Genomic DNA, 57,671 nt, shown 5'->3' on the forward strand with positions numbered 1-57,671 from the left:
GCAAATGACGGAGGAGGCTCCATCCGGATTCCAGGTGCCTATTGCGGTTTGTTTGGACTGAAGCCGACCAGGGGCAGAACACCGGTAGGTCCTAACTACGGCCGACTTTGGCAAGGGGCATCAGTTGAGCATATTTTGTCGCGAACGGTTCGAGACAGCGCCACCATGCTGGATCAAATTCAAATTTATGAAAAATATGCCGCATTTCATGCACCCCCATTTCAGGGTTCCTATCTTCAAAGTGTATTGGAGCCAATGAATGAAAAGCTTACGATCGCTTTTACTGTTCGATCACCATTGGGAACGGAAGTTGATCATGTATGTAAACAAGCTGTATATAAAGCGGCTAAGTTGTTGGAATCAATGGGTCATCATGTGGTAGAAAAGGAGCCGCCGATTGATGGCAGGAAGATTGCAAAAAGTTATTTAACAATGTATTTCGGTGAAGTGGCTGCGACATTGGCATCATTAGAGGACGTTCTTGGCCGTAAACCAATGATGGGCGATGTTGAATTAACTACCTGGATTTTAGGATTAGTGGGGAAGGCCACGCCGGCAGAGGAAATCGTTCAAAGTATCCGGGAATGGGACCGCGCTGCGTTTATTATGGAAGAGTTTCATGAAACATATGATTTATTCATGACGCCGACAACGGCTTTCCCTCCAGCGAGGATTGGGGAATTGGAACCAAGTAATGCTGAAAAAGCGGCCATGCAGCTTGCCGGAAAGCTTGGTTTGGGCAGGATTTTAAAAAAAGCAGGAGTAGTTGAACAGGTAGCAGAGAATAATTTAAAAAGAACGCCCTTTACTCAATTGGCGAATTTAACAGGTCAGCCTGCAATGACCGTGCCTCTCCATCTTACGGCAGCTGATCTTCCAGTCGGAGTACAATTGATGGCTGCCAGAGGGAAAGAGAACCTACTGCTTTCTTTAGCGGGCAAGCTGGAACAAACGGATTATTGGGTTCCAGTTCAAACCAATCCTAAATATGCTTGATATCAAAAGGGGGGCATTTAACTAAGTGCCCTCTTAAATTTTTCCCAAGTACATTTTTTGTCGAAAAACATCGATTTTTTGATAAAAGATGGTAAAATAGTATGAGAACAATTTATGAACATTTTTGTAATTTTAAAAACATTTCATTAATTGAGGAGTTTTAAGATGAATGAAGGTCGCCAAAGTCCTAAGTTAATATTTGAAGAGAAAAAGGCGATAAAGCTTTTTTTGTGGTTATTTTATATCTTTTTTATAACATATAGTTTATTTTGGAGTGTTATTATCCCAAAATACACTACTTTTAAGCATTCTGAGAATTTTATGGATGGGCTAGGCATCTGGCTTTATATAACAGTTATTGGTATCTTGCCTGCATCTATTTACATTATTAAAAAAGGAAATCTCTATTTTGTAAAATATTTCGTTTTTATTAGTTATGTTGTAATAGATATTGTTGATAATATCCTCAGATACTTTGGAACAAACAAGACATTTGCTTCCGGGAATATAGTAGAGTTGCTATTTGTATTTTTTGCTCCCATATTTGTGAATAAAAAGTATTTCTGGACAGTTTCTTTGGGGATAATTGGAAAGTATTGTTTTATAGGTATTTTGTTACAAGATTCTGATGTTCTACTACCAGTTATATCGACAATAATATTAGTTGCTATTTCTTATATTTTGTTAACCCGGTTTAATTCATATATTCAATCGTTAACAGCAGCCCAAGAAGAGTTACATCAAAAAGAAAAGCTTGCTTTAATTGGTCAAATGGCGGCGGCAATTGGTCATGAGATCCGCAACCCGCTGGCATCACTGAAAGGGTTTGCACAGCTACAGCATGAGCGGTTTCCTGAACAAAATGAATATTATCCAATAATGATTCAGGAAATTGACCGAATTGATATCATAGTGAATGATTTAATGTTTATTGGTAAACCAAAGTCCGTCCAGATTGAGCCGACAAATATGAAGGACATAATTGAATACACCGTATCTATTATGCGGCAGCAGGCAATTGTACAAAATATTGGCATTGAATCGAGTTATGCGGAGCATTTGCCGCTGATCGGGTGTGATGAGAAGCATTTAAAACAGGTATTTATCAATTTATTAAAAAATGCGATTGAGGCAATGCCTGATGGAGGCACAATCAAATTAAATGTTCAGTACTTAGAAGACGCTGGAATTATTGTATCTATTGAGGATGAAGGCTGTGGTATTAAAAGTGAAGATATCCCAAATCTAACAGTTCCCTTTTATACTACTAAAAAGAGTGGTACTGGATTGGGATTGGTAGTTACAAACCAAATCATTAAAGAGCATAACGGTAATATAAATATAGAAAGTGATTTAGGAAAAGGAACAAAGGTAATTGTAACATTGCCGGTTTGTCAGAAATAAATGTTCCTTTTTTATACAAAAATCATCATGTTATAGTATTTCAAGGGGCTTCCTTATGGGATATAATGTAGAGGAATCCCGAATTTTAAAAGATTTTGTAACTTCTATTTCTTTTTGGTGATGTTGGATACTTATGGAGGTTTCTATGATACCACAAGAAGAGCAACGAGCTGTTAAATGGTTTTTATTACTTTTTTATATAATATTGTTGGGCTATGATTTTTTTTATTATTACCTTTTTCCTAAATACATTGTAAAAGGTAAGATTGGATTACCGAGTAATTATTGGTATCTCATTTATATTGTTTTATTTATGTTGATTCCAATCTTACTCTACTTAAATAAAGCAAATAAGATATCTTGGATAAAATATGTATTTATTGTTAGTTATATGCTCACAGTTTTTATCGTTGATATTCTTACTTATTATGGTTCAAAACTCCGCTATACCAATGGGAATGTAGTCGAAGTATTTTTAATTCTATCTCTGCCTCTTTTCCTTAATAAAAGATATTTTTGGATAGTAAGTATAGGACTTTTTTCAAAATATTTTCTAATGGGAATAATTTTGAAATCCTCTATAGTTATTCTTGCAAGTATTTTTATTGTAATATTATCAATTATTTCTTTCTATTTATTAGTACGTTTTCAAGTATATGTTCGTGCAATTAGTACTTCATATGACAACCAAATGAAGGGAATTGTAAAAGGAGTTATTGCAACACTTGAGCTAAAAGATCCTTATACCAAAGGGCATAGTGAACGTGTTGCTAACTACGCATTATTATTAGCCAAGCAGTTAGGAATTCTTTCAAAGGATGAACAAAAAACTTTTTACTATGCTTGCTTACTTCATGATATAGGAAAGGTACATATACCTGATCAAATACTTATGAAACCTGGTAAACTTACTAATGAAGAATTTGAGATTATTAAATCTCATCCTGTCGTGGGGGCAAATGCAGTAAAAGACGTAGAAGGTTTGAGTAATAGCATATGTGTTATTCGTTCTCACCATGAACGGTGGGATGGACTAGGATATCCTGATAGGTTGGCAGGGGTAGATATCCCGTTACTTGCTAGAATTTCAGCAATTGCAGATGCTTTTGATGCTATGACTTCATCACGCTCGTATAGGGCAGCAATGTCCGTTGAAGAAGCCTATAAGCGAATTTTGGAAGGTAAAGGGTCCCAATTCGATCCTAATTTAGTTGAAGAATTTAAAAAAGTTTTTCCATCCTGGGTTAATTTCCATAAATCTTATCCTTGGGTGAAAAATATAGAAAAAAAGAAGGAGGTGCTGTAATGAAAATCCGTAAGTTAAAGAAAGTAAAAACAACTTGCTGGTGGTGTACCTGGGTAGGGCAAAAACCTTGATTAAGTTGGATGTTAGCCTTAAGCTAGCATCCTTCTTTTGTGTGCCAGGCATGTTCATTTACTTGGCGGTGTGAGTCCGCTATGGGCGTTGGGATATGCGAACCATTAGCTGAAGGCAAGGGTGTTCATGGTGACATGAAATCTGAAGGAAGCCCTAGGCAAATCCTTGGTCTGAGGTACACGAACCACATTTGAGGTTTCAATTTCAGGACGAGTTTGCAAAACAAAATGAAGTCCCAAATATCCCCGGATGGAATTGAAATAAATGTGGCAGACATATGAGGAGAAGGTGGATGAACTTACCCTGGGAGGTCTCTTGATACCCTTTAAAGGAACCTACTTAGTGATAAGTAATTGAATCTAGAGAAGTCAGCCGAGGTCATAGTATCAACCTTACGGTTGAGAAGGACTGAACGAAAGGAGCGACCATGTTAGAGCAGTTTACAAAGGAACGAGGAGACAGCCAATCATATGACTATAAAAGAAGTAGGTGAACGGAATTTACTGAGAACTTTTGTAGAGTTGAGTTACCTTTGTGCAACCTCAAGAGCATGGGAACAATATGGAATCTAATAACGAGTTAATTGTGAGAATTATAAGCCGAGATAATATGAACCTAGCCTTTCAGAGGGTTAAGAGAAATAAAGGAGCTGCAGGAGTCGATGAGAAAGATATAGAAGCAACTCGCCTTTATCTGAAAGAATACGGTCATGAAATCCTCCGACTTATACAAGAAGGAAAATATAAACCACAAGCAGTCAGAAGGGTAGAAATACCAAAACCCAACGGTGGAAAACGTAAGTTAGGAATTCCCACAGTAACTGACAGAGTCATTCAGCAAGCAATCTCCCAAGTATTAACCCCAATCTTTGAGAAACAATTTAGCCCCTATAGCTATGGATTTAGACCTAATAAAAGCGCACACCAAGCAATAGAACAGGCTAGACAATATATCGAAGAAGGCTACTATTACGTAGTGGACATAGACTTAGAGAAGTTCTTTGATAAAGTACAACACGACAAGCTTATGTCCATCGTTGCCAAGTCTATCACAGATAAAATGACTCTGAAATTAATCCGTCGATACCTTCAAGCAGGTGTTATGGAAAATGGAGTTGTATCGGTGAACAAGGAAGGAACTCCGCAAGGAGGACCACTGAGTCCCTTACTTAGCAATATCATTCTAAATGAGTTGGACAAGGAGCTTGAAAACCGCGGGCATAAATTTGTACGTTATGCAGATGACTGTAACATATATGTTAAGAGTCTAAAAGCAGGGGAACGGGTCAAAGAAGGAATTACAGACTTCATTGAGAAGAAATTAAAGCTCAAAGTGAATGAGGAGAAAAGCGCGGTGGGAAAGCCAATAGCACGTGTATTCTTAGGTATGAGTTTTTATCAATGGAAAAGAAAATCTAAAATATACGTGCCAAAGAAAACCAAGGAAAGATTCGAAGGAAAGCTAAAGAAACTCACGAACCGTAATTGGGGAGTAAGTATGGAATTTCGTATTCTAAAGATTAATCAACTTATTCAGGGATGGGGCAATTACTTTAAAATCGCGGATATTAAGAAATATGCATCCTTAACTGACGCGCATATCAGAAGGCGATTAAGAGCCTGCCGATGGAAAGAGTGGAAGAAAACGAAAACTAAATACAGAAACCTGAAGAAACAAGGTATTCCTTCAAATGTCGCTTGGAGATGTGCCAATACCCGAAAGGGTTACTGGAGATTTTCCAATAATCCAGTCTTGGATTCAGCCTTGAATAAGGATTATTGGATAAGACAAGGACTTAAACAATTAACTCAAATAATTTCATAGAACTTTCGAACCGCCGTATACCGTACGGTGGTGTGAGAGGTCGGGGGTTAGTCACCCCCTCCTACTCGATTATAAAAATTAAGTAAAGGGTGTTAGCATGCTTCCTTCATATAATTCAAGGCTTGCTATAGTTCCAATTCATATAACTAAGGATAAAAAACACTACATCGTCGAAGATAAAACCTCAGGTGAATTTTATGAGATGCCTGAGGTATGTATAGCTGCGATTAAATTAATGGATAATGGTGAAACATTAGATGAGATTGAACATCAGCTTAAAGAACAATATCCTAATGAAGAAGTAGATTTGCTTGATTTTGCTGAGCAGCTTCTAGAATTGCAGCTTATTGCAGAAATAGATGGCGTAAAGGTTGAAAAAGAAGAAAAGGAAAATCACAGCCTTGGCTACCTATGGATTTCTTCGCGATTGGGTAAATTCTTTTTTAATAAAACCGCTTATTTGATTTACATTACTTTATTTTTTGTAAACGTTTCTGTTTTTGTTATACATCCGTCGTTATTCCCAAATTATAAAGATCTATTTATCTTCGACTATATGTTTTTAAATATTCCAATATGGATGGTTGTATCTTTTATATTAGTATTGGTTCATGAATTTGGTCATGTCCTGGCGATGCGTGCTAGTAAGCTTCCAACTAGACTAGGGGTTGGCCACCGGTTGTTCTTTGTCGTTTTAGAAACAGATATGAGTTTGGCTTGGAAGCTGCCTTCTAAGAAACGAAATATCTTATATTTGGCCGGTCTGTGTTTTGATACAGTTATTCTTTTTCTGGCGCTTGCCGGCCAGCTAGTATTTGCAAACGGTCCTGGCATTTTCTTGAGTATACTGCAAGTGATTGTCCTAGATACGTTTATTCGAATGGTGTATCAGTGCTGTATCTATATGAAAACAGATCTCTATTATGTGTTTGAAAATGTTTCCGGCTGCTATAATTTAATGGAAAATGCACAACAGCAATTAAGTAAGCTTGTTCCCTTTTGGAAACCTGCCAAACAAGAAGAAGTTATGTATGAGGATGAGAAAAGAACCGTACTTTTCTATTCCATCTTTTATTTGCTTGGAGTCGGTTTAACTCTGTTGTTATTTGCTATTTATTATATTCCTCAATTGCTATTTGCGCTGAAAAAAGTGCTGCCAGGGTTTTCGAAGGGAATGACGACCTTGCCATTTTGGGATGCGGCCATTTTCACCCTGCAGATTGTAATTGGCATACTGCTTTTACTCTATTCATGGCAGAAAAAATACCTTCCTAGCTCCAGCGCCTAGGTACTCGTGTCACAAACCAAGCCGACAAGGAGGCTATATTGCGGCCTTCTTGTCGGCTCGTCCGTGTGCATGTCGCCCCTGGCCACTAAGGAAATCTCCTTTGAAGAATCATCTCAGGAACAAGCTGTACTTGTTCCGAAGGCGCTTCCGCATTTCTTGTTTGTGACAAAAGTTTGTCAAAATCGAAATTAATAGGGGTTTTTTCCCGCGCAGTTAGGGGATTTCCCTGATATAGATAACACTTTCGTTTTCCTACAATTAAGATAAGAAAACGGAAGTGTTATTTTTTTTGAGGAGGATCAAAAAATGCAGTCAACTATTTCTACGACTAAAGGGCCGGAGCGTTCGGTTAATAATGCGTTTGCATCACATTTTGCCAAATCGATGTTTTTAACGATTGTCGGACTTGCGATTTTAGTGTTTATCGGTACAAGAATGTTTACCCATATCGACTTGAATCTTTATGGATACATGGTAGGAACGATCACCTTCATCGGCGGCTTTTTCTACCGCTTTATTTCCTGGGGAGAAAGACCGCCAACCAAAATTATTATTAAAAAAGGATTAAAGCTGTTATTTAGAAAAAGCACGGTCAAAACAGCAGTAAATCACTTAGCCATTTACGATTTTATTAAAAAGCGTGGATTTTACCGCTGGCTTCAGCACGTGTTAATCGGCTGGGGCTGTGTGCTTGCCTGCTTAGTGACATTCCCGTTAGTGTTCAGCTGGATGTATTTTAATATGGACGGAAATGGCTATTACACCGTTGTGTTCATGGGCATGGACTTAGTCAGAATTAAAGCTGATGGAATTATTGCTTGGTTCTCCTATAACGCCTTAAATATTTCCGCCATCATGGTCATTAGCGGCGTATGTATGGCGCTTTACCGCAGGACGAAAAACATGCAGGCTAGAGCCGAGCAGAAATTTATATATGACTTCCTGCCGCTGTATCTCTTATTGTTTATTTCTGTTACAGGTTTGTTATTAACAGTGCAAAACGTATTTTTACACGGATGGATGCAGCCGCAAATGTCGCTGATCCACCAATTCTCTGTAATAGTTACTTTAATCTTTCTGCCGTTTGGAAAACTTGCTCATATTCCGTTCCGCCCAATGAGCGTATTTGCAAGAAATTATCGTGAACATTTTGGTGATGAACATATGAGGGAATGTAAAGTGTGCGGTGAAAAATTCGTATCTGTTGAACAATCGAAGGATGTTATAAACGTACTTGGTGTAAATGATATCAACTTTAATATGGAAGATGGCTTCAATTTAGCGGAATTATGCCTGCCATGCCGCAGGAAATATCGGATTGCAAGATTTTCGGGAAGCCCTACCCACCAAGTGAAGGTCAAGGAGGCAAATCAGAATGCAAGAGGTTAATGTAAAGGGACCTAAAGATAAATTTTTCAAAGAAATCGAAAATGTGCGTCACCCAAATGAAACGCTCGTCAAGACGCACTGCAGCTATTGCGGCATGCAATGCGGAATGAACCTGCGTGTCAATACCAAAACGAATAAAATTATCGGAGTTGAACCTCGTTATGACTGGCCCGTAACGGTTGGAAAAATGTGTCCTAAAGGGGTTACCGCTTACCAGCAGACAAATCACCCAGATCGTATTTTAAAACCGTTAATTCGTGATGATGCTTCCCTTAAAGGAACGAATGAGGGCTTCCGTGAAGCAACATGGGATGAGGCTTATGACTTAATCGCAAAACGATTTATTGAATTACAGGAGCAGTACGGTAAAGATACGTTATCAGTATTCAGCGGTGTATCAATGACCAATGAAAAGTGTTATTTAACCGGAAAGTTTGCCCGGGTTGCCTTAGGAACCCGCTATATCGATTATAACGGACGTTTCTGTATGTCGAGTGCAGCCGGTGGATTCCTTCGTTCATTCGGGGTTGACCGCGGTTCGACACTACCTTGGACCGATATCCACGAAACAGACTGCTTATTCATCGCAGGCAGCAACACGGCCGAATGCCATCCAACATCGATGTTCCGTGTTTGGAATGTACAGGAAAGAGGCGGTTACATTATCGTTGCCGATCCTCGTGAAACACCAATCGCAAGACGTGCGGATGTTCATCTGGATTTAAGACCGGGAACAGACCTTGCATTGGCAAATGGGATTGTGAATCTATTAATCCAAAACGGTTATGTAGATGAAGAATTCGTAAGCAGTCATACAAACGGTTTTGAAGAAACAAAAGAATTGGTGAAAGAATTTACACCAGAATATACTAGTCAAATTACCGGGGTTGCACCTGAAAAAATTATTCGTGCCGCAGAAATTTATGGTATGGCTCCGAATGCAGTTGTAATGTTTGCCCGTGGTATTGAACAGCAGCATAAAGGAGTAGACAACGTATCAGGATATACGAACATGGCACTTGTTACGGGTAAAATTGGCCGTCCGAAATCAGGAGTAGCCACTTTTACCGGGCAAGGGAACGGACAGGGCGGTCGTGAGCATGGCCAGAAATCAGACCTGCTTCCAGGCTATCGTAAAATTACCAATCCGGAGCATGTTCGTGAAGTATGTCAGGTTTGGGGTATTACACCTGAAGAAATGCCGAAGCCAGGTGTGTCCGCCTATGAAATGTTCGAGTTAATGGAGCAAAAAACCATTCGCGGATTGTATCTGCTTTGTTCAAACCCTGCAGTATCGGCACCAAATCAAAACTTTGTCCGTAAGGCGTTAAAAGGATTAGACTTCATGGTTTGTGCTGATTTCTATCTTTCCGAATCAGCCGAATTTGCTGATGTAGTTCTTCCTACAGTTACGTGGTCAGAAGATGAAGGAACTGTAACGAATATTGAAGGACGGATTATCAAAATTAATAAAGCTCAAGAGCCGCTTGGCGAATCGAAGCCAGACTGGCAGATTCAAGCTGAGCTTGCAGAACGTTTAGGAAAAGGAAAATATTTTTCTCATTTGAAGACTGCACGTGATGTCGCAGATGAGTTCCGGTTGGCATCTAAAGGCGGCTATGCCGATTACTACGGAGCAACATGGGATAAGATTGAAAAACAAGATGGGGTGTTCTGGCCTTGCCGTGATGAAAACGACCCTGGAACACCACATATGTTCTTAGATAAAAAATTCTATCATCCAGATGGAAAAGCGAAAATTTGTGCTCTGCCTTACCGTCCGCCTGCTGAAGAGCCGGATGAAAGGTATCCATTACGCTTAACAACTGGCCGTGTTGTGTATCACTATTTATCAGGGAACCAAACCCGTCGGATTCAATTTTTACGCGACATGTGTCCGGAACCATATGTGGAGGTACACCCGGAGACAGCTGCAAAATACAAGATTGAACATGAAGAATATGTCCGCCTCTATACCCGGAGAGGGGAAGCGGAATATAAAGTGAAAATAACCGAAGCGATTCGGAAGGATACCGTATTTGTGCCATACCATTTTGGCCACGAAAAATCTATTAATCTATTAACGATTGCCGCGCTAGATCCGATTTCTCGGATGCCGGAGTTTAAGGCTTGTGCCGCACAGATTGAAAAACTAGACATGAAGAAGGTGCAGTAAAGTGGTAAAAAAGCGATTATATCTTGAACTTGAAAATTGTATCGGGTGCCGTTCCTGTTTAGCTGCTTGTACGCAGTGCGGCGGGCACGAACAGCGGAACCGTAACTACGTTTACGATGTGAACCCGCTTGTAAACCGTCAGACGATGCCGCTTATGTGCCTTCACTGTGTGAATCCTGCATGTGCAAGGAGCTGCCCGGCTCAGGCGATTCAAATTCATGAAACAGGAGCCGTACTTTCGGCTCTTGTGGAAAAGTGTATCGGCTGCCAAAACTGTACGATTGCCTGCCCATACGGCATTCCGAAGTTTGATACCGAGCAGAATTTAATGTACAAATGCGATCTTTGTATTGACCGTACAAAGGACGGCATTCCGCCAATGTGCGCAAGTGTATGTCCTTCCAATACATTGCAATGGCTGACAGATGAAGAAATTGAAGCAAAACAAAAACAATTTAACCTTGATAATGGTAAGTGGGTAACAAGCATGCCTTACTTGGAAGGCGAAACAAATGTTAGAGTGAATCTCCCTGGAATTCTGCAGGGCGTCACGAAATTGTTCTAGGAGGGATTAACAATGAGCGATAAAAATAACAAAATCCCGTTTAATGAAGATAACTATACACATAATATTAATCGCAATAATGAAAGAAAGCTGGATCGTCGAGGTTTTATGAAGACATTAGTCGGGGCAGCTGGTGTGTTTGCCATCTCTTCCCTGCCGTGGGGAGCTATTGCTGCGAAGGAGCTTACTGGTCTTAGTGATAAGAAATATCCAAAACACAAAATCACTGATGTCAACTCCATCGGCATTGGAGAGGCTGTAGATTTTGCATTTCCAAGCGAGCATGACAGTGCCATCTTAATTAGACTTTCTGAGAATAAATATGTAGCTTACCAAAATGCTTGCACACATCTGCGCTGCCCGGTTTTTTGGGAAAAAGCCTCTGGTGAAATGCTTTGTCCTTGTCATCATGGGAAATTTGATGTAAAAACCGGTGAACCGATTGCCGGGCCGCCAAGACGTCCGCTTCCGGAAATTCATGTAAAGGTAGAGAATGGTGCGGTGTATGCCGTGGGGGTGAAGCGTTATGAAGCGTAGTTACGTTCCTGTTGCCCTGCTTCTTACTGTATTGTTCCTAAATATCATTTTTACTCAGTACATGGTTCATCAATATTTTTATGAGCATTATACGAATACCATCATTGCCGCAGTGGTAAATTTAATTCTTTTTCCAATCGCTTTTCTCATCTACAAAAAAGGTGTGAACGTCAATGACTAGTGAAACGTATATTGATTTTTGCTTTGTTCGGGCAGCAGCAGGCGGTTTTTCCGAAGAAATTGATCAGATGCTGAGAGATACATTTGTGAAGAAACGCTTGAATTGGTACCTTGAGGAAAAGACTGTTGATGGTGCCGAGATGGTGATTGCTGAAATAAAAGGCATGAGCGACTGGGCTTCTGAAGATGAGACCATTGAGTTTCTTGAGGAAAACGCAGGTGAAAAGTTCTGGCAGTATTTGCAGGGCTATAAAATGTTCATTTATCCTGTAAAGAGAGGATGTAACAGCTGTGGCGTCCATTAATCTAGAAGATGTAAAAGAGTTTGCCGAAGGGGCAAAGGTTGAAATTTATATTCATGATCAGGAGGGCGGCGACCAGGCTCCGGCGGTTAAGAAGGCAATTAAAAAGGTTCTGCTTTGTCCGGACAAGACCCATCTTCGCTTTTATTTCGATGATTTTTACTTTCTCGCCGTCCCACTGGAAAGTGATGTGAGCTGGTCTGATCATCAATGGGCTGCATTTGATTCAGGGAGCGGGTTAACATATACTTTTAAAAAGGTTCAGGTCTTATAGGTGGCCTGCCTTTTTTATCATTTTGTATTTTTGCAGATAAATTTAAATAATTGCAGATATAACATTCAAAACTACAGATATATTTAATAAATTGCAGACAAATCATTCAAAACCGCAGATATATCTTCTGAACTGCTATTTAAAATCAAACAAAGGAGGGCAGGCTAATGGATCTTATCAAAACAAAACAACAGATCAGCTCTTATATAATCGATACCCAGGAAGAAGAAATCAAACGAATTGCCATGGAGCTGCATGAAGGGGTCGGTCAAAATCTTTATAGTATTTTAACAGGTTTACAATTTGTTGAATCTGGCACTAAGGAACCGCAGGTAAAAAATTATCTTCACGAAATGACCCTTTTAATTGAAAAGACGATCCAAGAGATTCGGCTGTTGACTGTTGAATTACATCCGCCTGCTCTTACTGCCCTTGGCTTACTTGCGGCAATGAAAAGCTATTTTAAGCTGTATACATCAACATTCGGTATTCTTGTTGATCTCGAATCTGCCGGTGAGGAACAAACCTTACCTGAAAAGCACCGCATTGCTGTTTTTCGTGTATGCCAAGAGGCTTTTATGAATATTGCCAAATATGCAGACACTTCCAATGTTAAAGTGAATTTTGTTTGGAAAAGCAAAGAGTTAACAATCATGATTCGTGATTTTGGCAGCGGGTTTGAGCCGGAATCCTTAAACCCTGATCAGGCTTCCGGACTTGCGGCAATGAAGGAAAGAATGCTTCTCACTGGCGGCAGGTGCAGCATATCCTCTAAAATAGGAGAAGGAACACTAATAGAAGTATCTCTTCCACTAACGGAATAAAGGGGAGTTAAGATTGATAAGAATCCTATTGGTTGATGATCATGCTGTTGTTAGAAGCGGTTTAAAAATGCTTCTTCAGACAAACCCGGAAATAGAAGTGGTCGGGGAGGCCTCTGAAGGTAATGAAGGAATTAAAAAGGCATTGAGATTGAAACCTGATGTGGTAGTCATGGATTTGAGCATGCCGCACGGAAAAGATGGGCTTTCAGCAACGGCAGAATTAAAGCAGCAAATGCCTGAAATTAATATATTGATTTTAACCATGCATGACGACGAAGAATATCTTTTCCGGGCAATTCAGGGCGGGGCGTCCGGATGTATTTTAAAAAGCGCACCGCATGATGAATTAATGTCGGCCATTGAATCGGTCGCAAAAGGGGATGCCTATCTTCATCCGTCGGCAACAAAACGATTAATGGATGAATACTTATCCGGTGTAAAGCAGGATGGCAGTGACACATACAATCTTTTATCAGAACGGGAGAAGGAAGTATTGACATTAATTGCAAAAGGGTACGCTAACAAGGAAATTGCAGAGCAGCTTGTGATTAGCGTTAAGACTGTCGAAACACACAAAAGTAAATTAATGGAGAAGCTGCAGTTGAAAACTCGACCTGAATTAGTGGAATATGCCGTTAAAAAAGGCTTATTAGGCTACAGCATTTAAGGAGAAAATTCAGCATGACAGAATTAAGAGAACTTCCATCCATAATTGAAATATGTGAAAAATTAAAGACGGCTTCCGGCTGTGATTTTGTCGGGCTTGCCCTCCAGAATGAGATTGGCCCTGATGTCAGATGGCATTATGCTTCTGGTAATCTGAACGATAAATACAAACGAATAACGGTCCGTTTCGGAAAAGGAATCGCCGGAAAGATTATCTCCAGCGGCAGCACGATGATGATTACTGATTTTCCAAAGCACATTAATGGAAAAGTCACCGATTATCCAATTATGCTGGCTGAGAAACTTGTTTCTTCCTATGCGGTCCCTTTATTTTTTAACGGCGTTCCTAAAGGAGTACTGTTGATTGGAAGACGGGAATCACATGTGTATAGTGAAGACGTCCAGCAAATGGCAGACGATTCTGCTCTCGTTCTGGAACAGCTCTTGAAGGAGCAGATCTTCAGATGAGGGGGGATGAAAATGGAAAAGGAATTTCAGCAGACAAAAAATGAGTTATTGGATTATAAATTTGCTCTTGATGCTTCTTCCATTGTAGCCATTACGAATGCACGCGGCGTGATTACATATGTTAACGATCAATTTTGCCAAATCTCCAAATATTCCCGTGAAGAATTATTGGGGCAGGACCATCGAATTATTAATTCCGGTTATCATTCCAAAGAATTTTTTAAAGGAATGTGGCGGACGATTGGTTCAGGAGAAGTTTGGAAAGATGAAATCTGTAATCGTGCGAAGGATGGCACACATTATTGGGTGGATACCACGATTGTCCCATTTTTGAATGAGAAGGGAAAGCCTTATCAGTATGTAGCCATCCGCTATGAAATCACCGAGCGAAAACGGGTCGAACAAGAATTACAGAAAATGATGACAAGAATCATAGATGTTCAGGAAGAAGAACGAAAGAGACTCTCGCGTAATCTTCATGACGGAATTGGGCAGAATCTTTACAGTCATTTAATTACGATTAATCGGCTCCTCTCGGAATTAGACCACCCGCTCCTACATCAAATGCAGAGGGAAGCGGCTGAACTAATCGAAGAAATTCGGGAAATTTCTTGGGAGCTAAGGCCGTCCGTCTTGGACGACCTTGGCCTTGTCCCGGCGATTCGCTCTTATCTTACAAGGTATTCCGATCATTACAATATCGATGTTTATTTTGATTGCGTTCTCCATAAGCGTCTGGACATCACCATTGAATTAACGATTTATCGAATCATCCAGGAAGCGCTGACCAATATTCGCAAATATGCCGGAGTAACAGAAGCTATGGTGACGGTAAGGGAAATGGATGATGTGGTAAGGGTGATGATTGAAGATCAGGGCAAGGGGTTTGACTTACATTTACGGGCAATGTCCCCAGGCGTCGGCCTGTTCAGCATGGACGAGCGCGCCCGCTCTGTCGGCGGCACACTCACCATCAACACAGTACCCGAAAAAGGAACTAAAATTATTTTGGAAGTACCAATTAAGGTGTCAGGCACCATGTGAATTTTCACATGGTGCCTGACACCTTTTTATTATAACTTAAATGAACTTTTCAATGAGACGATACGGTTAAACACGAGTTTATCTACTGTTGTATGTTTCGGGTCGACATTGAAATAGCCGTGTCTAAAGAATTGGAATTTATCATGCGGTCGGCTTTCCTTCATGTTTGGCTCGACAAAGCCTTCGAATACCTGCAGTGAATTCGGATTCACGTGATCAAGGAATGTGCCTTCCTCATTCTCTTCAGATGCATCCAAAATCAACGGCTCATAGAGACGGAATTCTGCTGGTACGGCATGAGTTGCTTCCACCCAATGAATGGTTCCTTTTACCTTTCTGCCAGTAAAGCCGGTACCGCTCTTTGTTTCCGGATCATACGTACAGCGCAGTTCCACTACATTTCCATCCGCATCCTTAACAACTTCTTCACATTTTATAAAGTATGCATGCTTCAAACGAACCTCGTTACCAGGGAAGAGGCGGAAATACTTCTTCGGCGGGTTCTCCATGAAATCATCCTGTTCAATATAGATTTCACGGGAGAATGGAATCTTCCGCATGCCCATTTCCGGATTTTCTGGATTGATTTCCGCATCAAGCAGTTCAATTTGTCCCTCCGGATAGTTGGTGATGACTACCTTTAACGGATTAATGATGCCCATAGTCCGCGGCGCCTTTAACTTTAAATCTTCGCGGACAAAATGCTCGAGCATTTCAAAATCGACAGTTGCATTGTTTTTTGTTACAGCTGTTTCACGAACGAAAGTACGGATGGATTCTGGTGTGAAGCCTCTTCGGCGCATTCCGGAAATTGTCGGCATCCGCGGGTCATCCCAGCCATCAACAAAACCTTCTTCTACCAGCTGTTTAAGTTTGCGTTTACTCATCACCGTATTGGTTAAGTTCAAGCGGCCAAACTCAATTTGCTGTGGCTGGTTCTTCATTTCACATTGCTCGACAACCCAATTATAGAATGGACGCTGATCCTCAAACTCAATCGTACAAATAGAGTGTGTGACTCCCTCAATCGCATCCTCAAGCGGGTGGGCAAAAGCATACATTGGATAAATGCACCATTTATCACCTGTGTTATGGTGAGTAACATGGGCGATACGGTAAATAACCGGGTCGCGTAGATTGATATTAGGCGAAGCCATATCAATTTTAGCCCGGAGAACTTTTTCACCGTTGCCAAACTCACCATTCCTCATTCGTTGGAACAAATCAAGGTTCTCTTCAATAGAGCGGTCGCGGTAAGGACTGTTTTTACCAGGCTCTGTCAGTGTCCCGCGATACTCGCGAATTTCGTCGGCAGATAAATCATCGACATAGGCAAGCCCTTTCTTGATTAACAAGACGGCACGGTTGTACATTTCATCGAAATAATCGGATGCGAAGAATAAGTTGTCCCATTCAAAGCCAAGCCACTTTACATCTTCCTTAATGGAATTGACGAATTCGATATCTTCCTTGGCTGGGTTTGTATCGTCAAAACGAAGGTTCGTTGTTCCGCTAAAATCATCGGCTAAGCCAAAATTTAATATGATGGATTTGGCATGTCCGATATGCAAATAACCGTTTGGCTCAGGCGGGAACCGGGTCATAATGGTTTCGTGCTTGCCGGATTCCAAATCCTTAATCATAATATCTTTTATAAAATTAGAGTTTTGATTGTCCACTCTTTTCAACCTCTTTCATTTGTCTATTCTTTATAAATACCATAAATATTGATATTTTTCCATTATTCCCAACAAATCAGCGGAAAAACAGCGGAAAAGAGTACTTTTTAATTGGAATGCTGGAATTAAAAAGGATACAATGAATTTTAAATAACGTTTAGGAGAAAGGAGCAGCCAAATGCTTAACTTTGCAACTATAGGAACCGGCTGGATTACAGAGTCATTTATTCAAGCGGCATTAGAAAGCAAACAGCTGCGGCTTGCCGGAGTGTACTCCAGATCAGCCGAAAAAGCGAAACAGCTGGGAGATACATACCATTCGCTTCATTATTATACAGATATTACGGAAATGGCGGCTAATCTTGAAATTGATATTGTTTATATTGCGTCGCCTAATTCCGTTCATTTCAAACAGGCATTGCTCTTTTTGAAAAATAAGAAACATGTCATTTGCGAGAAACCGATCTGTTCCAATATGGCGGAATTAGAGGAGGCATACAGGACAGCAGAGGAAAACGGTGTCTATTTATTTGAAGCCATTCGAAATATCCACACGCCAAATTTTCAGATTTTGAAGAAAAAGCTTGATTGGGCTGGCCCGTTAAGAAGTGCGATGCTGCCGTATATCCAATATTCTTCACGCTACGATGCATTTTTAAAAGGAGAAAATCCGAATGTTTTCTCGGCTGAATATTCGGGCGGTGCCTTGGTTGATTTAGGGGTTTATCCTTTGTTTCTGGCGGTCGGGCTGTTTGGCGAACCTCAGAAGGTTTCCTATCACCCTGTTTTATTAAGAACCGGTATCGATGGCAGCGGGACACTTGTCCTGGAGTATGATGGGTTTGTTTGCACAATTCTTTGCTCGAAGGTTTCGCACTCTGTTCTTCCTTGTGAGATTCATGGGGAGAAGGGGACATTTGTATTGGCCGATGCGGCGCCAATTTCGGAAATTACCTTTTATGATAGTCATACGAAGAATCCACAGGTTTTGAGTACAGCGCAAGAGGCGAAGGATATGGTTTATGAATGCCGAACCTTTGCAACCATTATTGAAGCTAAAGATGATTTACAATATGAATCATTGAAAAAATGGAGTATGGCCGTATTGCGGATTACCGAAGAAGCGCGGCGGCAAAATGGTATTGTGTTTAAGGTGGAGGTATAAAGAGGAGCCGGTGGATTTGAGTGAATCCACCGGCTATTTTTTCCTCTCTATGATATCCTTTTTGGATTTAACCCTTTGCTGCGTGCAGGAGCCGGGCTTAATTTTTCCAACACAAATCCAACCAACCCCCCGACAACCGCAGGGACTGCCCAGCCGAGACCTACAGAGGCAAACGGGAGCTGGCTCATCAATGATTCTAGTAAACTCCACTTTAAGCCAAACATTTTTAATCCATCATATAAGCTTACAAACCCAGTTAAGAACATCGCACTGGCATATACTTTTTGTGAGCCGCCAAAGAAGCGATGGAAGAAGGCTAGTGTCACAAGTACGATTGTTAACGGATAAGCCATCACTAGGAATGGTACGGAAATAGAGATAATTTGATTTAAGCCTAGGTTGGCAATTAGGAAGCTGACACCAGTTACTAATGTAACCACAGTACGATAGCTTAATTTTCGTGCCATTTTTGAAAAATACTGCCCGCAGGCGATTGTTAACCCGACACAGGTGGTAAAGCAGGCTAATGTAAAGATAAAGCCTAAAAGAATTTTTCCGCCATTACCTAAAAGAATCGTAGCGGCAGAGGATAACAGTGCTGTCCCGTTATCAAAAGTCCCGTAAGATGCCATTCGCGCGCCGATAAATCCGATACCAGCGTAAACAAGGGCGAGTGCTCCACCAGCAACAAAACCTGCTTTAACGGTATAAGCGGTTAACTGCTTTTGATCTGTGACTCCCTTTTGCTGGATGGTTGATAAAATAACAATCCCAAATGCAAGCGCGGCCAGCGCATCCATTGTCGAATAGCCATCGATAAAGCCTTTAAATAATGTTGCTGTTTGATAGGTTTCGTTTGGTCCTTGTAAGGGCTTGTTCAATTTGAAAAAGCCTGTTACGCAAAGGACAACGATAGATATCAATAATGTCGGGGTGATAATGCGCCCCATATAATCGACTACTTTCGAGGGGTTTAAGCTTAATAGAAAAACAAGTAAAAAGAATACAGCTGTAAAACCAAGTAATAGCAGCGACTGACTAGCGTGAACATTTCCTAAGAAAGGCTTGAAGCCCATTTCAAAAGCAACATTGGCATTACGGGGAACCCCAAAGAATGGACCGATTGATAAATAAACCATTACGGTGAATGCTGCTCCAAACCAAGGATGAACCCTGTTGCCGAGGGCATTGCCGCCGTCTTTTACAAGCGCGATAGCCGAAATGACCAGTAGCGGCAGCCCAACTCCAGTAATAATAAAGCCAATAATCGCGGGCCAAAAGGATGTTCCTGCGCCCATTCCAAGGAACGGCGGGAAAATTAAGTTACCAGCTCCAAAAAACATTGAAAATAACATTAACCCTACAAAAAACGTATCTCTCTTCTTCATCTTTTCCCTCTCCTTTTCTTTGGCTTTTTTCCAAAATCAGTTTGGAGCTCCACGCCATATATACGATGGAAATTTGTTCAGAGAACCGCACATTGTCAATAAAGGCGGTGTGAGCAGAGCATAGCTTTACTATATTCCGGATGAAAAGATTAATATCTTTCACTCAAATTTGATATATAGGAATATCTTTTGCGGCGCTCCGCCCCTTTTCCAAACAAAACAAAAAGCCCGCCCCTAATGAAGGGACGAGCTTGCTCGCGTTACCACCCTACTTCCGCAACAATAAAAAAATATCACTACGGCTCTCGATCAACGTACTATCATACGCGTCCAATTGTAACGGCAGGCAATCCGGCATAGCTTACTAAAATAATTTTCGGCCATGCATCTCAGAGATGATTTTCACCTGTTTCCTGACACCGGCTTTCACCAACCGCCGGCTCTCTGTGGTCAAGGAAGGACAAGCTACTCTTCTCGTCATCGATTTTGATTTTTAAAAAAAGTCAGAAATAATTTTGTTAAAGTTATTATATTATTTTCAAAAAGTTTTTCAAGGGTTTTTTTTAAAAATTTTTAAGCCTGCCAAAATATTTTTGACAAATTTTAGACTTGAATATGACATCTTTATGAAATACTGCCTTAAATTGATGAATATCACATTCCCTGTTTTTCCAGTTTCATATAGTAAAGTTAGTAGAACGGAGGGAACGTGAATGAAATCGAAAGCGTGGTATAAGAAGCAATTGAAACGAAAGCCGGTTCAAATAACAAGATATACCGTTCAAGGCTTATTTCTATTCTTTTTGCTATATGTTGGTCTTGAATTCTATCAATTTTACAAACATTTTGCAACGGCAGGAGCGTCCCCGTTTGTAGAACGTCCGCCTGCTGTTGAAGGATTTCTGCCAATTAGCGCGCTAGTTGCTTTAAAGGTGTGGATAAAGGGAGGAGGATTTGATATGATCCACCCGGCCGGCCTTGTGCTGCTTACCTTTTTTATCGCATCGGGACTTATTTTCAGAAGGTCATTTTGCAGTTGGTTCTGCCCGGTCGGCACTGTCAGTGAAATGACTGCATGGCTCGGAAGAAAAATATTAAAAAGAAATTTTGAACTTCCTACCTGGGTTGTTTGGCTGCTGACTCCGATAAAATACTTACTGCTCTATTTTTTTATTAGCATGATCATATCAATGCCGATTTTTCAGGCGAAGTCGTTTCTTGATGATCCTTATAACAAGGTTTCCGATGTAAAAATGCTGCTGTTCTTTTTAAATATAGGCGGGTTTGCCATAAAGGTGATTCTTGTTATCTTTGTTTTATCTTTATTTTTTCGAAATTTTTGGTGCCGTTTCCTTTGCCCGTACGGTGCGATGATTGGACTTGGTTCGATTTTCCGAATTACAAAAGTACGGCGGAATGAGGATACTTGTACAAACTGCAAAATGTGCACAAAGGTGTGCCCGCAGCGGATTAAGGTGCACACAAAGAAGGCAGTCGTATCGCCAAACTGCAATGCCTGCATGTCCTGTGTCGAGGCCTGCCCAATTAAAGATACGTTGAACATGACGGTTGTAAATAAAAAGGTCAATAAGTGGTTTATTCCAGCAGGGTTTATTGTTCTCTTTTTTGTGGTGGTGGGAATTGCGAAATTAACCGGGCACTGGGATACAATTTTAACTTATGAGGAATGGAAAGAGTTGATCCCGGGGGCGAGGTATATTGGGCATTAATCGTTTTTTTGATGTTTGTGCTTTAGGATTTTAAGTCGTTGTTGATATAAATCAATTTCTAAAAATTAACCCGGTGCTATACTGACATCAAAACTTTGATAAAAGGAGACTTGATAAAAATGAACACTTATCAATTGGAGGGAAAAAGATTAATAATTGACGTACGTGAACGGATTGCAAAGGGAGAGCACCCGCGTCGTGAAATATTAAATGCCATTAAATCGGCTCCGGTTGGAACAATTTTCGAGATTCATCTGCCGCACCGAGCTGAGCCGCTTGTTGCCAACCTGCAATCATTTGGAATGAATGTCATCGTTAATGAAATAGAACCCATGCATTTCCGTCTAATGGCGGTAAAACTAGATCAATTTTAAAAAGTAAAAGCTGGAGAGGATTAATCCAATCCAGCTAATTGTTTTAACTCCGCCAGCTTAAGAAAGTGAATAGTACGCCGTCCGTCCATTTCAATCAGCCCTTGGGACATAAACGCCAGAAGTTTCCGGCTGATAGATTCTGGCGTTGTGCCAATATAACTGGCTAAATCCTTTTTCGTAATCGGCAAGGTGAAGGTGCTGTCTCCCGCATTCATTTTGTCGTGAAAGAGGACGAGGGTCCTGGATAATCGCTGCTCAACATCCATTAAGCTTAATAAACTCACGGATTCATCAGCTTCATACAGCCGGTCATTCATCGCTAGCAAAAAGCGGTAGGATAAATCGGCATTACTTTCCATTATCTTTAGGAAATCCTTTTTTTCGAGATAACAAATGACTGTATTTCCAACCGCTTCTGCATTGACGTAATGTTTTTCATTTTTCAGTAAAGAAAATAGCCCAAAGAAATCACCTGGAAACAATAGTCGAACGATTTGTTCTTTCCCTTCAGCAGACATTTTCGTCAATTTAATCAGCCCCTCATTGACAACAAACAATGTCTCGGATTGTTCGCCTTCGTGAAAAATAAATTCCCCTTTCAGAAACGTACGGCTTCTCGTAACCCGCTGCAGTGCCTCACGATCGTTCTCGTTCAGTCCTTTAAACACGGGAACAGAAACAAGACAAGAAGACTCATGTGAGCAGTTATGCGTGCAGTCCATTTAAACCACTCCCTAAATAAACTTATATACCTAAATTTTATCGCTACCCGCCTGCTAAAGTAGTGATTTATATCAACTCCTTGACTTAAATCAAGGTAATTGAGAATTAATTTCATTAAAATGAAGTAAAAACAAGAGGTGGTTTTCATGGAGAAGCCAGCATGTTTAATTGTTTATACCAGTATGTCCGGGAATACGGAGGAAATTGCTAATGATATTGCAAAAGGCATCAATGAGGCCGGAGCGGCTGTACAGATAAAAGATATTTTGCAGGCGGATCCGGCAGATCTGGAAGCTTACGATGGCATTCTTTTAGGTACTTATACATGGGATGACGGAAATCTTCCAGATGAGTTTCTTGATTTTTATGAAGACATGGATACATTGAGGCTCCAAGGAAAACCCGCCGCGGTCTTCGGCTCCTGCGACTCCTATTACGAACATCACGGTGGTGCAGTCGATATTTTAATTGAAAAGCTAACCGAACTAGGAGCAAACATTATCCTTGACGGCTTAAAAATCGACCTCACCCCAACAGCAGAAGAAAAAGAACAATGCATTCAATACGGCAAATCATTTGTAAATGATGAATGGGGACCGTTCTCTTGCTTCAACTGACCTCAAAACGAAAGGAGTTCACTTATTATGACTATTATCGAAGTATCATTAAATTATATTGCCTGCACGGGCTGCATCAGAAGAATCAAGCGCGGAATTCAAACATTCAAAGGTGTCAAGAAGGTCAACATTCTAACTGGGACCGGTAAAGTTCGAATCAAATTTAGTGAAGCAGAAATAAAAAGCGAAGAGATTCATCAAAGGATTTATCAATTAGCACATAAAACATTCGATTAATCAGCCCGGCATGGGCTTTTTTTTATTTTGCCTTGTTCTTAAAATGGAACGAAAATATTCTTTATATGGTAAAATTTGAGTGTGATGTATCAGCATATGAATTAGAAGAAAGAATGACTGTTAGAAGGGAGGAGCGTATGAGATTTTGCTTGTTTCTGCTGGCTGCTGGTATACTGGATGCGGTTTTGACCCACTTAGGAATGGCATTTGGAATCGTGGAAGAAGCGAATCCGATGATGAAAATCGTCATCGAAAAAAGCTGGTCCTATTTTTATTTCATTAAAATTTTTCTTCCGCTGATCCTGCTTGGTATTTATTTTCTTCGTCCAATAAAAGGGAGGATCAGAATCCTATTAGTTTCTGCCTGCGTCCTGTATCTTTCTGTCCTTGTATATCATTTGGTTTGGATGGTCCTCTACCTAAACATCTCAGTATGAGCAAACGAAAACTAGACACCAACCGGCGATTACGTTACTATCAATTTTAGGAAAATGAGTGAACAAAAGGAGTAAAACATGTTAAACAATTTAAAACCCTTTATACAGGAAGTATGGGAAAAGTCAGGCTTTCAATCACCGACAGCAATTCAAGAAACAGCCATTCCGGTCATTATTGAAGGAAAGGATGTTATTGCCGAGTCACCTACAGGGACGGGAAAAACCCTGGCTTATCTGCTGCCATTATTACATAAAATGGACCCAAGTAAGCCTGGATTGCAGGCTGTCGTTTTAGCCTCATCCCAAGAGCTTGTAATGCAGATATATCAAGAATTTCAAAAATGGTCTGAAGGCAGCGGGATTAAAGGAACTTCTATCATTGGCGGCGCTAATCCGAAACGGCAGCTGGAAAAATTAAAAAAACGCCCGCAGGTTATTTTTGCTACGCCAGGACGGCTGTTAGAGCTGATTAAACAGAAAAAAGTGAAAATGCATGAAGTTAAACTGCTTGTATTGGACGAAGGCGATCAGCTGTTAATCCCAGAACATTTTGGCTATGTCCAAAACATTGTCAAATCGACCATGGGTGACCGGCAAGTCGTGCTATTCTCAGCCACGTTGAAGCCGGAAACGGAAAAGCTGGCGAAGGAACTGACGAAGGAAGCTGAAATAATTAAAATCTCCAAAACTGAAGCGGCAGCCGAATCGGGGAAAGTAGAGCATATTTATTTTCTTAGTGAGCGCAGGGAGAAGATTAAGCTGCTTGAAAAAATTGCCCGGCTGGATGGTACAAAGTCGCTGGCGTTTATCAACGATATTGGCGAATTGGAAGTTTTTAAGGAAAAATTGCATTTTAAAGAGCTGTCCGTCGGGATCCTCCACAGTGATATGAAAAAGCTGGAACGGCAGGCGGCATTAAAAGATTTCCGCGATGGTAAAATGACGATGCTAGTGGCGACGGATGTAGCTGCCCGCGGGCTTGATATTCAAGGTGTGACCCATGTGGTACAGATTGATTTGCCAAGGGACCTCTCCCAATATGTACATCGTGCTGGAAGAACTGGCAGGATGGGAGCAGACGGGACGGTTATTTCGCTTGTAACTGAGCGAGAAGAACGCGAATTAAAACGTTTCTGCCGGGAATTAAACGTCCCGCTTCATAAAAGGGTTTTCTATAAAGGACAAATTGCAGCGGAAGAACAAAAAGTCCAACGCTAAATAGAGTGTGCATAATCATAAAAAACAACTCCAAAAGTATTGGGGTTGTTTTTTTATATAGAAGAGTAGTTTTCTCAAAATAATAAAAATTTCCAATTGATTTAAAATGGACGAGAAAGTTTTGCCCTTGTATAAAGGTGGTACATCATGACCAAGGTTGCAGCAAATCAACCTAATAAGGTTAATTAAAAAATTTAAAGGAGGAAAATCAAATGGCTAACAATAACAATGACAACAAAACGATGGAAGAAATCGGACGCAAAGGCGGAGAAGCGATAGCCGAGAATCATGATAAAGAATTTTATCAAGAGATTGGGCGAAAAGGCGGAGAAGCAACAGCCGAGAATCATGATAAAGATTTTTATCAAGAGATTGGGCGAAAAGGCGGAGAAGCAACAGCCGAGAATCATGATAAAGATTTTTATCAAGAAATCGGACGCAAAGGCGGAGAAGCAACAGCCGAGAATCATGATAAAGATTTTTATCAAGAGATTGGACGAAAAGGCGGAGAAGCAACAGCCGAGAATCATGATAAAGATTTTTATCAAGAGATTGGACGAAAAGGTGGAGAAGCAACATCAGAGAACCATGATAAAGAGTTTTATCAGGAGATTGGAGAAAAAGGTGGAAACTCACGCAGTAACCAACGGGATATTGATTAAATCTTATACAATGCCAAAAAAGAGCTTGCACCAAGTGCAAGCTCTTTTTTGTGGAATATATATGCGATAACCTGACTTTTTCACGAACTATATTTTTGTTCATTTTCCAAAATGGCCAAACGAATCAGTTTTAATTTTATTTCCTTACTAAGCAAAAGCCATTCACATGTATTGATATTCATGATCTTTACCTCCGCTCTTTATTTACTTATTCTATTTCCTTATTTTGAAGTGATATAACCTAGTTTTACTCGACATATTCATTGAATTATTTACATTTTTTCGTACGTATAGAGGATTTCTGCTCCTTTTCTTGAATTATTAAGGAGAATGGAGGGAATATCATGCAAAATTACGAATGGCTAGAAGAAGTAACAATCAATCAGCTTCAGGAAAAATTAGAAAGCGGCGAGCTGACCTCCAAAGAACTGACCTTACTATATTTACGGAGAATTGCCGCCTATGATAAGAAAATAAATGCTGTACTTGAAGTGAATCCGGATGCTTTACAGATTGCGGAAGCGCTCGATGCCAAACGACAGGAAAAGGGACCTCGCAGCCGCCTCCATGGGATTCCGATTTTAATCAAAGATAACATTGATACTCAAGATAAAATGCACACAAGTGCTGGATCGCTGGCGCTAAAAGATTCGTTTGCCCTGAAGGATTCCTTTGTTGCTGCACAATTACGCAAAGCCGGGGCAGTGATTATCGGAAAAACAAATATGACCGAGTGGGCGAATTTTATGGCCATCGGAATGAAAAACGGCTACAGCTCCCGCGGCGGCCAGGTGCTAAATCCATATGGTCCTGGCAAATTTGATGTCGGGGGTTCAAGCTCCGGCTCCGGGGCTGCTATTGCAGCAAGCTTAGCTGCCGCCGCAGTTGGTACGGAAACGTCCGGTTCCATTTTAAATCCATCCTGCAAAAATTCCCTCGTTGGTATCAAGCCTACAGTGGGCCTTATTAGCCGGAGCGGGATTATCCCAATTGCTCATTCCCAGGATACAGCAGGACCAATGGCACGAACGGTCGAAGATGCGGCTATATTGTTGACGGCCCTGACCGGCGTTGACGAACAGGACTCGATTACTAAAACTAACCCGTTTAGCGAGCTTGATTTTACCAAGCATTTGAAAAAGGATGGTTTAAAGGGAAAACGAATTGGAATTGCGATTGACGGATTTATCGAATTCTTAACAAAAGAAAAGCGAATAGCTGTAGAAGCTGCAATCGAGGTATTAAAGACAACTGGAGCAGAGGTAATCGAAAATATTGAGATTCCCAGTGCCAAACTTCAGTGGTCATATGATGTGCTGACATATGAGTTTAAGCCTGCTCTTAATGCCTATTTAGGCGGGCTGCACCCATCTGTTCCGGTGAGAACGCTTGCAGATGTGATTGAATTTAACAATCAGGATGAAGAAAAAATGCTGAAGTACGGCCAAGCGGTATTGCTGGAATCGGAGAAAACGAGCGGTACGCTCAAAGAGACGGAATATATCGAAACGCTTGTCTTTGATCAGTATCATGCGAAAGAGCAGGGAATCGATAACGCGTTGAAAAAATATAACCTTGATGCCATTGTCTTTCCGGCCGATGAAGGGTCAATTATCAGTGCCAAGGCAGGCTATCCTTCCATAGCAGTCCCGGCGGGTTATACGGCTGACGGCGAGCCGGTTGGGATAACGATTACAGGAACGTCCTATAGTGAACCGGTGCTAATTGAAGCGGCATATGCCTATGAGCAAGTGACGAAATTCCGCAAGCCGCCGCATCTAGAGAAAGAATAAGTCCGTCTGTTTTCACTCATACTATCAATGAATTCTTAAAAAGGAGTTGATTGTGTGGGTAAAACAAAATTAGGCAATGCTAATGCGCAGCGCAATAATAATCGTAAAAAAGCGATGAAAACAAGCTCCGAACTTGTGGAATTTGAAACCGGCGAAGATATGAAACGAAATCGCCCTCGTGATAAATAGATGAAAAACGCCTCCTATGCAAATGCTCGGAGGCGTAACTTTTTTAAAGCAGTTCTTATTCTTCTGCCAGCAAATCAAGACCGCTTAATGCCGGGCCTTCAATGACCTCACCGTTGATGGCATAACGTGATCCGTGGCATGGGCAGTCCCATGTTTTTTCGCCGGCATTCCACTCACATTCACAGCCCATATGCTTACAGGTTGTGTCGACAATATATACTTTCCCACTTTCATCCTTATATGCACCGGCTCTTTGCCCGTTGTACATCACAACAGAGCCTTGACCAGTCTGTAAGTCATCGGCATCCTTATCGGTGTATTCCAATTTCCCTTTAATAAAGTGCTTGGCTATATCACCGACCGTTGTAAGGGTGCTTTTTAAATCAGGGTCAGCATGAAATCTTGTCGGCCCGTATAGCCCCTTATAAGGATTATCCCGATTTAATACATAATCCCTTAAAATATGACCAGCAAGGATTCCTGTTGTCATGCCCCACTTTTTATAACCGGTTGCGACTAACACCTTTTCACGATCCTCGGTAATTGGACCGATATACGGGAGTTTATCAAGGGTAACTAAATCCTGTGCAGACCAGCGGTAGACAATTTCTTTTGCTCCAAAAGTTTTTTCCGCAAATTCTGCTACCGCTTCGTAATGCTTCATGGTATTAATCCCCTGGCCGGTTTTGTGACTCTCGCCGCCAATAATCCAAAGGTTTTCTCCGTTTATTGGTGTTGAACGAATGGATCGAGACGGATTGTCGGCGCTGATATACATGCCTCCTGGGTACTCCTGGTCTGTTTTAATCGCAATGGCATATGACCGATCCGCGTACATTCTGGCAAAAAAGAGCCCAATCTTATCATAAAAAGGGAAATGAGAGGCCATAATGAGGTGTTTGCACATTACTTTATGGCCGCCTTTGACATACACCTTTGGCTCTGTTTTATCATCCGCAATATCTGTGGCGGTTGTTTTTTCAAATACTTTACAGCCAGAGTTTACTGCTTCATTTAATAATGATTTTAAAAATTTCAGCGGATGATACTGGGCCTGATTCCGCATCATTAAGGCGCCTTTGACAGGAATATTAAAGGGAATGGTATCCTTTAGGGCACCATCAATTCCAAGTCTTTGATAGGCCTCCCATTCTGTCCGCAGCTTCTCTCGATATTCTTCAGTCGTCGCATACACAAAGGCATCCTGCTTGCTGAAATCACAATCAATTCCCTTGTTGTTTACTTTATTTTCGACAAATTGAATCGCATTCATATGTGATTCGTAATAAAGCTTTGCTTTTTCCTCGCCGAAATGATTGATGAATTCGTCATAAATAATGTTGTGCTGCGCCGTTAGTTTGGCAGTGGTATGGCCCGTGGTTCCGTTTAATACTTGGTCCGCTTCAAGAACGGCAACCTTTAACCCTTCTTTTGTAAGTAGATAGGCAGCCGTAATCCCGGTGATACCGGCGCCGACAATCGCTACATCAACAGATAAATCTTCGTTCAGCGATTCAAATTCAGGGAGTTCTAACTCGCGCCAATATGGTTTAGGAAATTGGGGAAGTTTTTCAGATGCACTCATAATGACCCTCCAGTTTCATGTTTAACTCATGCTTAATTTTTCCTAATGTGCAAAAAACATGTAATGGCGGAACATTATTTTGAGAATAAAAAAGAACCTTGATCTGTCAAGGTTCTTGGATAGACTTACGATTTTTCGGAGTCGTTCGTGCTAATTTTATCAACGCGGGAGGAATCTTCAGAATTAAAAGCCTGACGTAAGAAATATACGATTGTTCCCCCAGCAACCAAAAGGATGACAATTAAACCAATCAACGTGATCCACCATAAACCCATCGCTATCTATCCTCCTTTTTTTAACAATTCTACCATGGAAATATTGCTATCTAAAGATATATGCCTAAACAGAGCCAATCTTGCAAGCAAGATTGACCCGTTATTCCCTTTTCTTAAGTTCTGAGTAGTAATCGACCTTCTTAATATTGACACCAACAAAGGTTTCGATAATCGATTGGCCGCCGGCAATGGAAAAAATCAAGATAAACACAAAGGCGGCCTTCGGAAAAAGCAAATATCCAGTACCAATAAAAATAGCGCTCCAAACACCGGCACACCAATAACATTTCAAAAGATAACCAAACATCGATTTTGGGACTTCCTTCGTTTCGAATGTCCCGTTTTCCTTTTCCACCCGGACCTGTTTCATGAATGGCCGGCGGATAAATTCTGTGATTTTATCGAAAACGATTAAATGAGTTAAACGATAGCTTGCTAATATTAGCATAACATAGGTTATCCAAGAAATGTCTTTCATTTGCGTCCTCCCAAAAACACTCAGGCTAATCATTCCAAAAAATATGTTACTGCTCTCTGTATATTTTGAGCCTGAAATCAAAAATATATATTCGGAGGAGGCGAAAAGATGAAAAAAACTTTTTGGTTAAGTTTATTGTTTGTGCTCTCACTTTTCTGTATTCCAAGTGTTTCATTTGCCCAGCAAGTTTATACGGTCCAGCCGGGCGACTCACTTTGGAAAATTGCCGTAAAATATCAGGTGGGACTATCAGAATTGATTAGTGCAAACCCGCAATTTAAAAATCCGAGCCTGATCTATCCGGGACAAAAGGTAAACATTCCTAATTTAAGCGGCACAAAATCAATTGAAAATCAAGTGATTCAATTGACCAACCAAGAGCGGGCAAAAAATGGGCTGAAACCTTTAACGGCCAATTGGGAGTTATCACGTGTAGCACGTTATAAAGCGATGGATATGCGTGATAAAAATTATTTCAGCCATACGAGCCCCACCTATGGCAGCCCATTTGACATGATTAAGAATTTCGGTATTGCCTATCGCTCGGCAGCTGAAAATATAGCGGCAGGCCAGACCACTCCGGCGGCAGTTGTAAAGGCCTGGATGAACAGTCCGGGACACCGCGCCAATATTTTGAGCACATCTACCAATCAAATTGGAGTCGGCTATGCCAAAGGCGGTTCATACGGACATTACTGGGTGCAAATGTTTATTGCTAAATAAATGATGAAGGGTCAGTTTCATAAGGAGACTGACCCTTTCTACGTCTTAGGACCGAGATGAAAATCAAGCTCTGGCGCAATTATGGAAATCCGGTAAACGCGGTAAGATGATATCAAGAAAGCGAAAGGAAGTGGAAGATAAAATGAAAAAGTTTGGTTTACTGTTAGCTGGCGGGATTGCAGCAGTTGTATTACTTTCAACAATCGGCCCGATGGTGGGGTTAGCCGTAAGTTTGGTGCTTCTTTACTTCATCGTGAAACAGTTTTTAAAAACTGAATCAACCGGTGCCAAAATTGGCTTGGCGATTGTTGGGGTAATTGTCCTTGCAGCATCGATCCATAATGTGCCTGCCGTCATTGGTGTAGCCGCAGCTTATGTTCTATACCTCGTATATAAAAAATGGAACGGGCAGAAACACACCAAGATCAAAGAAGAATCGGACCCATTTACTAATTTTGAAAAACAATGGAATGAAATGAAAAATTATTAAAAATCAAAGGAGCGAACTAAAAATGACAAACTTATTTACAAGAATTAAAAACGTTGTGATGGCTGATTTACACGAGACTTTGGACCATAAAGAAAACAAAAATCCAATTGCTTTATTGAACCAGTACCTGCGCCAGTCTGAGCAGGAAACTGAAAAGGTGAGAAAATTAGTAGAGCGTCAGTATAAATTAAAAGAGGAGTTCACAAAAGAATATCATCACGCACTGGAACTGGCAGAAAAAAGAAAGTATCAAGCGGAAATTGCTTCGAAAGCAGGGGAAACAGAGCTGTATCAATTTACTGCAAGTGAGCATCAGCAATATGCGGAACGTGCTGAGCGCCTAAAGGCTTCACTCGAACAGGTGAACGGACAGCTTGCGGAATTAGAGAGTAAATACGAAGAAATGAAGCATAAATTAAAGGATATGCAGCTACGCCGGATGGAGCTTATGGGCCGTGAGAATGTCACTCGTGCCAATCAGCGGATCAATCAAGTATTAGAGTCTGATAACTGTTCAAACAAATCTTATTCAAGATTTAAGGAGATCGAAAACTATTTGGACCGCTTAGAACATCAAGTGAATAGCTCATATTACCGGAGCACGATTGATGCCAGGATTGCGGAGCTTGAAAAAAATACAAAAGTAGAAGAAAGCAAGTCCATTTAATGGGTAATCATGGTATCCTATAGAAAAGCAGATTTGTTTTGAGGCGCAAGTGCTGGACAAAAGAAGGCGTAGAGTTTCTGCGCCTTTTGCCCATATCAACTTAACAAAAACAATTCACATCGATATAAGGAGAGGGTAGGGCCGATGTTCAAAAACTATAAAAATGACTATGCCGGATGGCTGGTTGTATTTGGTGTGGTCATCCTGCTATTAGAAATATTATTTTTTAACCACGGGCTTATATTCTCTCTTTTTGTCGCAGGTGGAATGATTTATTTAGGCCGGAAAAGACGAGGCAGAACGTCTGGAAAATGGCTGTTTTATGGCGGGATTTTCTTTTTAGCCATCAGTGTTTTTAACATGATGACGTTTAAGTTTTTATTATTAGCAATCTTACTGCATTTTTTTATACAATTTTTAAATACGAAAAAGCAGCCAAATAAAATAAAGCTGGAGCTAACCGAACCGGAAAAGACTGAGACACCGGAAATGCTAATCAGAACTGATACGTTATTTGATAATATGTTTCTTGGCCAGCAGAAGACGCCGCAGGGGGTCTATGAATGGAATGATGTCAATATCCAGACCGGGATCGGCGATACGATTATTGATCTTAGCTACACAATGCTTCCAAAAGGGGAAAGCGTCATTTTAATTCGGAATTTAATTGGTAATATCCAAATCTTTATCCCGTATGACGTTGAAGTGACGGTAAACCATTCTTCTGTAATTGGAAAGACTAAGGTTTTTGAAAACCAGAACAGCAAGATGTTCAATCAAGTATTTCAAGTAAAAACTCCTGGCTATGAGGGGGCCGAGCAAAAGGTCAAAATCATTACCTCGCTCATCGTCGGTAACATCGAGGTGAGCCGGATATGAGTGCAACGGGGCGTCAAATTGTCTGGGGTGTCGCATTTGCCTTTTTGATGGCGATTTTTATTAGCAGTGCATTTTTTCTTGTGTTTCCATTAACAAGCTGGTCGGAATTGTGGACAAAGGATTTCATGGATATTCCGATAATTATTTTTATTCCAGCCTTTAGTATTGCTATGGGAATTCTTTTTGGAACCTCTGCGGGGCTTTATTGGAGAAATCGGCTGCGTCTGATTGAACAAACACTTCATCAACTAGAAGAGGGGAAACACCATGATATCAATATGGAAGGCTTTTCTTCGGTAAGTGAAATGCAAACTATTGCGAAAAGGATGGAGAAGATCGGCAAACAAATAGCGGAGCATGCGAGACACGCGCAGCGGCTTGCGACAGAAAAAGTGGAGGATCAGGAGGCAAGGATCCAAGAAATCATTGAGCAGGAACGGAATCGGCTTGCAAGGGAGCTCCATGACTCTGTCAGCCAGCAATTATTCGCGGCGTCTATGATGATGTCAGCGATCAATGAAACAAAACAGGATACAGAGGAAACGGCCGAAACAAAACAGCTAAAGATGGTTGAAGAGATGATACATCAATCACAGCTTGAAATGAGGGCGCTGCTGCTTCATTTAAGGCCAGTTGCTTTAAAGAACAAATCGCTCCAGGTAGGAATTGAGGAGCTGTTAATCGAATTATCACAAAAAGTGGAAATGGAGATAAAATGGAAAGTGGAAGACTTCCCGCTTGATAAAGGGGTTGAGGATCATTTATTCCGGATTCTCCAAGAATCTGTTTCTAATACACTAAGACATGCAAAAGCAGAGAAACTGGATGTGTTGTTGATTAAACGTGATGATCTGGTGATTTTACGGGTTGTCGATGATGGTGTCGGTTTTGAAATGGACGAAGGAAAAGCAGGCTCTTATGGAATGCAGAACATGAATGAGCGGGCTTTGGAAATCGGCGGGACGCTAAAAGTGATTAGTGTGAAAAATAAAGGGACGCGGCTGGAAGTGAAGGTCCCGGTACTGGTTAATGGAGTGGATGCAAATGATTAGAGTAGTATTTGTCGATGATCATGAAATGGTAAGAATTGGTGTCTCGTCTTATCTTTCTGCACAGCCGGATATTGAAGTGGTCGGCGAGGCGGAGAATGGGAAAAAGGGTGTAGAGATGGCATTAAAGCTTCGCCCTGATATCATTTTAATGGATTTGGTTATGAAGGAAATGGATGGAATAGAAGCAACACGACAAATTATTGAACAATGGCCTGAGGCAAAGATTATTATTGTGACGAGCTTTTTAGACGATGAAAAAGTGTATCCGGCACTTGAAGCAGGAGCAACAAGCTATATGCTGAAGACGTCGAAAGCGAGCGAAATTGCCAAAGCCGTCCGCGCCACCTATCAGGGGCAGTCGGTCCTTGAACCAGAGGTTACCGGGAAAATGATGATGAAAATGCGTAAGAAGTCGGAGCACCTGCCACACGAGGACTTAACCAGCCGGGAAATGGAAATCTTACTCTTAATGACCGAGGGGAAAACAAACCAGGACATTGCCGACGAACTATACATCGCACTCAAAACCGTCAAAACCCACGTCAGCAACATCCTAAGCAAACTCAACGTCCAAGACCGTACCCAAGCTGTAATTTACGCATTCAAGCACTCGTTAACGAAATAGCGGGTTGTTGTTCATATAACGGGTGTCAGGCACCATGTGAATTTTTCACATGGTGCCTGACACCCGTTTTCTTTGACACCCGTTTTCTTTCTAAAGGGATAAAAAAAGTAATTGAAAATCTTTATCAATTAGTGATATGATATTTAATGAAAATGATTATCATTATCTCGTTGGAGGGTTTTTATACATATGAAATTATTAAAAGTGTCTAGTATTCTATTAATCTCAAGCGGCTTGTTATTCGGTTGTTCTAATTCTAATCAAGGGGAAGCTCCGGCCAAAGATAAAACGAAGAAGGCAGCCACAACTGTTGAAGACTCCTTTAAAGGGGTAACAGATGAATATCGTGAGTATGCAATTGGCGAAATCGAGGAATTTGTTACAGCAACAGAGGCATTTACAACCGCGGTGAAAAACGGTGACATCGAAAAAGCGAAGCAGCTGTATGCCCCTGCACGGATGCATTATGAACGGGCGGAACCGATTGCAGAAGTATTCGGTGATTTGGATCCAAAGATTGATGCCCGTGAAGGCGATGTTCCAGAAGCGGAGTGGACCGGTTACCACCGAATTGAGAAAGGTTTATGGGAAGATAACACGACTAAAGGTTATGAACAATTTGCCGACCAGCTGATGAAGGATGTTAACCTTTTACGAGCAAAGGTCGACACGGTCGAAGTAACACCTGACTTATTAATTACTGGTGCTGTTGACCTGCTAAATGAGGTGTCCACTTCGAAAGTAACGGGGGAAGAGGACCGCTATTCCCATACAGACTTATATGATTTTGTCGCCAATGTGGAAGGCGCAGAAAAGATCTATCAATTATTAAAACCAACTTTACAGAAGAAAGACGAAGAGCTTTCAAAAGAAATTCAAACTCGTTTTGATGATGTTTATAGTTTGTTAGATCAGCATAAAAAAGGTGACGGCTATAAAGTTTATACCGATCTTTCAAAGGAAGAGGTAAAAGCGTTAAGCCAGGCAATTGATGCGCTGGCCGAACCACTTTCACAAATAGGAATTGTAACGGAGGCGTCTTAAATGACAACCGGTAAAAACAACTTAGAAATGTCTTCACCGGCATCAGCACCAGCACCGAAAAAAATCTCACGCCGGGATGTGTTGAAAACAGCCGGTATTGGCGGAATCGGTGTCCTAATCGGAGCATCTGGGGTCGGTGGGCTGCTTTCGATGACAGAAAGCAAAGCGAACAGTTCCGGTAAAACTGATATCGTCCCATTCTATGGAAAACATCAGAGCGGGATCACTACGAAACCGCAAGACCATGTTTATTTTGTGGCATTAGATGTAACGGCGGCGGAAAAGTCGGCGTTGGTGAAGCTTTTTAAAGAATGGACTGAGGCTGCGGCTATGATGACAGAGGGTAAACCTGTCGGAGAGCTCTCCAGTAATGAATTTTTACCGCCAAAAGATACGGGCGAGGCAGCAGGACTGTCAGCATCCAATTTAACTATTACCTTCGGGGTTGGGCCAAGTCTGTTTGTAAAAAATGGCCAGGACCGTTTTGGACTAAAACATAAGCAGCCGAAAGAGTTAGCCGATCTTCCAAAATTTCCGCTTGATGCGTTAGAAGAGGAATGGTCAGGAGGCGACCTATGTATTCAAGCTTGTGCGGACGATCCGCAGGTAGCCTTCCATGCGGTCAGAAATCTCATTCGTATTGCCCGGGGAAAGGCAATATTACACTGGGCACAGCCGGGATTTCAGCGGACGAAACAGGCGGATCCAAAGGATGAAACGCCAAGAAATCTTTTTGGTTTTAAAGATGGCACCGTAAACCCTGATATAAAAAATGAAAAAGAGGTAAACCAGCATGTCTGGGTACAGCCAGGTGATGGTCCAAACTGGCTGGCAGGGGGAAGTTACTTGGTGGTGCGCCGAATTCAAATGTTTATTGAGGTCTGGGATCGAACCAATTTACGAGAACAAGAGAATACGTTCGGCAGGTACCGCGACAGCGGGGCGCCTTTTGGACAAAAAAATGAATTTGATAAACTCGATTTAAAGAGTAAAAAAGAGAACGGTGAATACGTGCTCCCGGTTAATTCGCATGTCCGCTTATCACATGGGGATGGATCACAGCAAATATTACGCCGTGCCTATTCCTATTCAAACGGAATGGACGTGAAGACGGGCAGCTTTGACGCCGGACTATTATTCTTATGCTTTCAACGGACACCAAGTAAACAATTTATTCCAATGCAACAGCGCTTATCCACCATGGATAAGTTGAATGAATACACAACACACCGCGGCAGTGCGATTTTTGCCTGCTTACCTGGGACGAATAAGGGCGGTTATATCGGGGAAACACTTTTTAATTAGTAGTGTCCTTTATTACTAGTCCAGCGCTCTTGTCATGAGCGCTTGTGCTTTTTGAACTAAGGGGAGAACATGATGAAAATAGGGAAGCTATTTATTTTGCTATTCGCGTTTATGCTTCTATTTCAAACATCCAATTTTGTGAATGCTCAAGCCGCCGCCGTGGTGAATCATGACGAACTATTTGTATTGATTGGCGACAGCTTAATGAAAGCAAAATCCGGAGAAATTGAAACAGTTGCTAAAAACATAGAACAATTTGGACATGAATGGGTGTCAATCAAGAAGAAAAACAGCAAGCAGGCAAAAAACGTGGATGAAGAACTGAAAAAGGTTCAGCGGCTGCTTGTGGATAAAAAGGTAGACAGCCAAGCATTGTCCAAAAGTCTATCGTCGCTGTCAAGTGCAGTAGTTTTATATGATCAGGAACAAAATCCTGTGGATAAGGAAAAAGCTAAAGAAAAAGTTAACCAGCTGCTCCCGCTGATTGCAAATTTTAAAGATGCACTGGCAGAAGGGGATAGGGCGGTACTTAAAGCACGTTATCAAGCAATCATGAATCAATGGACAGCTTCGGAAAAGGTCGTCCATGATGAGAGTATTGCCGCATATGGGAATATCGAAAAATATACAGCACTCATCAGAATTGCGATTACCCAAGAGCCTGCTGATCTCGAAAAAGCAAATGTTAATGCTGATGAATTAAAGGAAGAAGTGGATAATTTTCTAGCTGGAAAAACAGCCAAGGGTGTTGAAGGCAAACACTCGCTGGAGGATGTTGCCGCTTTATTAAGCAGTGCGGAAAACGCGATTTCAGACAAGGAATACGAAAAAGCAAGTACGGATTTAAATGAAATTCTGAGCATTTGGCCAATGGTTGAGGGCGATGTGCAAACACGGGACAGCAAGCTGTACAATGATATCGAAACAAAAATTCCGGCAGCAATCAGCCTCTTAAACTCTCAAAAAGTAGATTCCGATAAAGCCGGGGCAATCTTAAAGGATCTCCAGTCAAGGCTGGCACCGTTAACGAGCAAAACTGATTATAGCTTGTGGGATGCCGCGCTTATTTTACTTAGAGAAGGGTTAGAAGCGATTTTAATTGTTGGTACCCTGATTGCTTTTCTTAAGAAAATGGGTCAGGCCAGCAAGCAAAAGTGGATCTGGGCAGGTGTGGCAGCAGGTATCCTTGCCAGCGCGGTTCTCGCGGTTGTCATCAATATAGTTTTTTCAAAAATTGTCGCCGCCTCCAGCCGCGAATATATTGAAGGCATAACCGGTGTTGTGGCCGTAGTAATGATGCTTACAGTGGGGGCGTGGCTCCATAATAAATCAAGCATTGGAAACTGGAATAAATATATTAATCAACAAATGCAACAGGCGATTGCTAAAGGAAGCCTCATTTCTTTTGCCTTGATCAGTTTCCTTTCAGTATTCCGTGAAGGCGCGGAAACAATTATTTTCTACACCGGAATTACTCCTTATATCAGTTTGCAGCAGTTGATAATCGGCGTTGTCTTGGCAATCGCCATCCTTGGTGTTGTCGGCTTTTTGATTATTCATTACAGTGTCAAAATTCCAATCCGTCTATTCTTTAAAGTGGCAACACTTCTAATTTATCTTTTAGCCTTTAAAATTCTTGGGGTAAGTATCCATGCCCTTCAGATTTCAAACGTGCTGTCCATGAGCACGGTGCAGAACCTCCCGTATATCGATTGGATTGGCATGTACCCAACATGGGAAACATTCTTAACACAACTACTGCTTGTCGTATTTATTTTCATTATGACTTGGATTGTGAAGAAAAGAGCAGTGGCTAAGAATGTGTAACAAGTTAGGGTGTCAGGGACCATGTGAAAAATTCACATGGTGCCTGACACCCTTTTTTATACTATTCTCTAGACTTGTCTCATAAATTATAAAGTAAATCTTTAAATCAGTGAGACTACAGCAAAGGGAGAATCTGAAATTGGCAATTTATTATCGGGGTATCTTGTTTTTGGCCGTAACCGCATTTTTAGGAGAGGGAATTGAAGTTTTAGTTAATATGATTCTAGCAAGGCAGCTGGGATCGCATGGTTTGGGCTTGTATATGTCCATTTTGCCGACCATTTTCTTAATTGTCCTCATTTCCAGTTTTGAATTGCCGGTGTCAATCTCCAAATTTATCGCCGAACGCGAAGAGCGCTATCACCGCAATATTCTCTATCACGCCATCACCATCACGATTATTTTTACGAGTCTATTATTAGTCATCGGGACGATGCTGCTGCCATTCATTCCCGTCTTCAATTCGTATCATCCCTATGTCCGCTGGCTTGTCATCATCCTGATTCCCGTTATTTCCTTCACTTCGGTCGCCAGGGGCTATTTTATGGGCAGACAGCTGATGGGAAAAATCGCAATCTCAAACTTTTTACGAAAAGTCGTTCAGCTTATTGTGCTTTTCGGGGTGTTCCGGCTCTTCGAATTCAATGCTGAATCATCGCTATTAATCGCCATCGGCACCTTAATTGGCAGTGAAATTGTTGTTTTTCTATATTTAGTTTTCATGTTCATCATCCAATTCCAGCAAATCAAAAAACAGCCGTTTTCTAATATAAACAGGAAGATGGTTCGAAAGAATTTAATGGCGGTGTCGATTCCAACAACCGCCATGCGTCTGTTTTCTGCTTTCACCGGTGCCATCCAGCCTTTCTTGATTAAAGCGGCATTAGTACATTCGGGGATTTCAGCCGTGCAGGCCACTGAACAGTTCGGAATGCTGATGGGAGTAGCCATTTCCATCGGATTTTTCCCGGGATTTATTGCTCATTCGTTGCTAATTGTCCTAATTCCCGCCGTTTCCAAAACAAGTTCCGATGGGGATTATTTCAGCCTGCAAAAGATGCTTCAGCAGGCTATGGTACTTACGCTTGGGTATGGCATTATCGCGGTAACACTCTTTTATTTTTTTGCACCTGAGTTGACTTCGTTATTTTTCAAATCAAACACATCAGCGATTTACTTGCAATTACTTTGGCCATTCTTCTTGTTTCATTACTTTGTAATGCCGCTTCAGGCGTTTATGATTGGCCTCGATATGATTAAAGAAGCATTCATTCATATCATTTGGTCGACGGTGATTTCATTTGGGCTTATTCTTTGGCTCGGAGCGATGCCGGAATGGCGGATGGACGGAGTCATTATCGGGATGAACACAGGGTCGGTCCTGCTGGCGCTAATGCATTATTTAACGGTTTGTAAAAAAATCGGGGTTACGTTCTTCATGAAAGGTGCGTTAACGAAAAAGGGAGCTTGAAAATTCAAGCTCCCTTTTTGTTAGTCTCTGCTTCCAAGTATTCCGAAAATACGCAGGATACTGATGAACAGGTTGATGAAATCTAAATATAAGCTTAATGCCATCATTGGTACTTCTTCCGGTCTTACACCGTGATGCTTCATCCGGCTGATGTCAAACAGAACGTAACCGCTGAATACTAATACCCCGATAAAGGAGAAAGCAAGCATTCCAGTTGAGCTTAATGGGAAGAAAATGTTGAAAATCATAATTGCCACGAGTGCCAGCAGGGCAGCAAATAGGAATCCGCCTAAGAAGGAAAAGTTCCGTTTTGATTTCGCCGCATAAATCGAAATACCTGTAAACATAACCGCAGTGGTAGCAAATGCATTAATAACCACATTAGCTCCGGCTGTTGATGCGTAGTAGGCGACAATTGGATACAATGTTATCCCTGAGATAAAGGTAAAGATATATAAGAACGAATAAGAAATCGCCTTTTTTCGTCTAAAAAAGACAGCTGCGATAATCATGACTAATTCTAAAATCGATAACGGTAAAAATAAACTAGGCGGTACATACACTCCAGCCATGGTACCTACAAAGGCTATGGCAAGGGAGAGGGCGAATGTCCGTAATACAGAAGGCATAAATTCAGACGATGTTTGCGTATTATACAATTTTCTTCACCTCATCAATAATGTCTTACAATAAGTTATACGAAGAAGTGGTCAAGATGTTTCACTTTTTCGTAAAATTTCTTTATCTTCTTTTAAAAGATCACGAATCTCAGCTAAAAGCACTTCAGTACGATCTGGTTCTTCTTCAACGACAGCCTCTTCCTTTTCCTCTTTCTTTTTGAAACGGTTAAGAAATTTGATAACAATAAAAATGGAGAAGGCAATAATAAAGAAATCTACAATGTTTTGAATAAATAGTCCGTATTTTATGTTTCCGAAGGCAAGTTTGGAAAAGTCGATATGACCTTTTCCAATTATAAATGCAAGGATAGGCATAATAATATTATCAACCAGCGAGGAAACGATTTTTCCAAAAGCGGCTCCAATAATTACCCCGACAGCTAAATCAATAACGTTTCCTTTCATTGCAAATTGTTTAAATTCATTCCACATAAATAGTTCCTCCCATTTTATTCACATGAATCAAATTGTAACCATAGATGCCATCCGTTTGCAATAGTTGTTTTTCCTAAATAAAAAAGAGCAGCCAAATGCCGCTCTCTTGTATCGAATACGATATTAAAATGCCCAGTTTCCGTTTCGGAAAATTGGTTCGCTTTTGCCATCGGCGCTAATGCCGTCAATGTCCATTTCCGCTGATCCAATCATAAAGTCAACATGCGTGATACTTTCGTTAAGCCCGTTTTCTTTAAGCTCCTCAGAAGACATTTTTTTGCCGCCCTCGATACAGAAGGCATAGGCGCTGCCAATAGCCAAATGGTTCGAAGCATTTTCGTCAAACAATGTATTATAAAAAAGAATGTTGGATTGGGAAATTGGCGAATCGTAAGGGACAAGTGCGACCTCACCAAGATAGTGGGAGCCCTCATCCGTTTCCACTAAATGTTTAAGAACCTCTTCGCCTTCCTCGGCTTTTACGTCAACAATTTTTCCGTTATCAAAAGTAATCGAAAAACGATCGATGATATTGCCGCCATAGCTGAGCGGCTTCGTGCTGGCGACCGTTCCATTGACTCCTGTTTTAAGCGGTACGGTGAAAACTTCTTCTGTCGGCATGTTAGCCATAAATGGGGCACCGTTTTCATTGGTGCTTCCGGCGCCGACCCAAAGATGGTTTTTCGGCAGCTCGATCGTTAAATCCGTCCCAGGTGCTTTATAATGTAGCTTAGCATAGCGCTTTTCATTTAAATAGTTCACTTTTTCGTGAAGCGTCTCGTCATGTTCTTTCCATGCTTCTACCGGGTTTTCGCTGTCGACACGAACGGCTTTAAAGATTGCTTCCCAAAGGAGAGAAACCTGCTGGTCGCTAGGAGCATCAGGAAAAACTTTTGCAGCCCAGGCAGGTGAAGCAGCGGCAACAACTGTCCAGCTGATTTTGTCTGATTGAATCGCCTGGCGAAACTTCGAAAGCGCTTTACCGGCAGCTTTATTAAAATTAGCAATCCGCTCGGGCTTTACTCCTTTTAATAAATCAGGGCTGGAAGAAACAACAGACATAAAGGCTGCGCCTTTCTTCACAAGGTCTTCCTGCTCCTTTGCGCGCCATTCTGGATATTCATCAAATGCCTCGTCTGGAGCCAAATCATATTTTGTTTTTGAAACGATGTCATCATTCCAATTGACAATGACATTTAATGCACCCGCTTCATATGCTTTTTTAACAGCAAGGCGGACAAAGTCAGCGGCATCTATAGAAGCGTTAATAGCTAGAATTTGTCCCTCTTGGACATTAACACCGACCTTCACGGCCAGTTCCGCGTATTTTTCCAAGTTCTTTTGAAATTCACTCATATGTATATTCTCCTTTTTCAGAATCTTCCTTTTTAATTGTAACGGCTTTCATTGGAAAAAGAAACCGAAAGCATCGGTGAAAAAATACAAAAAAAAACAGTAAAGAATTTGTCTCTACTGAAGTTTGCTGCCATATACTTTTAAATTGAAATAAACACCTGCTGAAAATAATACGATAAACGTAATCATGCCGGAAATTGATGTAGGAGCCATGAATTGCGATAGTTCCATTGTTTCCACCGCCCGTTAATTTGAAATTATTTACACACTAATTATAATACTAAAAGAGGTAATTGTGAACAATTTAGTACAATTTATTGACGGATTTTCGAACTTATTATGAGGGGCTTACTTGATATAACCACACATTGAAATCATCAGATTTACTGAATCCATTTTTGACGTATGTTATATTAAACTTACGGAAATTTGAAAGGATGTTTTAAATATGGCAAAAAGTGTTGTAATTGCTGAAAAACCTTCTGTCGCACGTGATATTGCACGTGTACTTAATTGTAATAAAAAAGGAAATGGGTATCTTGAAGGAAATAAATATATAGTTACATGGGCACTAGGACACCTAGTCACCCTTGCTGATCCGGAAAGTTACGATATGAAATATAAAACATGGAATTTAGAAGATCTGCCGATGCTGCCCGAACGTCTGAAATTGACTGTAATTAAACAGACTGGAAAACAGTTTAATGCTGTAAAGAGTCAACTAATTAGAAATGATATCACCGAAATAATCGTGGCTACAGACGCAGGTAGAGAGGGAGAATTAGTCGCACGTTGGATTATCGATAAAGCAAAAGTTAATAGACCTATTAAACGTCTATGGATCTCATCTGTTACCGATAAAGCGATTAAAGATGGATTTGCCAACTTAAAGCCTGGTAAGTCTTATGACAATTTATATGCCTCAGCTGTCGCTCGTTCAGAAGCTGACTGGTATATCGGACTTAATGCAACGCGTGCATTAACAACTCGGTTCAATGCCCAATTAAACTGCGGTCGTGTTCAAACACCAACTGTTGCAATGATTGCCGCCCGTGAGGAAGAAATCAAAAATTTCAAAGCGCAAACCTATTACGGCATTGAAGCCCAAACATCTGACAATTTAAAATTGACATGGCAGGATGCAAAAGGGAACAGTCGCAGCTTTGATAAAGAGAAAATCGATGCGATTGTAAAGAAACTGGGCAAACAAAATGCCATAGTAAAAGAAATTGAGAAAAAGCCCAAAAAGTCTTTTTCTCCTGGCCTTTATGATCTAACCGAACTACAACGCGATGCAAATAAGATATTTGGTTACTCTGCCAAGGAAACGTTAAATATTATGCAAAAACTGTATGAACAGCATAAAGTCTTAACGTATCCTCGTACGGACTCACGGTATCTTTCTTCCGATATAGTGGCAACACTTCCAGAACGGTTGAGAGCATGTGGGATAGGAGAATACCGTCCGTTAACTAATAAGATTTTAAGCAAGCCGATTAAAGCTTCGAAAGCATTTGTCGATGACAGCAAAGTATCCGACCACCATGCTATTATTCCTACAGAAGGTTATGTAAACTTCTCGGCCTTCACAGATAAAGAACGAAAAATTTATGACTTAGTGGTTAAACGATTCTTAGCTGTGTTATTCCCGGCATTCGAGTATGAGCAGCTAACGCTTCGTGCAAAAATCGGTGATGAGAACTTTGTTGCAAGGGGAAAAACCATTTTATCCACTGGATGGAAAGAAGTATACGAAAATCGGTTTGAAGATGATGAGGCAGCTGATGACTTAAAGGAACAGATTTTACCTCGCATCGATAAAGGGGATACCTTAAACGTAAGACTAATTGCGCAAACATCAGGTCAAACTAATCCACCTGCACGTTTTAATGAAGCAACATTACTTTCGGCAATGGAAAACCCTACGAAATATATGGAAACAAAAAATAAGCAGCTTGCGGACACGTTAAAATCGACGGGTGGATTAGGAACTGTTGCTACGCGTGCGGATATTATTGATAAGCTTTTTAATTCATTCTTAATTGAAAAGCGTGGTAAAGACATTCACCTTACTTCTAAAGGTCGTCAATTGTTAGATTTAGTGCCTGAAGAGCTAAAATCTCCTGCTTTGACTGCGGAGTGGGAACAAAAGCTTGATCAAATTGCTCATGGCAAGTTGAAAAAAGAAGTGTTTATCAGCGATATGAAAAACTACACAAAGGAAATTGTTGCCGAAATTAAATCAAGTAATAAAAAATACAAACATGACAATATTTCCACTAAAAATTGTCCAGACTGTGGAAAACCAATGCTTGAAGTGAACGGCAAAAAGGGAAAAATGCTCGTATGCCAAGACCGGGAATGCGGACATCGTAAAAATGTATCGCGGGTTACCAATGCCCGCTGCCCGCAGTGCCATAAAAAATTGGAGCTTCGCGGCGAAGGCGAGGGTCAAATCTTCGCATGTAAATGTGGATATCGTGAAAAGCTATCTGCTTTTGAAGCACGCCGTAAAAAAGAATCCAAAGGTAAAGTGGATAAACGCACGGTGCAAAAGTATCTAAAAAACCAACAAAAAGATGAAGAACCATTGAATAATGCTTTGGCAGAAGCATTAAAAGGGTTGAAGTTTGATTAACACTATAAAAAGGGGCAATTCATCAAAACGGTGAATTGTCCCTTTTTTTAAATCCACCATTCAATGAGGCTATTGGAAACAAAACTCACGAAGAAAGCGGCAGAAATGTTTCCAATGAGGGCTATTGGAAACAAAACTCACGAAGAAAGCGGGAGAAATGTTTCCAATGAAGGCTATTGGAAACAAATCTCACGAAGAAAGCGGGAGAAATGTTTCCAATGAAGGCTATTGGAAACAAAACTCACGAAGAAAGCGGCAGAAATGTTTTCAATGAGGGCTATTGGAAACAAAACTCACGAAGAAAGCGGCAGAAATGTTTTCAATGAAGGCTATTGGAAACAAATCTCACGAAGAAAGCGGGAGAAATGTTTCCAATAAGGGCTATTGGAAACAAATCTCACGAAGAAAGCGGGAGAAATGTTTCCAATGAGGGCTATTGGAAACAAAACTCACGAAAAAAGCGGGAGAAATGATTCCAATAAGGGCTATTGGAAACAAAACTCACGAAGAAAGCGGGAGAAATGATTCCAATGAGGGCTATTGGAAACAAAACTCACGAAAAAAGCGGGAGAAATGTTTTCAATGAGGGCTATTCGGAACAAATCTCTCGAGAAAACGACATTAAATCCCTTTCATTTATTATCTTGCTAAAGCACTATTGTACTAAAATTCAGAAAAATACCTTGACATAAATGGTTTTTCTCACATACAATTATTATCAAAGTAATAATTTTAATGATGGGTGATAGAATATGAGGCATCGCTTACATTTCAATGTGTTTTTTAAAATCGGCAATAGAGAGGCTGGACTCCAAATCTAATGAGATTAGGAATCCAGCCTCTTTCTTTATTTTACTAAAGTGGTAGAGGAGTGGGATTTAATGATTACATTAACAGGAAACAGTTTAACCTTAGAGGAAATGAAGGAAGTATTATTTCGCCAGCAAAGGGTGAAAGCATCAGAGGATAGTATTAAGGCAGCGGCCAAAAGCCGTGAAGCGGTGGAAAGAATCGTTTCGGAAGAACGAGTGGTATATGGAATTACAACTGGGTTTGGCAAGTTTAGCGATGTCCTCATTGATAAAGATAATGTGCAAGACTTACAGTTGAATTTAATTCGCTCACATGCCTGCGGTGTCGGAGAGCCGTTCCCCGAGGTTGTCGCTAAGGCGATGGTTCTGCTTCGTGCAAATGCACTTTTAAAAGGGTTCTCCGGTATTCGCCCAGTGGTCATTGACATGCTGTTGGAGCTGGTAAATAAAGATATTATTCCGGTCATTCCGCAGCAAGGTTCTCTTGGGGCAAGCGGCGATTTAGCTCCATTATCCCACCTTGCTTTAGTATTAATCGGAGAGGGTGAAGTTTTCTACAAAGGAGAACGGATGGAAGCACACGAGGCTCTTCAGCAGGAAGGCTTACTGCCAATAACTTTAGAAGCAAAAGAAGGTCTTGCTCTTATTAACGGCACCCAGGCAATGACAGCCATGGGGGTCGTCGGATATTTAGAAGCGGAGCAGCTGGCATATGAAAGTGAACTGATTGCTTCGATGACAATTGAAGGCTTGAATGGAATTATCGATGCATTTGCCGAGGAAATCCAAACAGCAAGAGGCTATAAGCAGCAAATTGATACAGCAGCGAGAATCCGAAAATATTTAAGCGACAGTCTGCTAACTACTCAGCAGGGGGAGCTAAGGGTGCAGGATGCATATTCACTGCGCTGCATTCCTCAGGTTCACGGTGCTTCTTGGCAGGCGCTTGATTATGTGAAAGAAAAGCTGGAAATTGAAATCAATGCAGCAACCGATAACCCATTAATTTTTGAGGATGGACAAATGGTGATTTCCGGCGGGAATTTTCATGGGCAGCCGATTGCATTTGCGATGGATTTTATGAAAATTGCAGTGGCGGAGCTTGCTAATATTTCCGAACGAAGGATAGAACGGTTAGTGAATCCGCAATTAAATGATCTGCCGCCATTTTTAAGTCCACAGCCAGGCTTGCAGTCCGGGGCAATGATTATGCAATATGCTGCCGCGTCCTTAGTTTCTGAAAATAAAACATTGGCTCATCCGGCAAGCGTCGATTCCATCCCGTCTTCCGCTAATCAAGAAGATCATGTCAGCATGGGAACAATAGCTTCAAGACATGCTCATCAAATCATCCAAAACTCAAGGCGAGTGCTGGCCATTGAAATGATTTGCGCGATGCAGGCAGTGGAATACCGTGGGGTTGATAAAATGGCTGCCCATACGAAGAATTTCTATATTAAAGGGCGTGAGCAGGTCACTTCAATTAAAAAGGACCGGGTTTTCTCGAAGGATATTGAAAAACTGGCCGAATGGCTGAAAACAATAGAGTTCTCCCAATTTACCAGAAATTTGAGTTTGAATTAAATCTGGTACAGTTGACCGAATAAATAGGAAAAGGCGTGAAACGCATCACGCCTTTTTAATCTTTCTGTTTTGGAAGCAAACGGGCAGTATCCCCGCGCACTTCTTCTTCCTCCACTCTATTCTTAAAGGCTTCCCGCGTTACTAGGAATTCCTCGTCACCAAATTCTTCCTTTGATGTTTTTACCGCCGGAAGGCCATGCTTAGGGAAATTTCCTGGATGATTTTTGTTTTTATGATTAAAATGTTCTCCACGTGCCAATCTCAACACTCCTTTCGTCATCAAAAGTAGCATTCCCTATCATACGGAAATGATTACCGAAAAATTTTGACATTAATTTTTCAACGAGAGTCAAATTTTTGTTATAATGAACGTAATGGTTGTGAAGGAGGGCTGAAGACATGGATATGTTTCAGATGATCTCAGAAGACCGTATTAAAAAGGCCTACGAGGATGGCGAATTTGAAAATCTCCCAGGTTACGGGAAACCGATAAAGCTGGAGGATCTATCACATATTCCGGAAGAATTGCGGATGGCCTATAAATTACTGAAAAATTCCGGGTATTCTGAGGAAGAAAGCAGTATACGCCAGGAAATGATGACAATTGAAGATTTAATCAAAAAGTGTGACGACAGCACGGAATGGGCAGGTCTGCAAAAAAAGCTGAACGAAAAACTTTTACGATTCAACCAGTTGATGTCAAAGCGTAGAAAAACAACCAATTCGTCCCTTTTTAAAAACTATGAGATGAAGATACAAACCAAGCTCAAATAAAAAAAAGCTGTGCGATAGGAGCGTGTCGGTAAGCCGTTGTCACTCTTCGCCAGCTTTTTCTTCATGATTAGCCGGTTTGCACATTCTATCAAGCATAAAGCCAGCAAATACGATAAAAGCAATCGGAATGGAAAAATTTAATACGTGAATTACTGTCATATTAAGCCTCACCACCAATAGTAAGAATATTATTAATATTTGTTATACTTAGTTTCATTATATGCGATTTGTCACAATTTAGACAAATATTTTCGTCATAATTAAAAGCAATTTTTTTGCAAACAAGTTTGGGAGGGAAGCCTGCGATGTGTAACCAAGAAACGATCCTGAATATAATTAGATTAGATCCAACTATATCAGAGCAGGCCATTGCTAATAAAACTGGTTTTTCTCTCGAAGAGGTGAATGAAACAATTGTCTCGCTTATTCAAGCAGGAAGGATTGTGGGTCGCAGTTTCATTCTTCCGGAGGAGAAAAAAATTGTTTGTATCGGCGGTGCCAATGTGGATCAAAAAGTCCAGGTGCTAAATCAGGTAACGTACGAAACATCTAATCCAGCAGTCAGCACAAGGTCAAGAGGGGGCGTTGCTCGTAATGTCGCTGAAAATTTAGGTCGCCTGGGTCTTCAATCGTCGCTGCTGGCTTACATTGGCGGCGATTCAGAGGGGGAATGGCTGCATGAAAATACGAAGCAATTTGTGAACTTAGCCCCATTAAAAGTGATTGAGGGGAAATCAACTGGGACCTATACGGCTGTCCTGGATCCTGAAGGGCAAATGCTGCTCGCACTTTCAGACATGAGAATTTATGATGATGTCGAAGAGGATTTTATCGAAAAAAACATGCATTACCTTCAACATGCAGAGATGGTACTTCTTGATACAAATTTTCCAGGGGGCATTCTCGAGCAAGTTATTTCAAGCTGTAAAGCCTATCAAATTCCGCTTTGTGTGGCTCCAGTATCCGCACCAAAGGCGGAAAAGCTGCCTGAATCACTAGAAGGAGTTACATGGCTGATTGCAAACCATAAAGAGGCAGAAGCACTAGCAAAGTTGAAAATACAAACCGAGGGTGATTTCTTCCGCGCAGCAGAAGTGATCCTTAACCGAGGGGTTGAAAAAGTAGTAATCAGCAGAGGAAACCAAGGAATCATCTATTTTACGAAGGATGGAGAAGCGGGTGCCATTGTTGTCCCCGATATTTTAGTAACAGATGTAACAGGGGCAGGGGACTCACTGATTGCGGGTATTTTATTTGGATATTTAAAAGGGTTAAGTACAGAGAATGCATGTAAAATTGGAATCAGCTGTTCATTAATTACGATTCAATCTGGAGAGACGGTGAATCCGGAATTAAACCATTTAAAGCTGATTAAAGCGTTTCAAAGCTGTTTTTAAAAAAATTTAAACTATGTGGAAAATAGAGGAAGTTTCGACGTTAAACTTCCTTTATTTTTTTTTTCCTTTAATTATGACAAGGTTTTTGTAGAATTTTGGAAAAGGATGGAGGAAAAAGTAGTTAGAAAGTTTAAAAACTATGACAAAAAATAACACTCAGATATAAAAGTACTAGATATAATGAAAATACTGATTAATGGATAAGCAAATAGTCCTTGTTTTATATGCAGAAGGATATAGTACAAAGAGAATATCACACAGAAAAAGGCAAACCTATTGAAAGATAGGGACGCAAAGCTGCGGGTCTAAGGTAAGTATTGCTTGCTAGGATGGCCGGGTTACCTGGAATACAAAAGTATTTTAGGGGGGAAGAAAGTGATAACAAAGGAGAAAGTGGTTGATGTAATGGATGAAGAATGGGTAGCCCTTATTTGTGAGGCGAAAAAGTTAGGGTTAACGATAGAAGAGATTCAAAGTTTTCTGAGCCAACAAGAACAAAAGTAGTACTTTTCGTACATAAAAAATAAAAGCATTCTGCTAGTATAAGGCAGCATGCTTTTTTGTTGCTTAATTTAGATTACCTTTGATTATTCCGCCATTTATTAAATTCAAGGAAATCACGAAATTGATCCTTGGACACCCCTGAGTTCATTGCTTCTTTCACAAGATTCATCCAGTCGTTATCTAATTCGGATTGATCGACCTGTTCATGGATTAAATGTTCAACAGGGATATTCAAAACATGTGATATCTTTTCAAGAAACTGAATGGAAGGATTCTGCTGCAAATTTCGTTCTAGTGAACTTAAATAAGATTTTGCTACGCCTGCTTGTTCTGCAAGTTCGGATAGTGACATTTTCTTTTCTAAGCGGAATTTCTTTACGCGGTCACCAATCATATATCTCACACACCTAATAAATAGTATATTTACGTCTATTTTACCAAAAAGAATAAGAAAGTACCATATTAAGAACGAAAACTATTTTGAAAAATAGATAAGATAGGGTTAATATTAAGAGTGTTTACTGCATATGAAAGGAATAAACTTACTTATAGTCTGTTTCAGTTGCATGCTGCATGCTACAAATACAGTTGACACCAATTGCAATTGAAGCGGTATTTCTTTAACGCAGACAATTATGATCAATACATACATAAAATAATAAAAAATGGAAAGGGGACTCTGCACAATGATTGTCCTTAAATCACAACGCGAAATTGAAGCGATGAAGAAGGCTGGGGAAATTCTAGCGGCCTGCCATAAAGAAATTGCCAAAATGATAAAACCTGGTGTTACCACTTGGGAGATTGACCAATTTGTGGAGAAATTCTTAAGCGAACATAACGCAACTCCTGAGCAAAAAGGCTATAAAGGTTATGAATATGCAACCTGCGCAAGTATTAATGATGAAATTTGCCATGGGTTTCCGCGCAAAGAGCCGCTAAAAGAAGGGGAAATTGTGACAATTGACATGGTTGTTAATTACAATGGGGCATTGGCGGATTCAGCCTGGTCCTATGCCGTAGGTGAAGTGTCTAATGAGGTGGATCATTTATTAAAAGTAACGAAGGAAGCTCTGTATAAGGGGATTGAACAGGCAGTGCCCGGGAATCGAATCGGTGATATTGGCCATGCCATTCAAACATATGTCGAAGGGGAGGGCCTTTCTGTAGTCCGTGACTTTATCGGTCATGGAATAGGTACGGTCATTCATGAAAAACCAGATGTACCGCATTACGGACTGCCGGGAAAAGGCGCGAGAATCAAAGAAGGCATGGTATTTACCATCGAACCAATGGTAAACATCGGCATGCACTATACAAAAATGGACAACAACGGCTGGACCGCAAGAACTGTAGACGGCACATACTCCGCCCAATACGAACACACCATTGCCATCACCAAAGACGGCCCAATCATTCTAACGAGCCAGGAGTAAAAAAATAAGGGTGTCAGGCACCATGTGAAAATTCACATGGTGCCTGACGCCCGTTATTTCTTCCTTAAGTTCCCTAGTTCTTCTGCAAGTGCCTGCATCTCGTTCGGGCTGAAGGAGTTTTTTCTTAAGACCATTTCGTAAATTTCTTTTAGTTCCTCGTACATTTCTTCGTCAAAGTGAGAGGGTTTAATGGCTCCCAGGTTTAAGACTCTTAGTTTTTCTTTTATTTTTTCAATCATAAATTCGACGTTTTCGACTGTTTTTTGTGATAAATCCATGTACATCACCCCTTCAAGCTAATAGTTTCATCTTTTCATTTTAATGGTATTCTGTCAATACAAACCTTTTTCATCCATCCCTCTGATTCGAAAGAAAGCGTACAAGACTTGCAACGAGAGCCTGTATCAAGCAAAATAAATAATATATGTTTAAGAAAGAAAGGAAAGGGTACATATGACAAAGAAAAATCTTTTTTGGAAGGGATTGTTCCTTGGCGCTTTAGCTGGAGGTGCCGTTAGTTTATTTGATAAATATACTCGTGAAGTGATGAAGGATCATGTGCAAAAAACTTCCAGCAAGGTGTATGAAACGGTGCGCCACCCAGGAGAAACAGTGGCGAAAATTAAGTCCACGATTGAACAGGTGAGTGAAGATTTTTCCTATCTTGCCGAAAAGGTAGAAGAAATTCGTGAATTAACACCTCAAGTTACTGATATGATAAAGGAAACAAAGGATACCTTCTCAAAGAGTGAAGACGATGAACTGCTAGAGGAACTTCTTGAAGAAAAAGTAACGAATTATTAAAAAGGAGAGGTGATGATGGGGAATAAAGGGAATGTTCGCTCCTCTTTAATACGACTGCTCTGGCATCGGATTAGTGAAGATGACCTTCCGGGATTAAGCGCTCAGCTCGCTTATTATTTCCTGCTTTCACTTTTCCCGCTTCTGATCGTGTTATTTACGTTAATCCCTTATGTCCCGATACCGCAGCAAGATATGCTGGGAATCATTGAAAAATTTGCCCCTGTAGATGCCATGCAGTTTATTGAGAAATCAATTAATGAAATCATGAGTCATCGCAGCGGCGGCTTGCTATCAGTTGGGATCATTGGGACGATTTGGTCGGCCTCAAACGGGATTAATGCGATTGTGAGGGCATTTAATAAAGCTTATAATGTCCCGGAAAGCAGGTCATTCATTGTTGCTAGAGGAATGGCGATTCTTCTAACATTCGGAATGATCTTTGTTTTTTTATTGGCCCTTATTTTACCAATCTTCGGCAGGGAAATTGGGGAATTTATTTTTTCCCAGTTTGGTTATTCCAAGTTATTTCTTAAGCTGTGGAATACTTTAAGCATTGTGGTAAGTGCGATTATCTTGTTTATTGTTTTTTCAGGCCTATACTGGGTTGCGCCGAATGTGAAGTTCCGCTGCCGCAGCGCTTTTCCGGGAGCAGCCTTTGCGACATTCGGCTGGATTGTTTCTTCGCTGGGCTTTTCCTTTTACGTGGGTAATTTCAGTAACTATACCGTAACTTACGGAAGTATTGGGGCGATTATTGTCTTAATGATTTGGCTGTACATTTCCGCCTTCATTATTATCCTTGGGGGAGAAATTAATGCCTTTTACAGTGAGAAAAATCGTTCTGACTGCTAATAGTTACCTTTATGAAAAAGTTTTATCTGTTCAAACTATGGTTACGGGCGCGGTACTGGTGCTAAGTGCCTAAAGCCCGACCACATTAAGGGAGGTTTGAACATTGACGAAGCATACGAAAAAAGACGGCGGTACAAAGCAAAAGGGTAAAGGCAGCAAAGGCAATAAAACGTCCGGATCTGCAAACGGGTCTAACGGATATCATTAACCATATAAATGGAAAAAAACCGGGTGAATGGTTCACCCGGTTTTAAGTTAGTATATTAAGATTTCAACAGCCGCAAACTGTTAAGAATGACAAGGATGGTACTGCCTTCATGCCCAATGACCCCGAATGGGAGGTCGATGAATTGAAAGAAGTTTGAGCAGATGAGCAGCATGATGACTGAGATGGAAAAGATTACATTTTGCTTAATAATCCGATTCATCCTTTGTGAAAGCCGGACTGCCTCTGAAATTCTTGGCAAATCGTTCTTCATTAAGACAATGTCTGCTGTTTCGAGGGCGACATCGGTTCCTTCTCCCATCGCTATCCCGACATTGGCAATTGCCAGTGCAGGTGCATCATTAATGCCGTCTCCCACCATCGCCACCGTTTGGTATTTTGTTTTCAATTCCTTCAGGTGATCAACCTTGGTTTCCGGCAGACATTCAGCAAAAAATTCATCAACATGGCTTTCCGCCGCAATTGCTCTGGCAGTTTTTTCACTATCCCCGGTTAACATGACGGTCTTAATACCCTGCTTTTTCAAATGGTCAATGGCAAGTTTTGTTTCCTCGCGCACAACATCCTTAAGGGCAATCATCGCGCTCAGTTCACCGTTTATTTCGATAAAAACAAGGGTGTTTCCTTGTAGAGCAAGCTCTCGTGCTTTCCCGTCTGCAAAATTGTCAACGTCTTGGCTAACAAAAGCGGCTTTACCAATTTTCCATTGTTCCCCTTTGATTTTCGCCTTTATGCCCCAGCCCGGGACATCTTCAAGAAAATCAGGATGAAGAAGGTCCTTTTTGAAGGTTTGTTTCGCATATTTCACAATTGCCTGTGCCAGCGGGTGATTAGACTGGTTTTCAATCGAAGCCGCTTTCCAGATTAAGCTTTCCCGGTCAAGCCCCTCCATTACAATGATTTCAGTGACTTCCGGTTTTCCCTTTGTCAGTGTACCTGTTTTATCAAAAGCAATGGCTCCTAAGCGGCTCAAATTCTCTAAATGGACGCCGCCTTTCACTAAAATACCATGCCGTGCACCGTTGGAAATAGCCGACAGGGTGGCAGGCATAATCGAGGCCACTAATGCACAAGGGGAAGCAACAACCAATAAAATCATCGCCCGATAAAATGATTCATGCCAGCTCCAGCCTAATAAAAAGTGCGGCAGGAAAAACATTGCTAAAACTACGAGAAGGACAATTTTCACATATGTTCCTTCAAAGCGTTCAATAAATAACTGTGAAGGAGATTTCTCGCTTTGGGCTGATTGCACAAGCTGAATGATTTTTTGGAACAATGTATCACTGCTGGCCTTTGTCACTTGAACGGTAATTGCTCCCGTCAAATTGACAGTCCCGGCAAAAACTTCTTCATCGCTGCTTTTAGAGACAGGCATGGATTCACCTGTAATCGCCGCCTCATCAATATTGGTATGACCCTTTATAATCATTCCATCTGAAGGGACTCTTTCACCAGGTTTAATTAAGATATGATCGCCTACCTGAAGTTCGGAAACAGGTACTCGTTTTTCCAACCCGTTAACAAGTAGCAGTGCTTCTTCGGGCTGTAATTCCATGAGTGAGGAGATTTCTTTATGGCTTTTGTTCATCGTGTAGGTTTCTAGGGCGCCGCTGAGGGCGAAAATAAAGATTAATATGGCACCTTCTGTCCAAAAACCGATAATCGCCGAACCAATAGCAGCAAAAATCATCAGCATTTCCACGTTTAATTCTTTATTCTCATAGGTGGCCTCAATTCCTTCTTTCGCTTTAGCAAAACCACCAATTACAAATGCCAGTAAATAGGCAATAATAGAGTCTACCCCTTGCCCATATTTATCAAATAGCCATCCGGCAATAATCAATACACCGCTTAAACCAGCTGCAATCAATTCGGCATGCGGTTTTATTTTTTCAAATAAGCTGACTTTTTGGATCCCCTTTGTCAAAGTCTTGGCCTCAGAACTCATTTGTTTCTCCCTCCTTGAAACAGATTATAACTCATAAAAAATAGTGAGTCAATTCTAATTGAAAATATTTATATCTAATTGAGAATGATATTCATGAGTGATTATTGTTAATTGGAGGTATGTTGTGAGGTTGTGTTTAATTATATCGATAATGATTATTAATTGATAGTATTTATTTTAAAATCGTAGTTGATAAGAATAATCAACCTCACTACCCTTAAAAAACACGAAAGCTGTCATCAATTGATGACAGCATTTTTCACAATCAAAATTATTTATATTTACTTTATTTTACCACATATTCTATGCCAAAGATATGAAATTGCTCCTTAAATTAATTTTCGTTGCCGGGGAGCAGCTGTGTTCTTTTGCCAAAAATAAAAATAATAAATGTAAGGAATAGAAGAATGGTACTAATAATATAAAAAAAACTAACATCTTGGAGGTATTTAATATAAAAACCGCCGATGATTGGCCCGCATAAGCTGCCAAGGCTGAAAAAGATCCCGCATAATAAATTTCCTGTCGGCAATAAGCTTCTAGGCACCAAATCAGTCATAAAGCTGATTCCGAGTGAGAAGGTCGAGCCGACAAGCATTCCTGAGATTAGGATTGCTGCGGGCAGTCCAATGGTCGATTGCTCCAGGAAACTGGCTGCTGTAAAGCTGCAAAAGCCAAGGAAAAGGACGGTCATCAGGATTTTTCTCCTGCCAAATTGATCGCTTAATATTCCTAACGGGAGCTGCGTAATAATGCTGCCAATCGCGAATGCAGATAAAACAAGGGAAACTGTTGAAACATTCATATTCATTCTTAACGCATAAACGGGAAAGCTACCATTTAGGGAAGATTCCAAAAAACCATAGCCTAGCGGCGGCAAAAAAGCCACCCAGCCATATTTTAAGGCTGTACGAAACTGCTTTAGCGTGGCAAGAAAAGAGTTAACGTTCACTTCTTGTTCAGGCCGTTCATTTTTTAAAGTAAACACAAATACCCAGCCAATTAAGCAAAGGAAAGAAGAAATGATAAAGGGCAGTGCCTCATTGATGTTAACCAGTGGTGTCATTAACGGCCCTGCGGCAAAGCCAATCCCGAAAAACAACCCGTACAAAGATATATTTCGTCCTCTCTTATCTGCCGGGGAGAAGGAGGTAATCCACGTCTGGGTCGCAAAATGCAGGGCATGGTCACCGATTCCGATCAGCATTCGTAAGGCGAACCAGAACCAAAACGTTTTCCAAAGGGGGAACATTGCAAGTGCGGCTACGACAAGTCCGCCGCCAAAAATAATGACCGGCTTGTAGCCATATTTTCGCAGCGGCAGTTCCATAAAAGGTGATACAAGTAAAATCCCGATATACAGTGCTGTTGCATTCAACCCGTTCAACGAGGAGGAGACACCGCCTTTTTCAAATATAACAGCAATCAGCGGCAGCAGCATTCCTTGAGAAAAACCGGAAATGGCGACAAGACCGACTAGGATCCATAATAAAAGTTTATTTTGTTTTTGATTCATTTTTTTTCCTCATTTGCAAAATATTCCTTAAATGATGGTAACGAGAATATTCCATATTTGCAAGGAAAATGTTGTTTTGGCATTTATATTAGTGGTATTGTTTTTTCTGTGGAAAAAAGGGGAAGACCGTATAGAAATAGATTAAATGTTGGAGGTAAGGTTAGTGACGAATAAAATCTTTATGCTGATGACCTTTATCGGGGTCCCGTTATCTGTTATTGGGACTTTTATGCATTGGCCGAGCATACTTTTATTTATTCTTTATTGTTTGACGATCATTGCATTGTCAAGCTATATGGGAAGGGCAACCGAAAGCTTGGCGATTGTAGCGGGGCCAAGGATTGGCGGGCTGCTGAATGCGACGTTCGGAAATGCCGTTGAGTTGATTATTTCTGTTTTTGCCTTAAAGGCTGGTTTGGTTGGTGTTGTACTTGCTTCTTTAACCGGCTCTGTTTTGGGAAATCTGCTGCTTGTTGCCGGACTGTCCTTCTTTGTTGGCGGCTTGAAATATAAACGGCAAAAATTTAATGTGTATGATGCCCGTCATAATTCCGGGTTATTGATGTTTGCCATTATTGTAGCCTTTGTAATACCTGAAGTGTTTTCTACGAATATGAGTGAACCGAAGAAATTGTCGTTAAGTACGGGGATTTCGATTACGTTAATTTTATTGTATTTGGCTGCATTATTCTTCAAGCTGGTTACGCATCGAGGGGTTTATCAGACGGAAGCAGTGGCGGACCATCATGATGAGGAGC

59 protein-coding genes, 1 riboswitch and 1 other annotated feature (2 of these 61 cut by a window edge) are annotated in these 57,671 nt (G+C 40.9%); of the genes, 45 read left to right on the plus strand and 14 right to left on the minus strand.

Annotation, left to right across the window (positions count from 1 at the left end; genetic code table 11):
• From A6749_RS18130 to A6749_RS18205, 16 genes are all read left to right on the plus strand, one after another.
• Positions 1–996: the 3' portion of an amidase family protein gene (locus A6749_RS18130; protein ID WP_066393358.1), read on the plus strand. It extends 504 nt beyond the left edge of the window; the window shows 996 of its 1,500 coding nt (coding positions 505–1,500); the start codon falls outside the window, past its left edge; the stop codon is at positions 994–996.
• 165 nt (positions 997–1,161) lie between these two features.
• Positions 1,162–2,400: an ATP-binding protein gene (locus tag A6749_RS18135; protein WP_066393360.1), complete on the plus strand. Its 1,239-nt coding sequence runs from the start codon at positions 1,162–1,164 to the stop codon at positions 2,398–2,400.
• 145 nt (positions 2,401–2,545) lie between these two features.
• On the plus strand, positions 2,546–3,706 hold the full coding sequence (locus A6749_RS18140; RefSeq protein WP_084797894.1) for an HD-GYP domain-containing protein: 1,161 nt from the start codon (positions 2,546–2,548) through the stop codon (positions 3,704–3,706).
• A 633-nt stretch (positions 3,707–4,339) separates the two neighbouring features.
• On the plus strand, positions 4,340–5,602 hold the full coding sequence (gene ltrA / locus A6749_RS18145; protein ID WP_066390170.1) for a group II intron reverse transcriptase/maturase: 1,263 nt from the start codon (positions 4,340–4,342) through the stop codon (positions 5,600–5,602).
• 97 nt (positions 5,603–5,699) lie between these two features.
• The gene (locus A6749_RS18150) at positions 5,700–6,890 is read left to right on the plus strand and encodes a hypothetical protein (RefSeq protein WP_066393370.1); all 1,191 of its coding nucleotides are present in this window, start codon (positions 5,700–5,702) and stop codon (positions 6,888–6,890) included.
• A 306-nt stretch (positions 6,891–7,196) separates the two neighbouring features.
• Positions 7,197–8,279: a hypothetical protein gene (locus tag A6749_RS18155; RefSeq protein WP_066393379.1), complete on the plus strand. Its 1,083-nt coding sequence runs from the start codon at positions 7,197–7,199 to the stop codon at positions 8,277–8,279.
• Complete coding sequence (locus A6749_RS18160) at positions 8,266–10,455, plus strand: molybdopterin oxidoreductase family protein (protein ID WP_066393382.1); 2,190 nt, start codon at positions 8,266–8,268, stop codon at positions 10,453–10,455. The genes A6749_RS18155 and A6749_RS18160 overlap by 14 nt, the downstream gene beginning before the upstream one ends.
• A gap of 1 nt (position 10,456) precedes the next feature.
• On the plus strand, positions 10,457–11,020 hold the full coding sequence (locus A6749_RS18165; RefSeq protein ID WP_038539580.1) for a 4Fe-4S dicluster domain-containing protein: 564 nt from the start codon (positions 10,457–10,459) through the stop codon (positions 11,018–11,020).
• Positions 11,021–11,032: 12 nt separating this feature from the next.
• Positions 11,033–11,557: a Rieske (2Fe-2S) protein gene (locus A6749_RS18170; RefSeq protein WP_066393383.1), complete on the plus strand. Its 525-nt coding sequence runs from the start codon at positions 11,033–11,035 to the stop codon at positions 11,555–11,557.
• Positions 11,547–11,738, plus strand: a complete 192-nt coding sequence (locus tag A6749_RS18175; RefSeq protein ID WP_066393384.1) for a hypothetical protein — start codon at positions 11,547–11,549, stop codon at positions 11,736–11,738. The genes A6749_RS18170 and A6749_RS18175 overlap by 11 nt, the downstream gene beginning before the upstream one ends.
• Positions 11,731–12,042, plus strand: coding sequence for a hypothetical protein (locus A6749_RS18180; RefSeq protein WP_066393397.1), 312 nt, complete (start codon positions 11,731–11,733; stop codon positions 12,040–12,042). Before A6749_RS18175 ends, A6749_RS18180 begins: the two co-directional genes overlap by 8 nt.
• Positions 12,029–12,313, plus strand: coding sequence for a hypothetical protein (locus A6749_RS18185; RefSeq protein WP_236719697.1), 285 nt, complete (start codon positions 12,029–12,031; stop codon positions 12,311–12,313). Before A6749_RS18180 ends, A6749_RS18185 begins: the two co-directional genes overlap by 14 nt.
• A 167-nt stretch (positions 12,314–12,480) precedes the next feature.
• Complete coding sequence (locus A6749_RS18190; RefSeq protein WP_066393404.1) at positions 12,481–13,137, plus strand: sensor histidine kinase; 657 nt, start codon at positions 12,481–12,483, stop codon at positions 13,135–13,137.
• A gap of 13 nt (positions 13,138–13,150) precedes the next feature.
• Positions 13,151–13,804, plus strand: a complete 654-nt coding sequence (locus A6749_RS18195) for a response regulator (protein WP_066393405.1) — start codon at positions 13,151–13,153, stop codon at positions 13,802–13,804.
• Between the two features lie 14 nt (positions 13,805–13,818).
• Positions 13,819–14,271: a GAF domain-containing protein gene (locus tag A6749_RS18200; RefSeq protein ID WP_066393407.1), complete on the plus strand. Its 453-nt coding sequence runs from the start codon at positions 13,819–13,821 to the stop codon at positions 14,269–14,271.
• A 12-nt stretch (positions 14,272–14,283) separates the two neighbouring features.
• The gene (locus tag A6749_RS18205; protein ID WP_066393411.1) at positions 14,284–15,315 is read left to right on the plus strand and encodes a sensor histidine kinase; all 1,032 of its coding nucleotides are present in this window, start codon (positions 14,284–14,286) and stop codon (positions 15,313–15,315) included.
• A gap of 29 nt (positions 15,316–15,344) precedes the next feature.
• On the opposite strand, the gene A6749_RS18210 is transcribed toward A6749_RS18205, so the two are convergent.
• On the minus strand, positions 15,345–16,994 hold the full coding sequence (locus A6749_RS18210) for a glutamine--tRNA ligase/YqeY domain fusion protein (RefSeq protein WP_066393414.1): 1,650 nt from the start codon (positions 16,992–16,994) through the stop codon (positions 15,345–15,347).
• Between the two features lie 178 nt (positions 16,995–17,172).
• Here A6749_RS18210 and A6749_RS18215 point away from each other — a divergent pair, with 178 nt between their 5' ends.
• Positions 17,173–18,159, plus strand: a complete 987-nt coding sequence (locus A6749_RS18215; protein ID WP_066393418.1) for a Gfo/Idh/MocA family protein — start codon at positions 17,173–17,175, stop codon at positions 18,157–18,159.
• Between the two features lie 47 nt (positions 18,160–18,206).
• Here A6749_RS18215 and brnQ read toward each other — a convergent pair whose 3' ends face one another.
• Complete coding sequence (gene brnQ / locus A6749_RS18220) at positions 18,207–19,547, minus strand: branched-chain amino acid transport system II carrier protein (protein WP_066393428.1); 1,341 nt, start codon at positions 19,545–19,547, stop codon at positions 18,207–18,209.
• A 238-nt stretch (positions 19,548–19,785) separates the two neighbouring features.
• Positions 19,786–20,037: a binding site (T-box leader), on the minus strand.
• A 223-nt stretch (positions 20,038–20,260) separates the two neighbouring features.
• Between brnQ and A6749_RS18225 the strand changes: the two genes are divergently transcribed.
• Positions 20,261–21,277 carry a 4Fe-4S binding protein gene (locus A6749_RS18225; protein ID WP_066393437.1) on the plus strand — a complete coding sequence of 339 codons (1,017 nt, stop codon included), beginning with the start codon at positions 20,261–20,263 and terminating at the stop codon, positions 21,275–21,277.
• Positions 21,278–21,396: 119 nt separating this feature from the next.
• The gene (locus A6749_RS18230) at positions 21,397–21,651 is read left to right on the plus strand and encodes a DUF2249 domain-containing protein (RefSeq protein WP_066393440.1); all 255 of its coding nucleotides are present in this window, start codon (positions 21,397–21,399) and stop codon (positions 21,649–21,651) included.
• A gap of 20 nt (positions 21,652–21,671) precedes the next feature.
• Here A6749_RS18230 and A6749_RS18235 read toward each other — a convergent pair whose 3' ends face one another.
• Entirely contained in the window at positions 21,672–22,373 is a 702-nt protein-coding gene (locus A6749_RS18235) for a Crp/Fnr family transcriptional regulator (RefSeq protein WP_066393442.1), read from the minus strand.
• 147 nt (positions 22,374–22,520) lie between these two features.
• On the opposite strand from A6749_RS18235, the gene A6749_RS18240 reads away from it, so the two are divergent.
• From A6749_RS18240 to A6749_RS29170, 7 genes are all read left to right on the plus strand, one after another.
• On the plus strand, positions 22,521–22,991 hold the full coding sequence (locus A6749_RS18240) for a flavodoxin (RefSeq protein ID WP_066393451.1): 471 nt from the start codon (positions 22,521–22,523) through the stop codon (positions 22,989–22,991).
• 27 nt (positions 22,992–23,018) lie between these two features.
• Positions 23,019–23,228 (plus strand): heavy-metal-associated domain-containing protein, encoded by a 210-nt coding sequence (locus tag A6749_RS18245; RefSeq protein WP_066393453.1) that lies wholly within the window; start codon positions 23,019–23,021, stop codon positions 23,226–23,228.
• A gap of 137 nt (positions 23,229–23,365) precedes the next feature.
• Positions 23,366–23,665: a DUF5658 family protein gene (locus A6749_RS18250; protein ID WP_066393458.1), complete on the plus strand. Its 300-nt coding sequence runs from the start codon at positions 23,366–23,368 to the stop codon at positions 23,663–23,665.
• A gap of 78 nt (positions 23,666–23,743) precedes the next feature.
• On the plus strand, positions 23,744–24,883 hold the full coding sequence (locus A6749_RS18255) for a DEAD/DEAH box helicase (protein WP_066393460.1): 1,140 nt from the start codon (positions 23,744–23,746) through the stop codon (positions 24,881–24,883).
• A gap of 212 nt (positions 24,884–25,095) precedes the next feature.
• Entirely contained in the window at positions 25,096–25,545 is a 450-nt protein-coding gene (locus A6749_RS18260; RefSeq protein ID WP_066393464.1) for a KGG domain-containing protein, read from the plus strand.
• Positions 25,546–25,889: 344 nt separating this feature from the next.
• The gene (locus A6749_RS18265) at positions 25,890–27,338 is read left to right on the plus strand and encodes an amidase family protein (protein ID WP_066393467.1); all 1,449 of its coding nucleotides are present in this window, start codon (positions 25,890–25,892) and stop codon (positions 27,336–27,338) included.
• A gap of 54 nt (positions 27,339–27,392) precedes the next feature.
• Positions 27,393–27,527: a hypothetical protein gene (locus tag A6749_RS29170; protein WP_269085705.1), complete on the plus strand. Its 135-nt coding sequence runs from the start codon at positions 27,393–27,395 to the stop codon at positions 27,525–27,527.
• A 55-nt stretch (positions 27,528–27,582) separates the two neighbouring features.
• Here the strand turns inward: A6749_RS29170 and A6749_RS18270 are convergent, their stop codons facing one another.
• From A6749_RS18270 to A6749_RS18275, 3 genes are all read right to left on the minus strand, one after another.
• On the minus strand, positions 27,583–29,112 hold the full coding sequence (locus A6749_RS18270) for an FAD-dependent oxidoreductase (protein ID WP_174842911.1): 1,530 nt from the start codon (positions 29,110–29,112) through the stop codon (positions 27,583–27,585).
• Between the two features lie 125 nt (positions 29,113–29,237).
• The gene (locus A6749_RS28455) at positions 29,238–29,387 is read right to left on the minus strand and encodes a hypothetical protein (protein WP_161487157.1); all 150 of its coding nucleotides are present in this window, start codon (positions 29,385–29,387) and stop codon (positions 29,238–29,240) included.
• Between the two features lie 100 nt (positions 29,388–29,487).
• The gene (locus A6749_RS18275; RefSeq protein ID WP_066393480.1) at positions 29,488–29,865 is read right to left on the minus strand and encodes a DUF1360 domain-containing protein; all 378 of its coding nucleotides are present in this window, start codon (positions 29,863–29,865) and stop codon (positions 29,488–29,490) included.
• Between the two features lie 108 nt (positions 29,866–29,973).
• Between A6749_RS18275 and safA the strand changes: the two genes are divergently transcribed.
• The 10 genes from safA (at position 29,974) to A6749_RS18325 (ending at position 39,948) form a co-directional block, all read left to right on the plus strand.
• Positions 29,974–30,588 (plus strand): SafA/ExsA family spore coat assembly protein, encoded by a 615-nt coding sequence (safA, locus tag A6749_RS18280; protein WP_066393485.1) that lies wholly within the window; start codon positions 29,974–29,976, stop codon positions 30,586–30,588.
• 142 nt (positions 30,589–30,730) lie between these two features.
• Positions 30,731–31,078 carry a lmo0954 family membrane protein gene (locus A6749_RS18285; RefSeq protein WP_066393490.1) on the plus strand — a complete coding sequence of 116 codons (348 nt, stop codon included), beginning with the start codon at positions 30,731–30,733 and terminating at the stop codon, positions 31,076–31,078.
• A 22-nt stretch (positions 31,079–31,100) separates the two neighbouring features.
• Positions 31,101–31,745, plus strand: a complete 645-nt coding sequence (locus A6749_RS18290; RefSeq protein ID WP_066393494.1) for a PspA/IM30 family protein — start codon at positions 31,101–31,103, stop codon at positions 31,743–31,745.
• A gap of 144 nt (positions 31,746–31,889) precedes the next feature.
• Complete coding sequence (liaF, locus tag A6749_RS18295; protein ID WP_066393496.1) at positions 31,890–32,624, plus strand: cell wall-active antibiotics response protein LiaF; 735 nt, start codon at positions 31,890–31,892, stop codon at positions 32,622–32,624.
• On the plus strand, positions 32,621–33,676 hold the full coding sequence (locus A6749_RS18300; protein WP_066393499.1) for a sensor histidine kinase: 1,056 nt from the start codon (positions 32,621–32,623) through the stop codon (positions 33,674–33,676). Before liaF ends, A6749_RS18300 begins: the two co-directional genes overlap by 4 nt.
• The gene (locus tag A6749_RS18305; RefSeq protein ID WP_066393500.1) at positions 33,669–34,301 is read left to right on the plus strand and encodes a response regulator transcription factor; all 633 of its coding nucleotides are present in this window, start codon (positions 33,669–33,671) and stop codon (positions 34,299–34,301) included. Before A6749_RS18300 ends, A6749_RS18305 begins: the two co-directional genes overlap by 8 nt.
• Before the next feature lie 189 nt (positions 34,302–34,490).
• Positions 34,491–35,345: an iron uptake system protein EfeO gene (gene efeO, locus A6749_RS18310; protein WP_066393503.1), complete on the plus strand. Its 855-nt coding sequence runs from the start codon at positions 34,491–34,493 to the stop codon at positions 35,343–35,345.
• The gene (gene efeB, locus A6749_RS18315) at positions 35,346–36,650 is read left to right on the plus strand and encodes an iron uptake transporter deferrochelatase/peroxidase subunit (RefSeq protein WP_153043037.1); all 1,305 of its coding nucleotides are present in this window, start codon (positions 35,346–35,348) and stop codon (positions 36,648–36,650) included. It abuts the gene before it with no gap.
• Positions 36,651–36,722: 72 nt separating this feature from the next.
• A complete protein-coding gene (locus A6749_RS18320; protein ID WP_066393510.1) occupies positions 36,723–38,477 on the plus strand; it encodes an FTR1 family iron permease in 1,755 nt (584 codons plus the stop codon).
• Positions 38,478–38,616: 139 nt separating this feature from the next.
• Entirely contained in the window at positions 38,617–39,948 is a 1,332-nt protein-coding gene (locus tag A6749_RS18325; protein WP_066393513.1) for an oligosaccharide flippase family protein, read from the plus strand.
• A gap of 20 nt (positions 39,949–39,968) precedes the next feature.
• Here A6749_RS18325 and A6749_RS18330 read toward each other — a convergent pair whose 3' ends face one another.
• From A6749_RS18330 to A6749_RS18340, 3 genes are all read right to left on the minus strand, one after another.
• Positions 39,969–40,607: a Bax inhibitor-1/YccA family protein gene (locus tag A6749_RS18330; RefSeq protein ID WP_066393522.1), complete on the minus strand. Its 639-nt coding sequence runs from the start codon at positions 40,605–40,607 to the stop codon at positions 39,969–39,971.
• Between the two features lie 51 nt (positions 40,608–40,658).
• Positions 40,659–41,060 carry a large conductance mechanosensitive channel protein MscL gene (mscL, locus tag A6749_RS18335; RefSeq protein ID WP_066393528.1) on the minus strand — a complete coding sequence of 134 codons (402 nt, stop codon included), beginning with the start codon at positions 41,058–41,060 and terminating at the stop codon, positions 40,659–40,661.
• A 126-nt stretch (positions 41,061–41,186) separates the two neighbouring features.
• Entirely contained in the window at positions 41,187–42,419 is a 1,233-nt protein-coding gene (locus tag A6749_RS18340; RefSeq protein ID WP_066393538.1) for an aminopeptidase, read from the minus strand.
• A gap of 448 nt (positions 42,420–42,867) precedes the next feature.
• Between A6749_RS18340 and A6749_RS18345 the strand changes: the two genes are divergently transcribed.
• Both A6749_RS18345 and hutH read left to right on the plus strand, forming a co-directional pair.
• On the plus strand, positions 42,868–45,057 hold the full coding sequence (locus A6749_RS18345; RefSeq protein WP_066393541.1) for a DNA topoisomerase III: 2,190 nt from the start codon (positions 42,868–42,870) through the stop codon (positions 45,055–45,057).
• A gap of 881 nt (positions 45,058–45,938) precedes the next feature.
• Complete coding sequence (hutH, locus tag A6749_RS18350; protein WP_066393552.1) at positions 45,939–47,453, plus strand: histidine ammonia-lyase; 1,515 nt, start codon at positions 45,939–45,941, stop codon at positions 47,451–47,453.
• A gap of 55 nt (positions 47,454–47,508) precedes the next feature.
• On the opposite strand, the gene A6749_RS18355 is transcribed toward hutH, so the two are convergent.
• Complete coding sequence (locus tag A6749_RS18355) at positions 47,509–47,712, minus strand: hypothetical protein (RefSeq protein ID WP_066393562.1); 204 nt, start codon at positions 47,710–47,712, stop codon at positions 47,509–47,511.
• A 140-nt stretch (positions 47,713–47,852) separates the two neighbouring features.
• Here A6749_RS18355 and A6749_RS18360 point away from each other — a divergent pair, with 140 nt between their 5' ends.
• The 3 genes from A6749_RS18360 to A6749_RS27765 all read left to right on the plus strand — a co-directional run bounded on the left by A6749_RS18360 (position 47,853) and on the right by A6749_RS27765 (position 50,128).
• Entirely contained in the window at positions 47,853–48,227 is a 375-nt protein-coding gene (locus A6749_RS18360; RefSeq protein ID WP_066393570.1) for a DnaJ family domain-containing protein, read from the plus strand.
• A 305-nt stretch (positions 48,228–48,532) separates the two neighbouring features.
• Positions 48,533–49,624, plus strand: a complete 1,092-nt coding sequence (locus tag A6749_RS18365; RefSeq protein ID WP_066393581.1) for a PfkB family carbohydrate kinase — start codon at positions 48,533–48,535, stop codon at positions 49,622–49,624.
• 256 nt (positions 49,625–49,880) lie between these two features.
• Positions 49,881–49,970: riboswitch (cyclic di-GMP riboswitch) on the plus strand.
• Positions 49,971–49,999: 29 nt separating this feature from the next.
• Positions 50,000–50,128, plus strand: a complete 129-nt coding sequence (locus A6749_RS27765; protein ID WP_084797895.1) for an anti-repressor SinI family protein — start codon at positions 50,000–50,002, stop codon at positions 50,126–50,128.
• 73 nt (positions 50,129–50,201) lie between these two features.
• On the opposite strand, the gene A6749_RS18370 is transcribed toward A6749_RS27765, so the two are convergent.
• Complete coding sequence (locus tag A6749_RS18370; RefSeq protein ID WP_066393589.1) at positions 50,202–50,522, minus strand: helix-turn-helix domain-containing protein; 321 nt, start codon at positions 50,520–50,522, stop codon at positions 50,202–50,204.
• 292 nt (positions 50,523–50,814) lie between these two features.
• Here A6749_RS18370 and map point away from each other — a divergent pair, with 292 nt between their 5' ends.
• On the plus strand, positions 50,815–51,564 hold the full coding sequence (gene map, locus A6749_RS18375; RefSeq protein ID WP_066393592.1) for a type I methionyl aminopeptidase: 750 nt from the start codon (positions 50,815–50,817) through the stop codon (positions 51,562–51,564).
• A 53-nt stretch (positions 51,565–51,617) separates the two neighbouring features.
• On the opposite strand, the gene A6749_RS18380 is transcribed toward map, so the two are convergent.
• Positions 51,618–51,842, minus strand: a complete 225-nt coding sequence (locus tag A6749_RS18380) for a DUF1128 domain-containing protein (protein ID WP_066393604.1) — start codon at positions 51,840–51,842, stop codon at positions 51,618–51,620.
• Between the two features lie 175 nt (positions 51,843–52,017).
• Here A6749_RS18380 and A6749_RS18385 point away from each other — a divergent pair, with 175 nt between their 5' ends.
• Together A6749_RS18385 and A6749_RS18390 are read left to right on the plus strand one after the other, a co-directional pair.
• Positions 52,018–52,368, plus strand: coding sequence for a YtxH domain-containing protein (locus A6749_RS18385; protein WP_066393614.1), 351 nt, complete (start codon positions 52,018–52,020; stop codon positions 52,366–52,368).
• 15 nt (positions 52,369–52,383) lie between these two features.
• A complete protein-coding gene (locus A6749_RS18390) occupies positions 52,384–53,220 on the plus strand; it encodes a YihY/virulence factor BrkB family protein (protein WP_066393623.1) in 837 nt (278 codons plus the stop codon).
• 263 nt (positions 53,221–53,483) lie between these two features.
• On the opposite strand, the gene A6749_RS18395 is transcribed toward A6749_RS18390, so the two are convergent.
• Complete coding sequence (locus A6749_RS18395; RefSeq protein ID WP_066393630.1) at positions 53,484–55,397, minus strand: heavy metal translocating P-type ATPase; 1,914 nt, start codon at positions 55,395–55,397, stop codon at positions 53,484–53,486.
• Between the two features lie 334 nt (positions 55,398–55,731).
• Entirely contained in the window at positions 55,732–56,913 is a 1,182-nt protein-coding gene (locus tag A6749_RS18400) for an MFS transporter (protein ID WP_066393636.1), read from the minus strand.
• Between the two features lie 163 nt (positions 56,914–57,076).
• On the opposite strand from A6749_RS18400, the gene cax reads away from it, so the two are divergent.
• Positions 57,077–57,671, plus strand: partial view of a calcium/proton exchanger gene (gene cax / locus A6749_RS18405; protein ID WP_066393643.1) — the 5' portion only. 461 nt of this gene lie beyond the right edge of the window; 595 of the gene's 1,056 nt are visible here — the first part of the coding sequence; its start codon is at positions 57,077–57,079; its stop codon lies off the right edge, out of view.

Origin of the sequence: Neobacillus mesonae, assembly GCF_001636315.1 — a bacterium.
In the GTDB taxonomy this organism is placed as follows: Bacteria; Bacillota; Bacilli; order Bacillales; family Cytobacillaceae; genus Neobacillus; species Neobacillus mesonae.

What these genes read in the sequence shown, in the direction of transcription:
- A6749_RS18250 (WP_066393458.1), top strand. Translation starts at nt 23,366, where the DNA reads ATGAGATTTTGCTTGTTTCTGCTGGCTGCTGGTATACTGGATGCGGTT.
- A6749_RS18370 (WP_066393589.1), bottom strand. Translation starts at nt 50,522, where the DNA reads ATGATTGGTGACCGCGTAAAGAAATTCCGCTTAGAAAAGAAAATGTCA.
- A6749_RS18395 (WP_066393630.1), bottom strand. Translation starts at nt 55,397, where the DNA reads ATGAGTTCTGAGGCCAAGACTTTGACAAAGGGGATCCAAAAAGTCAGC.
- A6749_RS18170 (WP_066393383.1), top strand. Translation starts at nt 11,033, where the DNA reads ATGAGCGATAAAAATAACAAAATCCCGTTTAATGAAGATAACTATACA.
- mscL (WP_066393528.1), bottom strand. Translation starts at nt 41,060, where the DNA reads ATGTGGAATGAATTTAAACAATTTGCAATGAAAGGAAACGTTATTGAT.
- liaF (WP_066393496.1), top strand. Translation starts at nt 31,890, where the DNA reads ATGTTCAAAAACTATAAAAATGACTATGCCGGATGGCTGGTTGTATTT.
- A6749_RS18205 (WP_066393411.1), top strand. Translation starts at nt 14,284, where the DNA reads ATGGAAAAGGAATTTCAGCAGACAAAAAATGAGTTATTGGATTATAAA.
- A6749_RS18190 (WP_066393404.1), top strand. Translation starts at nt 12,481, where the DNA reads ATGGATCTTATCAAAACAAAACAACAGATCAGCTCTTATATAATCGAT.
- efeO (WP_066393503.1), top strand. Translation starts at nt 34,491, where the DNA reads ATGAAATTATTAAAAGTGTCTAGTATTCTATTAATCTCAAGCGGCTTG.
- A6749_RS18390 (WP_066393623.1), top strand. Translation starts at nt 52,384, where the DNA reads ATGGGGAATAAAGGGAATGTTCGCTCCTCTTTAATACGACTGCTCTGG.
- safA (WP_066393485.1), top strand. Translation starts at nt 29,974, where the DNA reads ATGAAAAAAACTTTTTGGTTAAGTTTATTGTTTGTGCTCTCACTTTTC.
- hutH (WP_066393552.1), top strand. Translation starts at nt 45,939, where the DNA reads ATGATTACATTAACAGGAAACAGTTTAACCTTAGAGGAAATGAAGGAA.
- A6749_RS18340 (WP_066393538.1), bottom strand. Translation starts at nt 42,419, where the DNA reads ATGAGTGAATTTCAAAAGAACTTGGAAAAATACGCGGAACTGGCCGTG.
- A6749_RS18215 (WP_066393418.1), top strand. Translation starts at nt 17,173, where the DNA reads ATGCTTAACTTTGCAACTATAGGAACCGGCTGGATTACAGAGTCATTT.
- A6749_RS18385 (WP_066393614.1), top strand. Translation starts at nt 52,018, where the DNA reads ATGACAAAGAAAAATCTTTTTTGGAAGGGATTGTTCCTTGGCGCTTTA.
- A6749_RS18255 (WP_066393460.1), top strand. Translation starts at nt 23,744, where the DNA reads ATGTTAAACAATTTAAAACCCTTTATACAGGAAGTATGGGAAAAGTCA.
- A6749_RS18320 (WP_066393510.1), top strand. Translation starts at nt 36,723, where the DNA reads ATGAAAATAGGGAAGCTATTTATTTTGCTATTCGCGTTTATGCTTCTA.
- A6749_RS18235 (WP_066393442.1), bottom strand. Translation starts at nt 22,373, where the DNA reads ATGGACTGCACGCATAACTGCTCACATGAGTCTTCTTGTCTTGTTTCT.
- A6749_RS18155 (WP_066393379.1), top strand. Translation starts at nt 7,197, where the DNA reads ATGCAGTCAACTATTTCTACGACTAAAGGGCCGGAGCGTTCGGTTAAT.
- efeB (WP_153043037.1), top strand. Translation starts at nt 35,346, where the DNA reads ATGACAACCGGTAAAAACAACTTAGAAATGTCTTCACCGGCATCAGCA.
- A6749_RS28455 (WP_161487157.1), bottom strand. Translation starts at nt 29,387, where the DNA reads ATGGGTTTATGGTGGATCACGTTGATTGGTTTAATTGTCATCCTTTTG.
- map (WP_066393592.1), top strand. Translation starts at nt 50,815, where the DNA reads ATGATTGTCCTTAAATCACAACGCGAAATTGAAGCGATGAAGAAGGCT.
- A6749_RS18360 (WP_066393570.1), top strand. Translation starts at nt 47,853, where the DNA reads ATGGATATGTTTCAGATGATCTCAGAAGACCGTATTAAAAAGGCCTAC.
- A6749_RS18140 (WP_084797894.1), top strand. Translation starts at nt 2,546, where the DNA reads ATGATACCACAAGAAGAGCAACGAGCTGTTAAATGGTTTTTATTACTT.
- A6749_RS18345 (WP_066393541.1), top strand. Translation starts at nt 42,868, where the DNA reads ATGGCAAAAAGTGTTGTAATTGCTGAAAAACCTTCTGTCGCACGTGAT.
- A6749_RS18305 (WP_066393500.1), top strand. Translation starts at nt 33,669, where the DNA reads ATGATTAGAGTAGTATTTGTCGATGATCATGAAATGGTAAGAATTGGT.
- A6749_RS18225 (WP_066393437.1), top strand. Translation starts at nt 20,261, where the DNA reads ATGAAATCGAAAGCGTGGTATAAGAAGCAATTGAAACGAAAGCCGGTT.
- A6749_RS18160 (WP_066393382.1), top strand. Translation starts at nt 8,266, where the DNA reads ATGCAAGAGGTTAATGTAAAGGGACCTAAAGATAAATTTTTCAAAGAA.
- A6749_RS18200 (WP_066393407.1), top strand. Translation starts at nt 13,819, where the DNA reads ATGACAGAATTAAGAGAACTTCCATCCATAATTGAAATATGTGAAAAA.
- A6749_RS18230 (WP_066393440.1), top strand. Translation starts at nt 21,397, where the DNA reads ATGAACACTTATCAATTGGAGGGAAAAAGATTAATAATTGACGTACGT.
- ltrA (WP_066390170.1), top strand. Translation starts at nt 4,340, where the DNA reads ATGGAATCTAATAACGAGTTAATTGTGAGAATTATAAGCCGAGATAAT.
- A6749_RS18285 (WP_066393490.1), top strand. Translation starts at nt 30,731, where the DNA reads ATGAAAAAGTTTGGTTTACTGTTAGCTGGCGGGATTGCAGCAGTTGTA.
- A6749_RS18400 (WP_066393636.1), bottom strand. Translation starts at nt 56,913, where the DNA reads ATGAATCAAAAACAAAATAAACTTTTATTATGGATCCTAGTCGGTCTT.
- A6749_RS18270 (WP_174842911.1), bottom strand. Translation starts at nt 29,112, where the DNA reads ATGAGTGCATCTGAAAAACTTCCCCAATTTCCTAAACCATATTGGCGC.
- A6749_RS18365 (WP_066393581.1), top strand. Translation starts at nt 48,533, where the DNA reads ATGTGTAACCAAGAAACGATCCTGAATATAATTAGATTAGATCCAACT.
- A6749_RS18245 (WP_066393453.1), top strand. Translation starts at nt 23,019, where the DNA reads ATGACTATTATCGAAGTATCATTAAATTATATTGCCTGCACGGGCTGC.
- A6749_RS18290 (WP_066393494.1), top strand. Translation starts at nt 31,101, where the DNA reads ATGACAAACTTATTTACAAGAATTAAAAACGTTGTGATGGCTGATTTA.
- A6749_RS18150 (WP_066393370.1), top strand. Translation starts at nt 5,700, where the DNA reads ATGCTTCCTTCATATAATTCAAGGCTTGCTATAGTTCCAATTCATATA.
- A6749_RS18175 (WP_066393384.1), top strand. Translation starts at nt 11,547, where the DNA reads ATGAAGCGTAGTTACGTTCCTGTTGCCCTGCTTCTTACTGTATTGTTC.
- A6749_RS18300 (WP_066393499.1), top strand. Translation starts at nt 32,621, where the DNA reads ATGAGTGCAACGGGGCGTCAAATTGTCTGGGGTGTCGCATTTGCCTTT.
- A6749_RS18380 (WP_066393604.1), bottom strand. Translation starts at nt 51,842, where the DNA reads ATGGATTTATCACAAAAAACAGTCGAAAACGTCGAATTTATGATTGAA.
- A6749_RS18135 (WP_066393360.1), top strand. Translation starts at nt 1,162, where the DNA reads ATGAATGAAGGTCGCCAAAGTCCTAAGTTAATATTTGAAGAGAAAAAG.
- A6749_RS18260 (WP_066393464.1), top strand. Translation starts at nt 25,096, where the DNA reads ATGGCTAACAATAACAATGACAACAAAACGATGGAAGAAATCGGACGC.
- brnQ (WP_066393428.1), bottom strand. Translation starts at nt 19,547, where the DNA reads ATGAAGAAGAGAGATACGTTTTTTGTAGGGTTAATGTTATTTTCAATG.
- A6749_RS18180 (WP_066393397.1), top strand. Translation starts at nt 11,731, where the DNA reads ATGACTAGTGAAACGTATATTGATTTTTGCTTTGTTCGGGCAGCAGCA.
- A6749_RS18240 (WP_066393451.1), top strand. Translation starts at nt 22,521, where the DNA reads ATGGAGAAGCCAGCATGTTTAATTGTTTATACCAGTATGTCCGGGAAT.
- A6749_RS18275 (WP_066393480.1), bottom strand. Translation starts at nt 29,865, where the DNA reads ATGAAAGACATTTCTTGGATAACCTATGTTATGCTAATATTAGCAAGC.
- A6749_RS18265 (WP_066393467.1), top strand. Translation starts at nt 25,890, where the DNA reads ATGCAAAATTACGAATGGCTAGAAGAAGTAACAATCAATCAGCTTCAG.